The organism is Paracoccus sp. J55, assembly GCF_000513975.1.
GTDB lineage: Bacteria > Pseudomonadota > Alphaproteobacteria > Rhodobacterales > Rhodobacteraceae > Paracoccus.
This window is the reverse complement of the sequence record NZ_AZVA01000014.1, coordinates 54,026-96,763: the sequence shown is the minus strand read 5'-3', so window position 1 is coordinate 96,763 and position 42,738 is coordinate 54,026. Positions and strand designations below refer to the sequence as shown.

The window sequence follows — 42,738 nt, the reverse complement described above, 5'->3', positions numbered from 1 at the left end:
ATGGCAAAGGCAAAGTTTGAACGGACGAAACCGCACGTCAACATCGGGACGATCGGTCACGTTGACCACGGCAAGACGACGCTGACGGCTGCGATCACCAAGTATTTTGGTGAATTCAAGGCCTATGACCAGATCGACGGCGCCCCCGAGGAGCGTGCGCGTGGCATCACGATCTCGACCGCGCATGTGGAATACGAATCGGAGAACCGGCACTATGCCCACGTGGACTGCCCCGGCCACGCGGACTACGTGAAGAACATGATCACGGGCGCTGCGCAGATGGACGGCGCGATCCTGGTGGTGAACGCGGCCGACGGCCCGATGCCGCAGACGCGCGAGCACATCCTGCTGGGCCGCCAGGTCGGCATCCCCTACATGGTCGTCTACCTGAACAAGGTCGACCAGGTGGACGATCCGGAGCTGCTGGAACTGGTCGAGATGGAAGTGCGCGAGCTGCTGTCGTCCTACGACTATCCCGGCGACGACATCCCGATCATCAAGGGCTCGGCGCTGGCGGCGCTGGAAGGCCGCGACAAGGAGATCGGCGAGGATTCGATCCGGGCGCTGATCGCCGCCGTGGACGAATACATCCCGACGCCCGAGCGCGCGGTTGACCAGCCGTTCCTGATGCCGATCGAGGACGTGTTCTCGATCTCGGGCCGGGGCACGGTGGTGACCGGCCGCGTCGAGCGTGGCGCGGTGAACGTGGGCGACGAGCTTGAGATCGTCGGCATCCGCCCGACGAAGAAGACCACCTGCACCGGGGTGGAGATGTTCCGCAAGCTCCTGGACCGCGGCGAGGCCGGCGACAACATCGGCGCGCTGCTGCGCGGCGTGGAGCGCGACGGGGTGGAGCGCGGCCAGGTGCTGGCGAAGCCCGGCTCGGTGACGCCGCATACCGAGTTCGAGGCCGAGGCCTATATCCTGACCAAGGAAGAGGGCGGCCGGCACACGCCGTTCTTCGCGAACTATCGTCCGCAGTTCTATTTCCGGACCACGGACGTGACCGGGACGGTTCGTCTGCCCGAGGGCACCGAGATGGTGATGCCGGGCGACAACCTGAAGTTCACGGTGGAGCTGATCGCGCCGATCGCGATGGAAGAGAAGCTGCGCTTCGCGATCCGCGAGGGCGGCCGCACGGTCGGCGCCGGCGTGGTGTCGAAGATCCTGAAGTGACGGGCTGGTCCGCGGCGGCCGGGTGGCGGGGCGCAGGCCCGCGCTGCCTTGCGCCGCGGGCTTTGCGCTCCGGGACCGTCATCGGGTGATCCCTGCCGGGATATCGCGATGAGGAAGGCCGCTCCGCGAGGGGCGGCCTTTGCCGTTTGGGGCGGCGCGGGCTTTCCGGGGCTCTGCCCCGGACCCCGGGATATTTGCACAAGAAAGAAGCGCGCGGGCGCGGGGCGGCCCAGGGCGAGGGCGCGCGGGCGGGTGCCGGGGCGTGGTTTTCAGATCAGTTCGGCAAGGCCCGCGCGACGGAATTCCTTGCGTATGCTGCCGATCGTTTTGTCCCGGTCGATATCGGACCGGGCCAGGGTCCGCAGCCCGCAACGCGCATCCGCGATCAAGCAGGCGCGGTATTCCACCGGGGCGCTCATGTAGCGCCAGATCGATTCCGTGCCGCAGCAGGACCGCCTGCAATTTTTCCGTGTCATGGAAGGCGATGCCATGCGGCGGCATTGGCGTCCCGTCCCGTCCGACCGGCCGGGCGAAGGCGGCAATGACCGGTGCGCAGTCGAGTGGGCGGCAGCGGGGCGCCAGCTTTTCGCGCGCCATGACGCTGTGCGGGCGGCGGCGCGGGATCAGGATTTTCTGGTCCACCCGGCCCAGCAGCTGGCGGTCGTGCATCGCCGATCTCCCTGGCGGGGCGGTGCGGGGTGACGAGCGTCTGGCCCGCGCCGGCTCTCCTATCCCGGGATTGCGGTGGCGCAAGCGCCGGGTCGGCCCCGGCCAGGCTTGACCGCGCCGGCCGAAGCGGCTAAAGGGGCGCCATCGCCGCCGCTCCTCGTCCTTTTTCACGGAGAATCGGTTGCATTGTGCCGGGCCGCCATGTAATGGGGCGGCCTGCTCTTATTTGATACGGTTCGATGCTGGCAGCGCGTGGTGCGCGGTCAGCCTCTCAACTGGAACTCCCCGCAAGAGGGATGATAATGCAAAGCCAGAATATCCGCATCCGGCTGAAGGCGTTCGATTACCGCGTCCTGGATGCCAGCACGCAGGAAATCGTCAACACCGCCAAGCGCACCGGCGCCCAGGTCCGTGGTCCGATTCCGCTGCCCAACAAGATCGAGAAATTCACCGTTCTGCGCGGTCCGCATATCGACAAGAAATCCCGCGACCAGTGGGAAATCCGCACGCACAAGCGCCTGCTGGACATCGTCGACCCGACCCCCCAGACCGTGGACGCCCTGATGAAGCTCGACCTCGCCGCCGGCGTGGATGTCGAGATCAAGGTGTAAGGAGGCTGACATGCTGCGGACTGGTGTTATCGCCAAGAAGCTGGGCATGACCCGGCTGTTCCTGGAAGACGGGCGTCAGGTGCCCGTCACCGTTCTGCACGTGGACAACGTGCAGGTCATCGCTCAGCGCACCGCCGAGAAAGACGGCTACGTGGCGCTGCAGCTCGGCGCGGGCGAGGCCAAGGCCAAGCGCACGACCGCCGCGCTGCGCGGCCATTTCGCCAAGGCGAATGTCGCGCCCAAGCGCAAGATCGCGGAATTCCGCGTCGCGCCGGAAAACCTGGTGGAAGTGGGCGAGGAGATCATCGCCGACCACTATTTCGAGGGCCAGTATGTCGACATCGCCGGCACCTCGATCGGCAAGGGCTTTGCCGGTGCGATGAAGCGGCACAATTTCGGCGGTCTGCGCGCCTCGCATGGCGTGTCGATCAGCCACCGCTCGCATGGTTCGACCGGCCAGTGCCAGGACCCGGGCAAGGTGTTCAAGGGCAAGAAGATGGCGGGTCACCTCGGGGCCGTCCGCGTCACCACCCAGAACCTGCAGGTCGTCAAGACCGATGCCGAGCGTGGCCTGATCATGGTCAAGGGCTCGGTCCCGGGTTCGAAGGGCGGCTGGGTCACGATCAAGGACGCCGTGAAGAAGCCGCTGGCCGAAAACACCGTTTTCCCGGCCGCGACCCGTTCGAAAGCTGCCCAGGCCGAGGCTGCCGCCCCCGCCGAGGCCGCCGCGCCCGAAGGAGACAACTGATGAAACTCGACGTTATCACGCTCGATGCCGGCAAGGCCGGGGACATCGACCTGAGCGATGACATCTTCGGGCTCGAGCCGCGTGCGGACCTGCTGCATCGCGTCGTGCGCTGGCAGCGTGCGAAAGCGCAGGCGGGCACCCATTCGGTGCTGGGCAAGTCGGATGTCAGCTACTCGACCAAGAAGATCTACCGCCAGAAGGGCACCGGCGGCGCCCGCCACGGTTCGCGCAAGGCGCCGATCTTCCGTCACGGCGGCGTCTACAAGGGCCCGACCCCGCGCTCGCACGCCTTCGACCTGCCCAAGAAGGTCCGCGCGCTCGGCCTGAAGCACGCGCTGTCGGCCAAGGCCGCCGCGGGTGAGCTGGTCGTCGTGGACAGCCTGAACATCGCGGAAGCCAAGACCGCGGCCGTCGCCAAGGCGGTCAAGGAAAACGGCTGGAAGCGGGTTCTGGTGATCGACGGCGCCGAAGTGAACGAGAACTTCGCCCGCGCCGCCCGCAACCTGGAAGGCGTCGATGTGCTGCCCTCGATCGGTGCCAATGTCTATGACATCCTGCGCCGGGATACGCTCGTGCTGACCCGCGCCGGTGTCGAAGCCCTGGAGGCTCGCCTGAAATGAGCGTGAAACCCGAACATTACGACGTGATCGTCAAGCCGATCATCACCGAGAAGGCGACGCTGGTCTCCGAGGCCAACGCCTATGTCTTCGAGGTGGCCAAGGATTCGAGCAAGCCGGCGATCAAGCAGGCCGTCGAGGCCCTGTTCAACGTCAAGGTGAAGGCGGTCAACACCACCATCACCAAGGGCAAGACCAAGCGTTTCCGCGGCCGCCCCGGCGTCCGCTCGGACGTGAAGAAGGCCTATGTGACGCTGGAAGCTGGCAACAGCATCGACGTCTCGACCGGCCTCTGATAGAAGCCGACGAATCGACGGCCCCGGCAGCGGGGCCGTCGCCTTTTGACTGAAACGGACCAATCACGGTCCAAAGCAACGGAAGACAGAGAGCATGGCACTCAAGTCGTATAAGCCGACGACGCCTGGCCAGCGTGGGCTGGTTCTGATCGACCGTTCGGAGCTTTGGAAAGGGCGCCCGGTCAAATCCCTCACCGAGGGGCTGACCAAGAACGGCGGCCGGAACAACACCGGACGGATCACGATGCGCCGCAAGGGCGGCGGGGCGAAGCGTCTCTACCGCATCGTCGATTTCAAACGCACCAAGTTCGATGTTTCGGCCACGGTCGAGCGGATCGAATACGATCCCAACCGCACCGCCTTCATCGCGCTGATCAAATATGAAGACGGCGAGCAGGCCTATATCCTGGCGCCGCAGCGCCTGGCCGTGGGCGACAAGGTGATCGCCGGCGCCAAGGTCGACGTGAAGCCCGGCAACGCCATGCCCTTCAGCGGCATGCCGATCGGCACCATCGTCCACAACGTCGAGCTGAAGCCCGGCAAGGGCGGCCAGATCGCCCGCTCGGCCGGCACCTATGCCCAGTTCGTCGGCCGCGACGGCGGCTATGCCCAGATCCGCCTCAGCTCGGGCGAGCTGCGCCTGGTCCGTCAGGAATGCATGGCCACCATCGGCGCCGTGTCGAATGCCGACCATTCGAACCAGAACCTCGGCAAGGCCGGCCGCAACCGCCACAAGGGCATCCGCCCGAGCGTGCGCGGCGTCGCGATGAACCCGATCGACCACCCGCATGGCGGTGGCGAGGGCCGGACCTCGGGTGGCCGCCACCCGGTCACCCCCTGGGGCAAGGGCACCAAGGGCAACCGCACCCGCACGAACAAATCGACCGACAAGTACATCCTGCGGTCGCGTCACGCGAAGAAGGGACGCTAATCCATGGCACGTTCAGTTTGGAAGGGCCCCTTTGTCGACGCATATGTGCTTCGCAAGGCGGAAAAGGCCCGCGAATCCGGCAAGTCGGATGTCATCAAGATCTGGTCGCGCCGTTCGACCATCCTGCCGCAATTCGTCGGCCTGACCTTCGGCGTCTACAATGGTCACAAGCACATCCCGGTCGCCGTGACCGAGGAGATGATCGGCCAGAAGTTCGGTGAATATTCGCCGACGCGGACCTATTACGGTCACGCCGCCGACAAGAAAGCGAAAAGGAAGTAATCGTCATGGGTAAGGAACAGAATCCGCGCCGCGTGGCGGAGAACGAGGCGTTCGCGAAGACCAAGATGCTGCGCACCTCGCCACAGAAGCTGAATCTGGTCGCGGCGCTGATCCGCGGCAAGAAGGTGGACAAGGCCCTGGCCGACCTGACCTTCTCGAAGCGCCGCATCGCCGGCGACGTGAAGAAATGCCTGCAATCGGCCATCGCCAATGCCGAGAACAACCATAACCTCGACGTGGACAATCTGATCGTCGCCGAGGCCTGGGTCGGCAAGAACCTGGTCATGAAGCGTGGCCGTCCGCGCGCCCGTGGTCGTTACGGCAAGATCATGAAGCCGTTTTCGGAAATCACCATCAAGGTGCGTCAGGTCGAGGAGCGCGCGTAATGGGTCAGAAGGTAAACCCCATCGGGATGCGTCTCCAGGTCAACCGCACCTGGGACAGCCGCTGGTATGCGGATGACAAGGACTACGGCAATCTGCTGCTGGAAGACCTGAAGATCCGCGACTTCATCCATCAGGAAGTGAAGCAGGCCGGCGTCAGCCGCGTCATCATCGAGCGCCCGCACAAGAAGTGCCGCGTCACGATCTATGCCGCGCGTCCGGGCGTGATCATTGGCAAGAAGGGCGCCGATATCGAGACCCTGCGCAAGAAGCTTGCGAACTTCACCGCCTCGGAACTGCACCTCAACATCGTCGAGGTCCGCAAGCCCGAGCTGGACGCCCAGCTGGTGGCCGAGTCGATCGCCCAGCAGCTGGAACGCCGGGTGTCGTTCCGCCGCGCCATGAAGCGCGCGGTGCAGAACGCCATGCGCATGGGCGCGCTGGGGATCCGGGTGAACGTCTCGGGCCGCCTGGGCGGCGCCGAGATCGCCCGCACCGAATGGTATCGCGAGGGCCGGGTGCCGCTGCACACGCTGCGCGCCGACATCGACTATGCGCTGTCGGAGGCCTCGACCCCCTACGGGATCATCGGCGTGAAGGTCTGGATCTTCAAGGGCGAGATCATGGAGCACGATCCGCAGGCCCGCGACCGCCGCGCCACCGAAGCGCAGGACGGCCCGTCGCCCCGCGGCCCGCGCCGTGATCGCGACCGCGACGCGCGCTAAGGAGAAGAAGCAATGCTGCAACCGAAACGGACCAAGTTCCGCAAACAGCACAAGGGCCGCATCCACGGCGAAGCCAAGGGCGGGTTCAACCTGAACTTCGGCTCCTACGCGCTGAAGGCCATCGAGCCCGAGCGCGTCACCGCGCGCCAGATCGAAGCGGCCCGCCGCGCGATCACCCGCCACATGAAGCGTCAGGGCCGGGTCTGGATCCGGATCTTCCCGGACGTGCCGGTTTCCTCGAAGCCGACCGAAGTGCGGATGGGTAAGGGCAAGGGTTCGGTGGACTACTGGGCCGCCCGCGTCCATCCCGGCCGGATCATGTTCGAGATCGACGGCGTGAACGACGCCATCGCCCGCGAAGCCCTGCGCCTGGGCGCGCAGAAGCTGCCGGTGCTGACCCGCATCGTCGCGCGCGAAGACTGGTAAGGCGGCGCGGGCGCGCCTCGGCGCCCCGCCCACCGAAGCGAGAGAGATGGGCCCCGCCGGAGAACGGCGGGGCGCTTCATTTGCAGCCCTTCCCGCAAAGAGGGTTGCCAAGAACCGGCGATGCCTGTATGGGCAAGCCTTCACATGAAACTCCACCGGAATCAGGGTGGCCCTGCATGGCAGGGGCTCTCCGGTGATGTTGAAAGGAAAAGGCGCATGAAAGCGCAGGAACTGAAAGACAAGACGCCTGACCAGCTGAAGGAACAGCTGCTCGCGCTGAAGAAGGAAGCGTTCAACCTGCGCTTCCAGCAGGCCACCGGCCAGCTCGAATCGACCGCCCGCATGCGCGCCGTCCGCCGCGACGTCGCCCGTGTGAAAACCATTCTGAACCAGAAAGCGGCGGAAGCCGCGGCGTCGAACTAAGGAGCCCGGTCCATGCCCAAACGCATCCTGCAAGGCAAGGTCGTCAGCGACAAGAACGAACAGACCGTCACCGTCCTGGTCGAGCGTCGCTTCAAGCATCCGCTGCTGCACAAGACCGTGCGGTCGTCCAAGAAATACCGCGCGCATGACGCGCAGAACCAGTTCAAGGTCGGTGACACCGTTCGCATCGTCGAATGCGCGCCGATCTCGAAGACCAAGCGCTGGACCGTGCTGACCGAAGCCACCGAGGCTTCGGCCTGAGGCCCAGTTTAATCGATACCCTGGGGCCGGCCCATGATCATGGTCGTGCCGGTCCCCAAAGGTCGGGAGTAACCAAATGATCCAGATGCAGACCAATCTGGATGTCGCTGACAACTCCGGCGCGCGCCGGGTGCAGTGCATCAAGGTCCTGGGTGGTTCGCACCGTCGCTATGCGTCGGTGGGCGACATCATCGTCGTCTCCGTCAAGGAGGCCATCCCGCGCGGCCGCGTGAAGAAAGGTGACGTCCGCAAGGCCGTCGTCGTGCGCACCGCCAAAGAAGTGAAGCGCGAGGACGGCACCTCGATCCGCTTCGACCGCAACGCCGCCGTCATCCTGAACAACCAGGGCGAACCGGTCGGCACCCGTATCTTCGGGCCGGTCGTGCGCGAGCTGCGCGCCAAGAACTTCATGAAGATCATCTCGCTCGCCCCGGAGGTGCTGTAATGGCTGCCAAGCTGAAAAAGGGCGACAAGGTCGTCGTGCTGACCGGCAAGGACAAGGGCAAGCAGGGCGAGATCGCCGCGGTGTTCCCGAAAGAGAACAAGGCGGTCGTTGACGGCGTCAACATCGCGATCCGTCACCAGCGCCAGACCCAGAACACCCAGGGCGGCCGCGTGGCGAAAGCCATGCCGATCGACCTGTCGAACCTGGCGCTGCTGGACAAGAACGGCAAAGCGACCCGCGTCGGCTTCCGCGTGGAAGACGGCAAGAAGGTCCGCTTCGCCAAGACCACGGGAGACGTGATCTGATGCTGGACCAAGCCAATTACACCCCGCGCCTCAAGTCGCTCTACAAGGACCAGATCCGCGCCACGCTCAAGGAAGAGTTCGGCTACAAGAACGACATGCAGATCCCGCGCCTGGACAAGATCGTCCTGAACATGGGCATCGGCGAGGCCGTCAAGGACACCAAGAAGGTCAAGCAGGGCGCCGAGGAGCTGTCGCTCATCGCGGGCCAGAAGGCCGTCATCACTAAGGCCAAGAAGTCGATCGCCGGCTTCCGCGTCCGTGAAGAGATGCCGCTGGGCTGCAAGGTGACGCTGCGCGGCGACCGGATGTATGAATTCCTGGACCGCCTGATCAACATCGCGCTGCCCCGCGTCCGCGACTTCCGCGGCGTCAAGGGCTCGGCTTTCGACGGCCGCGGCAACTATGCCATGGGCCTGAAGGAGCACATCGTTTTCCCGGAAATCAACTTCGACAAGGTCGACGAAGTTCTGGGGATGGACATCATCATCTGCACCACCGCGAAGACCGACGCGGAAGCGAAATCTCTGCTGAAGGCATTCAACATGCCTTTCAACAGCTGATCGCGGAGGGAAGAAGATATGGCTAAGAAATCCATGGTCGAGCGCGAGAAGAAGCGCGAGCGTCTGGTTCAGAAATACGCCGCCAAGCGCGCCGCGCTGAACGAGATCGTCCACGATCAGTCCCTGCCGATGGAAGAGCGCTTCAAGGCCAGCCTGAAACTGGCTGAACTGCCGCGCAACTCCTCGGCCACGCGTCTGCACAACCGGTGCCAGCTCACCGGCCGTCCGCATGCGTATTACCGTAAACTGAAACTGTCGCGGATCATGCTGCGCGAGCTCGGCTCGTTCGGCCAGATCCCCGGCATGGTCAAATCGAGCTGGTAAGGGGGCAATATGTCGATGAACGATCCTCTCGGCGATATGCTGACCCGCATCCGCAACGCGCAGATGCGCGGCAAATCGACCGTCCGCACGCCCGCCTCCAAGCTGCGCGCCTGGGTGCTCGACGTGCTCAAGGCCGAAGGCTACATCCGCGGCTACGAAAAGGTTGAAACCCCCTCGGGCCATACCGAGCTGGAAATCAGCCTGAAATACTACGAAGGCACCCCGGTGATCCGCGAGCTGGCTCGCGTGTCCAAGCCCGGGCGCCGGGTCTACGCTTCGGTCAAGGAGATCCCGCTGGTTCGCAACGGGCTGGGCGTCTCCATCGTCTCGACGCCGAAAGGCGTGATGTCGGATGCAGCGGCTCGCAACGCCAATGTCGGCGGCGAAGTCCTCTGCACCGTGTTCTAAGGAGGGCAGGATGTCTCGGATTGGTAAGAAGCCGGTCGAACTGCCCAAGGGCGTGACCGCCGAAGTGAAAGGCCAGACGATCGAGGTGAAGGGGCCGAAAGGCACCCGGTCCTTCACCGCGACGGATGACGTGACCCTGAAGGTCGAGGATGGCGGCGTCACCGTGACGCCGCGCGGGCTGTCCAAGCGCGCGCGCCAGCAATGGGGCATGTCGCGCTCGATGGTGGCGAACCTCGTGACCGGCGTCAGCGAAGGCTTCAAGAAAGAGCTGGAAATCCAGGGCGTCGGCTATCGCGCCCAGATGCAGGGCAAGACCCTGAAGCTGGCTCTGGGTTATTCGCATGACGTGAACTTTGAAACCCCGGAAGGCGTGACGATCACGGCCCCGAAGCAGACGGAAATCGTGGTCGAGGGCATCGATCAGCAGATCGTCGGCCAGGTCGCCGCGAACATCCGCGAGTGGCGCCGCCCCGAGCCCTACAAGGGCAAGGGCATCCGCTACAAGGGTGAGGTCGTCTTCCGCAAGGAAGGCAAGAAGAAGTAAGGGGCGCGAGAAATGGCACTGAACAAGAGAGAGCTGTTCCAGAAGCGCCGCCTGCGCGTGCGGAACAAACTGCGGGCCATCTCGGACGGTCGTCCGCGTCTGTCCGTCCACCGTTCTTCCAAGAACATCAGCGTCCAGGTGATCGACGATACGAAAGGGGTCACGCTGGCCTCGGCCTCGTCGCTCGAGAAGGACCTGGGCGTTGTCGGCAAGAACAACCTGGAAGCCGCGGCCAAGATCGGCGCTGCCATTGCGGAGCGCGCAAAGAAGGCCGGCGTCGAAGAGGTGATCTTCGACCGCGGCGGTTTCCTGTTCCACGGCAAGATCAAGGCTCTGGCCGACGCAGCCCGCGAAGGCGGTCTGAAGTTCTGATCTGATGCGGGCGGCGCTTTCCGATAGGGGCGCGCCGCCCCGATGATCCGGGGGCCGGTCGCCCGCGCGGCCGCCCACCAGGATTGGGTTCAACGGCGCGGATCGCGCGCCAGATTACAAGGAATGCCTGAATGGCAGAACGTGAACATCGTCGGGGTCGCCGCGAAGAGCGCGAGGAAACCCCGGAATTCGCCGACCGTCTGGTCGCGATCAACCGCGTGTCGAAAACCGTCAAGGGCGGCAAGCGCTTCGGCTTCGCGGCCCTGGTGGTTGTCGGCGACCAGCGCGGCCGCGTCGGCTTTGGCAAGGGCAAGGCGAAAGAAGTGCCCGAGGCGATCCGCAAGGCGACCGAGCAGGCCAAGCGCGGCCTGATCCGCGTGCCGCTGCGCGACGGCCGCACCCTGCATCATGACATCGAGGGCCGTCACGGCGCCGGCAAGGTCATCATGCGCACCGCCGTCCCGGGCACCGGCATCATCGCCGGCGGCCCGATGCGCGCCGTGTTCGAGATGCTGGGCGTCCAGGACGTCGTGGCCAAGTCGCAGGGCTCGCAGAACCCCTACAACATGATCCGCGCCACCATCGACGGCCTCAAGAAGGAAGCCTCGCCCCGCAACGTCGCCCAGCGTCGTGGCAAGAAGGTGGCCGAGATCCTGCCCTCGAACGACAAGCCGGCCGCCGAAGCCGCCGCCGAAGCGTAAGGAGAGGCAAGAATGGCTAAAACCATCGTCGTCAAGCAGATCGGCTCGCCGATCCGCCGCCCGGCCATCCAGCGCGAGACGCTGAAGGGCCTGGGCCTGAACAAGATGCACCGCACCCGCGAGCTGGAAGACACTCCGGCCGTGCGCGGCATGGTCGCCAAGATCCCGCATCTGGTCACCATCATCGAAGAGCGCGGCTGATCGTCCCGCCTCTGCCGGAAATCAAAACGCCCCGGAGCTGCTCCGGGGCGTTTTCGTTCATCCGTTAACCTTTCGCTAACCCGTTTCCCCTAGGCTCGGCCCATCTTCCAGCCGTTCGAGCCTGCCTTGCCCTGTCTGTTCCGCCCCCTGTTCCGCTGTGTTCTGCCGATCCTTCTGGCCTTGTCCGGCAGTGCGGTGGCCGGTCCCTGGCCGCGTGAGGAGAAGGGCGTCTTCCTGTCCTTCTCGGGCGAGCGCGACGTGCAGGGAAACGCCTATTCCAGCCTCTATGCCGAATATGGCCTGCGCCCGCGTGTGACGCTGGGGCTGGAACTCGGGCGGTCCAGCGGCGGGGAGACCAGCGCCATGTTCTGGCTGCAGCGCGCGCTCGACCGGGGCGAGGGGCCGAACCGCTTCTCGGCGGCGCTTGGCATGGGCGCGCTGGAGCGGCGCGGCGAATACCTGCCGCTGGCGCAGATCGCCGTGGGATGGGGGCGGGGCTTCGATTCGCTGCCGGTCCTGCGCCGCGTCCCGCGCGGCGGCTGGCTGTCGGTCGAGGCGCGCTACAAGATCGCCGGCGCGATGAAGGACGAGGCGGAGATCGCCGAACTCGCCGCCCGGGGTGCGGGGCTGCTAAGCTATCTCACCCCCGAATCCGAGGCCAAGGCCGAGCTTACCCTCGGCTGGCATGCCGGCGAGAGCCTGATGCTCATCGGCCAGGTCCGGGCCGAGGAGCGCGAGGACAGCGGCTTCGGCGCCAAGCTGGCCGTCACGGCGGTCCGCGACCTGATCGGGCCGGCAAGGCTGGAGCTGGGGATGATCGAGCCGCTTTCGGGGCTGGGCGAGCGCGCGGTGAAGCTTGGGCTGTGGGTGGCGTTCTGATCGCGCCGACCTTCAGGGCGTCGCGGGCGAACACCTTACGGCCGGGCGGGCCGCGGTCCGCCTCGTTCGCTCGGCAAAAGCGGGCGGCATCGGGGGATGCCGATCGGCCGGCGGATCGCGCGGCATGGGGCGCGGTCCGCGAGCGGGTCGGTGCGGCGTCCCGAGGCGAAGGATGTGCCCGGTCCTGGCGTGGGCCGGCCGCGACGCATTCTTGACGGGCCGCGCCCGGCGGGCCGGCTTTCCCGGGGTGGTCGTCTCGGGACCATGCCGGGGCCGGGCCAGCTTGACCGCGGCGGTGACAGCCGCTAGAAGCCGCCGGTGTCCCCGTGACACCGACTCAACAAGCAAGAAATGCCGTGTCCGCCCCCTTCGCTTCATGGGGCGCTTCCGGCCAAGGAGAAGCGATATGAAACTGCATGAACTCCGCGACAATCCCGGCGCGAACCGCAAGAAGAAGCGCGTCGCGCGCGGCCCCGGCTCGGGCAAGGGCAAGACCGCCGGCCGCGGCATCAAGGGCCAGACCTCGCGTTCGGGCGTGGCGCTGAACGGTTACGAAGGCGGCCAGATGCCGCTTTACCGCCGCCTGCCCAAGCGCGGCTTCAGCAAGCCGAATCGCCTGGAATTCGCGGTGGTGAACCTGGGCCAGCTGCAGGCCTTCGTCGACGCGGGCAAGCTGGACGCGAAAGCCGACGTGACCGAGGACGCGCTGGTCGCCGCCGGCGTCATCCGCCGCAAGCTGGACGGCGTGCGCGTGCTGGCCAAGGGCGAGCTCAAGGCCGCGCTGAACCTGACCGTCGCCGGTGCGTCGAAAGCCGCCGTCGAGGCCGTCGAGAAGGCGGGCGGCAAGCTCACCGTCACCCGCCCGGCGAAAGAAGCCGAGGCTGACGCTCCCGCGGCCGAATAAGCTGTTGAAGGGCGCGCCCGCGCCCCATAGATAGCTATCCAAGTTTTCCAGGCGCCGCGGGATCGGGAAACGATCCGGCGGCGCTGCCACGAAGGGGCACGAAGCATGGCGTCAGCCGCAGAACAGATGGCCGCGAACCTTTCCTGGGGCGCGCTCGGCAAGGCGACCGAGTTGCGCCAGAGGATCTGGTTCACCCTCGGACTTCTCATCATCTACCGCCTCGGCACCTATATCCCGGTGCCCGGCATCGACGGCGCCGCGCTGCGCAACTTCATGGACCAGGCGCAGGCCGGGCTGGGCGGCATCCTGTCCATGTTCACCGGCGGCGCGCTGGGGCGGATGGGCGTCTTCGCGCTTGGCATCATGCCCTATATCTCGGCCTCGATCATCGTGCAGCTTCTGGCCTCGATGGTCCCGGCGCTCGAGCAGCTCAAGAAAGAGGGCGAGCAGGGCCGCAAGAAGATCAACCAGTATACCCGCTACGGCACCGTGGCGCTGGCGCTGTTCCAGGCCTGGGGCCTTGCCGTCAGCCTGGAGCACGGCAACCTCGCGCATGAGCCGGGGATGTTCTTCCGGGCCTCGGTGGTCATCACCCTGGTCGGCGGCACCATGTTCCTGATGTGGCTGGGCGAGCAGATCACCGCCCGCGGCATCGGCAACGGCATCTCGCTGATCATCTTCGTCGGCATCGTGGCCGAGATCCCGGGGCACCTGGCGCAGTTCCTGGCGCAGGGCCGCTCGGGCGCCATCTCGACCCCGGTGATCCTGGGCGTGATCGTCATGGTCGCCGCGGTGATCGCCTTCGTGGTGTTCATGGAGCGCGCGCTGCGCAAGATCCACATCCAGTATCCGCGCCGTCAGGTCGGGATGAAGATCTATGACGGCCAGTCCAGCCATCTGCCGATCAAGGTGAACCCGGCCGGCGTGATCCCGGCGATCTTCGCCAGCTCGCTGCTGCTCTTGCCGGTGACGATCTCGACCTTCTCGGGCAACCAGACCGGCCCGGTCATGTCGACGATCCTGGCCTATTTCGGTCCCGGACAGCCGCTTTACCTGCTGTTCTTCGCGGCGATGATCATCTTCTTCACCTATTTCTACACGTTCAACGTCAGCTTCAAGACCGAGGACGTGGCCGAGAACCTGAAGAACCAGGGCGGCTTCATCCCCGGCATCCGCCCGGGCAAGCGGACCGAGGATTACCTGACCTATGTGGTGACCCGGATCCTGGTGATCGGCTCGGCCTATCTGGCCTTCGTCTGCCTCCTGCCCGAGATCATCCGCGACCAGCTGGCGATCCCCTTCTACTTCGGCGGCACCTCGGTGCTGATCGTGGTCAGTGTGGTGATGGACACGATCAACCAGGTGCAAAGCCACTTGCTCGCCCATCAATACGAAGGTTTGATCGAGAAATCGCAATTGCGCGGCAAGCGTGGCAAGACGGGGGCGGCCAAGCCCCGCAAGGCCCCCGCGCGCCGTTAAGGGGAAACCCACCATAAGGGGTAGGAGAGGGACGACATGGCGATCAACATCATTCTGCTGGGCCCGCCCGGCGCAGGCAAAGGCACGCAGGCCCGGCGGCTGATCGACGAGCGCGGCCTCGTCCAGCTCTCTACCGGCGACATGCTGCGCGAGGCGCGCAGCTCGGGCACCGAGATGGGCAAGCGTGTCGCCGAGGTCATGGACCGGGGCGAGCTGGTGACCGACGAGATCGTCATCGGGCTGATCCGCGAAAAGCTGGGGCAGGGCGGCAAGGGCTTCATCTTCGACGGCTTCCCGCGCACCCTGGCCCAGGCCGACGCGCTGCAGGCGCTGATGGCCGAGATGGACCAGCGCATCGATGCGGTGATCGAGATGCGGGTGGACGATGCGGCGCTGATCTCGCGCATCACCGGCCGCTTCACCTGCGGCAATTGCGGCGAGGTCTATCACGACGAGACCAAGCCGACGAAAGAGCCGGGCAAATGCGACGTCTGCGGCTCGACCGACCTGCGCCGCCGCGCCGACGACAACGAGGACAGCCTCAAGACCCGGCTGATGGAATATTACAAGAAGACCTCGCCGCTGATCGGCTATTACTATGTCAAGGGCAACCTGAACCCGGTGGACGGCCTGGCCGACATCGACGAGGTGGGGGCGCAGGTGGCCAAGGTGCTGGACCGGATTCCGTCCTAGGCTTGACCTTCCCTTGCGAATCCCTTAATTCGCAGCATCTCGCAAGAGAATCACCCGGGCGTCCCGGGTGCCGCTTCAAGGCCCGAAGGCATGGCTTTCGGGTCTTTGGTTGTGAAAAAAGGTTCCGGCGCTACGGAACCGCAACATGGAAAAGGAACCACGCGTGGCTCGTATTGCTGGCGTCAACATTCCGACGGGGAAACGCGTCCCCATCGCCCTGACCTATATCCACGGGATCGGCCCGAAATTCGCCGAACAGATCATCACGGCTGTCGGCATCGACCCGGCGCGCCGCGTGAACGATCTGTCGGATGCCGAGGTCCTGCAGATCCGCGAATATATCGACGCCAACCTCACCGTCGAAGGCGACCTGCGCCGTGAGACGCAGATGAACATCAAGCGCCTGATGGATCTGGGCTCGTATCGTGGCCTGCGCCACCGCCGCGGCCTGCCGGTCCGCGGTCAGCGCACCCATACCAACGCCCGCACCCGCAAGGGCCCGGCGAAACCGATCGCCGGCAAGAAGAAGTAAGAGGGGGCAGAGGCAATGGCACGCGATAAAACCCGTATCAAGCGCAAGGAACGCAAGAACATCGCCACCGGCGTGGCGCATGTTAACTCGTCCTTCAACAACACCAAGATCCTGATCTCGGACGTGCAGGGCAATGCGATCTCGTGGTCGTCGGCCGGCACCATGGGCTTCAAGGGCTCGCGCAAATCGACCCCCTATGCCGCGCAGATGGCCGCCGAAGACGCCGGCCGCAAGGCGCAGGAGCACGGCGTCCGCACCCTCGAGGTCGAGGTTCAGGGCCCCGGTTCGGGCCGCGAATCGGCGCTGCGCGCGCTGGCCGCCGTCGGCTTCAACATCACGGCCATCCGTGACGTGACCCCGATCGCGCATAACGGCTGCCGCCCGCCGAAACGCCGCCGGGTCTGATCGGCCAAGACTTTGACGCGTTCCGCGCCGTGTTTCGGCGCGGGCGCGCTTTTCGCATTTCACCTCGGGCGTTTCCGGCCACGGTCATGGGTCGGAAACTGGTATGGAGGCAAACGCATGATCCATAAGAATTGGGCTGAACTGATCAAGCCGACCCAGCTTGAAATCAAGCCGGGTGCCGATTCGTCCCGCGTGGCCACCGTCGTGGCGGAACCGCTCGAGCGCGGCTTCGGCCTGACGCTGGGCAACGCGTTGCGGCGGGTGCTGCTGTCCTCGCTGCAGGGCGCCGCCATCACCTCGGTTCAGATCGACAACGTGCTGCATGAATTCTCGTCCGTCCCCGGCGTGCGCGAGGACGTGACCGACATCGTCCTGAACCTCAAGGGCGTGACGCTGAAGATGGAAGTCGACGCGCCCAAGCGCCTGACGCTCTCGGCCAAGGGCCCGGGCGAGGTCAAGGCCGGCGACATCCAGGAAACTTCCGGCATCACCATCCTGAACCGCGACCACGTCATCTGCCATCTCGACGAGGGCGCCGAGCTGCACATGGAGCTGACCGTCGCCAACGGCAAGGGCTATGTCGCGGCCGACAAGAACCGCCCCGAGGACGCGCCCATCGGCCTGATCCCGATCGACGCCATCTTCTCGCCGGTCAAGCGCGTCAGCTACGAGGTCACCCCGACCCGCGAGGGGCAGGTTCTGGACTATGACAAGCTGACGATGAAGGTCGAAACCGACGGTTCGCTGACCCCGGAAGACGCCGTGGCCTATGCCGCGCGCATCATCCAGGACCAGCTTTCGGTTTTCGTGAACTTCGACGAGCCGGAAACCGCTACCCGCTCGGATGCCGAGGACGGGCTGGAATTCGACCCGCGCCTGCTGAAGAAGGTGGACGAGCTGGAGCTTTCGGTGCGTTCGGCCAACTGCCTCAAGAACGACAACATCGTCTATATCGGCGACCTGATCCAGAAGACCGAGGCCGAGATGCTGCGCACCCCGAACTTCGGCCGCAAGTCGCTGAACGAGATCAAGGAGGTGCTGTCCAGCATGGGCCTGCATCTCGGCATGGATGTCGTGGACTGGCCGCCGGAGAACATCGAGGATCTGGCCAAGCGTTTCGACGACCAGTTCTAAGGAATACCGGGGTGCCATGCCCGGCATGGCGCCCCGGAAGACCGGGCATTCCGCCCCAAGGAGAGCGGCCCGCAACGCATGGGCTGCCGGACAAAGCAAAAGACGTGAAGGAGAAACATCATGCGTCACGCCCGCGGCTATCGCCGTCTGAACCGCACCCACGAGCACCGCAAGGCGCTCTTCGCCAACATGGCCGGCTCGCTGATCGAGCATGAGCAGATCAAGACCACCCTGCCCAAGGCCAAGGAACTGCGTCCCATCGTCGAGAAGCTGATCACGCTGGCCAAGCGCGGCGATCTGCATGCCCGCCGTCAGGCGGCCGCCCAGCTCAAGCAGGACGATCACGTCGCCAAGCTCTTCGAGGTGCTGGGCCCGCGCTACAAGGACCGTCAGGGCGGCTATGTCCGTATCCTGAAAGCCGGCTTCCGCTATGGCGACATGGCCCCGATGGCAATCATCGAATTCGTCGAGCGCGACACCAGCGCCAAAGGTGCGGGCGACCGCGCCCGCCTGGAAGCCGAATCGGCTGCTGACGAATCGTAAGAAATTTAACTCTTTCTTAGGGTTAAGCGATCGTATAAGCCCGCAGCCACAGCAATGGCTGCGGGCTTTTTGCAACAGTCACGCGATTGTTGCCCGGCATGCGCAAAATGAACCGATCTGTTCATTTTCTCCAAATGGTTGCATGCGCCTTCGGAAAACATACGGGAATTGCAGGATCGCGGCGCGTCTTGCGCTCGGCGGGGAAAGGCGGCTATGCCCAAAGTGCCGCCGAGTTGACCCGACGGCAGTCCGAAAAACGTCGCTCGCAAGCACGGTATTGCTTGAATACACTGTGAACCGTGCCATTTTTCCTGGTAACTCGAAGAAAACGCAATCTGTCCAAAACGTCATGTCATCTCGCGCGGAAATCAATGCAGCACTCGCCAAGCTGAAAAAGCTCGCTCCGGCGGGCTATTTCATCGGGCTGCACATTCGTTTTGCTGCACCGCTGATGCAGTTCCAGACCTATAACAAGGAATGGGCTCAGCGCTATTCCGAACGGGCCTATGCCCTGCGCGACCCCACCATCGCCTGGGGCTTCTCGACGACCGGGGCCTGCCGATGGAGCGTGCTGCCCATCCCGGACCCGTTTTCGATTCTTCAGGACGCCGCGGATCATGGCCTGCGCTACGGGCTGGCGGTGGCGCACGGCCCGATCAAGTCGCGCACGATTTGCTGCTTTGCCCATGACAAACGGGAATTCACGGATGACGAGATCGAAGCGATCTCGACAATGGTACGACGGCTTCACGATATCACAGAGCCGCCGGAGAGCCTGACGAAGGCTCAGCAAGAGGCCCTTCGGTGTATCGCAGAGGGCGATCGTCATGCAGCGGCGGCTGCCAAGCTTGGTATTACGGAAAGCGCATTCAAGGCACGTCTCATCTCGGCACGCGAACGACTCATGGCGCGCACGACGGCCGAGGCGCTGCAACGGGCCAAGGACTACCGCTTGCTGTAATACGGTCCGTCCGCCGTTGCGGTTTACACCTGGGGGCCACCACCACAAAGAACCCCAGGAGAAGACCATGCAGACCACCACACTTTCCTTCGCCAACCTCCACAATCACGGCGAGCTCTTCGCGAATATCTTCCGCGCCCGCAAGCAGAGCTTCATCGTCCAGAAGCGCTGGAACCTGCCCCAGACGGACGACATGGAGTTCGACCAGTACGACACGCCCATGAGCCGCTGGGTGGCGATCCATGAAAACGGCCGGGTGCTGGCCGGCGTGCGCCTGACGCCCACCACGGCGCGCTGCGGCATGTATTCCTACATGATCCGCGATGCCCAGCTGGACCTGCTGGGCGGCTCGATCCCGCAGAACCTGCTGGACGAACCGGCGCCGGTCGAGGCCGGCACCTGGGAAGCCAGCCGGCTGTTCGTGGACCATACCATCCCGCAGCGCGAGCGGCGGCGCGTGCACCTGAACCTCGTGCACGAGATGACCAATTCGGCCCGTGAGCTTGGCGCCTCGCGCCTGGTCTGCCTGGTCGCCTCGACCTGGCCGCGCTGGCTGGTGCCCTGCGGTCTGGACGCGCAGGCCATGGGTCCGGTGGTCTGGATCGACGACGGCTATTTCCAGTGCGTCTCGATCAACCTGGCGGCCAAGATGCACTGATGCACGACGCCAGGAGGAGGGCCTTTCGCAGGTGATGCGGGCGGCGTAACATGTCGCCCGCATGGCAGACCTATTCGACACAGAGCCCCCCTTGGGCGAACCCGCGCGCAGCGCCGCCCGCCCCCTTGCCGACCGGATCCGTCCGGCGCGGCTGTCCGATGTCGTTGGCCAGGACAAGGTGCTTGGCCCCGACGGCCCGCTGGGCGCCATGCTCGGCGCCGGCAGCCTGTCCTCGCTGATCCTCTGGGGACCGCCAGGGGTCGGCAAGACCACCATCGCCCGGCTTCTGGCACAAGAGACGGACCTGGCCTTCGTGCAGATCTCGGCGATCTTTTCCGGAGTGCCGGAACTGCGCAAGGTGTTCGAGGCCGCCCGCCTGCGCCGGAGCCAGGGCCGCGGCACGCTGCTGTTCGTCGACGAGATCCATCGCTTCAACAAGGCGCAGCAGGACAGTTTCCTGCCGCATATGGAGGACGGCACCATCACCCTGGTCGGTGCCACCACCGAGAATCCCAGTTTCGAGCTGAACGCCGCCCTGCTGTCCCGCGCCCAGGTCATCGTGCTGGAGCGGCTGAGCCTTGCGGACCTGGAACGCCTCGCGCAGCGCGCCGAGCAGGAGCTGGGCCGCGCCCTGCCGCTGACCGGCGAGGCCCGCGACCGGCTGCTGGAAATGGCCGACGGCGACGGCCGCGCGGCGCTGAACCTGATCGAGCAGGTGATGGCCTGGAGGGCGACCGGCAAGCTCGACACCGACCAGATGGCGCAGCGGCTGATGCGGCGTGCGGCGAAATACGACAAGTCCGGCGACGAGCATTACAACCTGATCTCGGCCCTGCACAAATCGGTGCGCGGCAGCGACCCGGACGCGGCGCTTTACTGGCTGTCGCGGATGCTCGAGGGCGGCGAGGACCCGCGCTATCTTGCCCGGCGCCTGACCCGCATGGCGATCGAGGATATCGGCCTGGCCGATCCGGCGGCGCAGCGCCATTGCCTGGACGCCTGGGCGCTTTACGAACGCCTGGGCAGCCCCGAGGGCGAACTGGCGCTGGCGCAGGCGACGATCTATCTGGCGCTGGCGCCGAAATCGAACGCGGGCTATGCCGCCTACAAGGCGGCGCGCGACCTGGCGCGGCGCTCGGGCAGCCAGATGCCGCCCAAGCATATCCTGAACGCGCCGACCGGGCTGATGTCGGAACAGGGTTACGGCGCCGGCTATGCCTATGACCACGATGCCGAGGACGCCTTCTCGGGCCAGAACTATTTCCCCGACGGCATGAAGCGCCCCGTGTTCTACCTGCCCGTCGAGCGCGGATTCGAGCGCGATCTGAAAAAGCGCGTTGAATGGTTCGCCGGGCTGCGCCAGAAGCGGCGGGCAGAGGACAAAGCATGAAACATACCTTCCTTCAGGTCGCGCTGGGTGGGGCCTTGGGTTCCGCGGCGCGCTACGGGGTCAATATCTTGGCCGGCCGGCTGACCCCCGGCTTCCCGCTGGGCACGCTGAGCGTGAACATCGCCGGCTGCCTGGCGATGGGCCTGCTGGCGGCCTTGCTGGCGCATCGGGGCGGCCAGCATCTGGCGCCCTTCCTGCTGACCGGGATGCTGGGCGGCTTCACCACCTTTTCCGCCTTTGCGCTGGACACCATGACCCTGTGGGAGCGCGGCGCCGCCGTCACCGCGCTCGGCTATGTGCTGGGTTCGGTGCTGCTGTCGCTGGCGGCGGTGACCGCCGGGCTGGCCCTTGGCCGGGGGATCTTCGCATGAGCAGCGTGCAGACCATTCGCGTCGGCGCGGACGAGGGCGAGCAGCGCATCGACCGCTGGCTCAAGAAGCGGTTTCCGCAGCTGACCCAGGGCGCGGTCGAGAAATGGTGCCGGACCGGCCAGTTGCGCGTCGATGGCGGCCGGGTCAGGGCCAATACCCGCATCGAGGCCGGGCAGGAGGTGCGCGTGCCGCCTTTGCCCGAGGGCGCCGCCCCCGCGCCGGCGGCGAAGCCGCGCGTCAAGCTGTCGGATGCCGAGATGATCCAGTCCTGCGTGTTGTGGCGGGACGAGCACGTCATCGCACTGAACAAGCCGCCGGGCCTGCCCTCGCAGGGCGGCTCGGGGCAGGGCGACCGGCATGTGGACGGGCTGACCGAGGCGCTGATGTTCGGCTACAAGGACCGGCCGAAGCTGGTGCACCGGCTGGACAAGGACACGTCGGGGGTGCTGCTGCTGGCGCGCACCGACCGCATCGCCCGCGCGCTGTCCGAGGCGTTCCGGCACCGGCTGACCCGCAAGATCTACTGGGCCGCCGTGGCCGGCGTGCCGCATCTGCGCATGGGCTCGATCAAATACGGGCTGGTGAAGGCGCCGGGCCGCGGCCGGGGCGGCGAGGGCGAGAAGATGATCGCCGTGCATCCCTCGGATGTCGCGACGACCGAGGGCGCCAAGCGCGCCCATACCGATTACGCGGTGCTGGACGCGCTGGGCGGCCGGGTCGCCTGGGTGGCCATGGTGCCCGTCACCGGCCGCACCCACCAGCTGCGCGCCCATATGGCCGAGATCGGCCATCCCATCGTGGGAGACGGCAAATATGGCGGCTCGGGGCAGGAGAACCTGGGCGACGGCTGGGGCGCCCAGCTGGGCGGCGAGATCAGCCGCAAGCTGCACCTGCACGCCCGCATGATCCGCTTCGAGCATCCGATCACCAAGAAGCTGATCACCGTCACCGCGCCCTTGCCCGAGCATATGGCGCGCACCTGGAAGACTTTGGGCTGGGCCGAGCAGGACGTACCCGAAGACCCCTTTGCCGATCCCGCATAGGCCGCCATGAGACTGGTCATCTTCGACATCGACGGCACGCTGGTGGACAGCCAGCAGGAAATCACCCAGGCGATGAATCACGGCATGAGCGCCGCCGGCCTGCCCGAGATGGAGCCCGCGCGCATCCTGTCCATCGTCGGCCTGTCGCTGCCGGTCGCGGTCGAGCGGCTGCTGCCCGGCGCGGGCCCCGATCTGCACGAGCGCGTGGTGGCCGGCTATCGCGAATCCTTCATCGCCGCGCGCGCGGCCGGGGCGCTGCCGCCGCTTTATCCCGGCGCGCTGGACTGCCTTGATGCGCTGGCCTCGCTGGACCGTGTGGCGCTGGGCATCGCCACCGGCAAGCCGGCGCGGGGGCTGGCGGCGATTCTGGATGCGCATGGGCTGACCGCGCGCTTCGTCACCCGGCAATCGGCCGACGGCCATCCCTCGAAGCCGCATCCGGCGATGCTGGAAAGCGCGCTGTCGGAAACCGGCGTGGGCGCCGGGCGGGCGGTGATGGTCGGCGATTCCACCTTCGACATGGAAATGGCGCGGGCGGCCGGCATGGCCGGTTTCGGAGTCGGCTGGGGCTTCCGCCCGGCCGAGGCCCTGCAGGCGGCCGGGGCGCGGCTGGTGGCGCCGGATTATCCCGCGCTGACCCGGGCATTGCTGGAGTGGGCCGATGAGTGAATGGAAGGCGCGGCGCTTCTGGGCCTCGGTCGCGATCCACAAGGAAGAGGGCGCCTGGGCCGTGCTGCTGGACGAGCGCCCCCTGCGCACCCCGGGCAAGCAGCCGCTGCGCCTGCCGACCGAGGCGCTGGCGCTGGCCATCGCCGGGGAATGGCAGGCGGTGCACGAGGTGATCGACCCCAACCGCATGCCGCTGACCCGCGCCGCCAATTCGGCCATCGAGAAGGTCGTGCCGCAGTTCCACGAGGTTGCGGCGATGCTGGGCGATTACGGCGGCACCGACCTTCTGTCCTATCGCGCCGAGGCGCCCGAGGCGCTGGTGCGCGCCCAGGCCGCGGGCTGGGACCCGCTGATCGACTGGGCGGCGACCGAGCTCAGGGCGCCCCTGCGCATCACCCACGGCGTGATCCCGGTGCCGCAGGACCCGGCGGTGCTGCTGAAACTTCAGGCAGAAGTCGCGGCGCTGGACCCGTTCGGGCTGACGGCACTGCACGATCTCGTGACCCTGCCCGGCTCGCTGATCCTGGGGCTGGCGGTGATCCACGGCCGGATCGATGCCGAGACGGCCCATGCCCTGTCCCGGATCGACGAGGAATTTCAGGCACAACGCTGGGGCCGCGACACCGAGGCCGACGAGGCCGCCGCCGCCCGCCTGGCCGCCATGCGCGATTCTGAGCGGTTCTGGCGTCTCAGCCGCGGCTGAAACGGTTCGTTTGGGTTCTTTCTTGACGCATCGCCCTTCATCGGCACAATGCCGCTTATGGGGGCATAAACGCTCCTTGCTCAAACGGGCTCGCCAACGGGCCTCGCATCGGCTCATTCCTGGGCGAGACCGGGAACAACAGTGGGGAAATCAATGAAGAAATCAGTATTCTTCGGCTCGGTAACGGCGGTCGCCCTGGCGGCCTCGGGTGCTCTGGCCGCAGAAGGCGACACGCTGAGGGAGGTCAAGGCCCGCGACGTGCTGAACTGCGGCGTGAACACCGGCCTGATCGGCTTTGCCGCCCCGGACGCGAACGGCAACTGGTCCGGCTTCGACGTCGCCTTCTGCAAGGCCATGGCCGCCGCGGTGCTGGGCGACGCGACCAAGGTGAAATACGTGCCGACGACCGGGCAGACCCGCTTCACCGCGCTCTCCTCGGGCGAGGTGGACCTGCTGGCCCGCAACTCGACCTGGACCTTCCAGCGCGACACCGACCTCAAGCTCGACTTCATCGGCGTGAACTATTACGACGGCCAGGGCTTCATGGTCCGCAAGGACCTGGGCGTTTCCTCGGCCAAGGAGCTGAACGGCGCCACGATCTGCATCCAGACCGGCACCACGACCGAGCTGAACCTGGCCGACTATTTCAAGGCCAACAACATGGAATACCGGCCGGTCAACATCGACAGCAACGCCGAGGGCGAACAGCAATACATGGCCGGCGCCTGCGACGCCTATACCACCGACGCCTCGGGCCTGGCCGCGACCCGCGCCAGCTTCGCGGACCCGGAAAACCACATCATCCTGCCCGAGATCATCTCGAAGGAGCCGCTGGGCCCGGCGGTGCGCCACGGCGACAACAACTGGGGCGACATCGCGCGCTGGACGCTTTACGCGCTGATCGCGGCCGAGGAATACGGCGTCACCTCGGCCAATATCGACGAGCTGGCCAAATCCTCGCAGAATCCCGAGGTGCAGCGCCTGCTGGGCACCACCGACGAGCTGGGCAAGATGATCGGGCTGGACGCCGAATGGGCGAAGCGCGCCATCAAGGCCGGCGGAAACTATGGCGAGATCTTCGCCGCCACCATCGGCGAACAGACCCCCATCGGCCTGGCGCGCGGCCTGAACGCGCAATGGACCCAGGGCGGCCTGATGTATGCGATGCCGTTCCGGTAAGCGCATCCGACAAGGGCGGGCGGGGGCGCATCCCCCGCCCGCACATGACAAGCCGGCAAGCCAGAGGCCAAAGGCCCGAATTCAGCCGGATACAGGGGGTTAATACATGGTCACCTACACGGGGGCGGACACTCCGCCGTTCCGGTTGTCGATGCTGATCTATGATCGGCGCTATCGCTCGCTGACCCTGCAAGCCATCGTCTTCATCCTGGTGATGCTGGCGGCGAGCTGGCTGATCGACAACACGCTGCGCAACCTGTCCGCCATGGGCAAGACGCTCAGCTTCGATTTCCTTTTCCGCCGCGCGGGATATGACATTCCCCAGCAGCTGATCCCGTACAATTCCGACGATACCCATCTGCGCGCCACCGTGATCGGGCTGCTGAACACGCTGCTGGTCTCGATCCTGGGCTGCATCGCGGCGACGATCCTGGGCGTGATCGTGGGTGTGCTGCGCCTGTCCTCGAACTGGCTGATCGCGCGGCTGATGACGATCTATGTCGAGGTCTTCCGCAACATTCCCCTGCTTCTGTGGATCCTGGTCTGCCTTGCGATCTTTACCGAGGTCATGCCGCCGCCCAACGCCTATCGGGGCGAGAACCCGGCCGCGGACATGATCCTGTTCGACATGATCGCGCCGACCAACCGCTATACCGCCATCCCCTCGATCGGCATGACCAACCCGCCCGGCACCCTGTCGCTGGGGCGCGAGGGGATCAGCTGGGCCTTCATCGCCTTTGCCGTGGTCATCGCCGCCGCCTGGACCGGCTGGCGCGTGCTGCGGCGCTGGGCGCAGCGGGTGCAGGACCGGACCGGCAAGCGGCCGCGGACCTGGTGGATCAGCCTGGCGATGTTCGCCGTGCCGGTGCTGTTCCTGACCTGGTATTTCGGCCTGCACCTGATCCCGCCGGTGCTGCGCGGCTTCAACTTCGCCGACGGCATCAACCTCGACAACGCCTTCGTGGTGCTGTGGCTGGCGCTGACGCTCTATACCGGCGCCTTCATCGCCGAGATCGTGCGCGCCGGCATCCTGGCGGTCAGCCGCGGCCAGACCGAGGCGGCCTTTGCCCTGGGCCTGCGGCCGCGCCGCACCATGTCGCTGGTGGTTCTGCCGCAGGCGCTGCGGGTGATCGTGCCGCCGCTGATCTCGCAATACCTGAACCTGACCAAGAACAGCTCGCTGGCCATCGCCGTCGGCTACATGGACCTGCGCGGCACGCTGGGCGGCACCACGCTGAACCAGACCGGGCGCGAGATGGAATGCATGGTGCTGATGATGGGCATCTATCTGGCGCTCAGCCTGATCATCTCGGCCGGGATGAACATCTTCAACGCCCGCGTCAAGCTGAAGGAGCGGTGAGATGAGCGAGACGCATTCCGAAACCGTCGCCTATGTGCGCGAGACCATGCTGCCGCCCGAGCCGCCGCCGCTGGCCGAATCCGGCGCGATCAAATGGCTGCGCGAGAACCTGTTCTCGGGGCCGCTGAACATCGCGCTGACCTTTGTCGGGCTGGGCATCGTCTGGCTGGTGGTCGGCACCGTCGGCCCCTGGCTCTCGCATTCGGTCTGGAACGCCGGCAGCATGGCCGAATGCCGGCAGATCATCGCCGAGACCTGGGGGCAGGGCGCCTCGGGCGCCTGCTTCGCGCTGATCAAGCATCGCTGGAACCAGTTCCTGTTCGGCTTCTACCCGCAGGCGCTTTACTGGCGCCCGGTGCTGGCCTTCGGCCTGCTGTTCCTGGCGCTGGCGCCGGTGCTGTTTGCCGACAGCGCCCGGGCGCGGCGCGTGGTGCTGGGCCTGTCGGTGGTGCTGACCTTCGTCATCGCCGCGCTGCTGGGCGCCGGCACCGGGGCGCTGCTGGGAATGGCGGCGCTGATGCTGCTCTGGTCGGCGCTGATCGAGACCCGGCCGCAATGGTCGCTGCTGGCCAGCCTGGTCTATCCCTTCATCGCCGTCTGGCTGCTCTGGGGCGGATCGCTGTGGAGCGAGGCGATGGTGCTGGCCGGCTTCGGCATCGGCTTCGCGGTCTGGCGTCTGCTGGCCTCGCGTTTCGGCCTGCTGGCCTTTGCGCTGGGGGTGGTGGCGGCCGCGGCCTGGTGGCTGCTGCTGGCCGGGCCGCTGGCTTCGGCGCTGGCGGGGATGCTGCCGCTGCGGCTGCGCCCGGTCTCCTCGGACCAGTTCGGCGGCTTTGTGCTGTCGATCACCATCGGCGTCGCCGGCATCGCGCTGTCCCTGCCGCTGGGGGTGATCCTGGCCTTGGCGCGGCGCTCGGACCTGCCGGTGATCAAGATGCTGGCGGTGATGTTCATCGAGTTCATCCGCGGCGTGCCGCTGATCACGCTCTTGTTCGTGGCCTCGCTGCTTCTGAACTATTTCCTGCCGCCGGGCACGAATTTCGACATCATCCTGCGGGTCATCATCATGGTGACGCTGTTCGCCGCCGCCTATATGGCCGAGGTGATCCGCGGCGGGCTGGCCGCCCTGCCCAAGGGCCAATACGAGGCCGCCGACGCGCTGGGACTGGACTACTGGAAGGCGCAGCGGCTGATCATCCTGCCGCAGGCGCTGAAGATCTCGATCCCCGGCATCGTCTCGACCTTCATCGGCATGTTCAAGGACACGACGCTGGTCGTCTTCGTCGGGCTCTTCGACCCGCTGAAGGCCATGGCCGACACCATCCGCGCAAGCTTCGAATGGAAAGGCGCCTATTGGGAGCCCTACATCTTCGTCGGCGCGATCTTCTTCATCCTCTGCTTCGGCATGTCGCGCTATTCCATGTATCTGGAACGCCGGCTGAAGCGCGACCACCGCTGAGGAGACCTGCATGACCACCGGAACCGCACCCGCCCCCGCCCTGAGCGACGAGACCGCGATCGAGATCGTCAAGCTCAACAAATGGTATGGCACCTTCCACGTGCTGCGCGACATCGACCTGGTGGTCAGCCGGGGCGAGCGCATCGTCATCGCCGGGCCCTCGGGCTCGGGCAAGTCCACGCTGATCCGCTGCATCAACCGGCTGGAGGAGCACCAGTCCGGCAAGATCATCGTGGACGGGACCGAGCTGACCAACGACCTGAAGAACATCGACAAGGTGCGCTCCGAGGTCGGCATGGTGTTCCAGCATTTCAACCTGTTCCCGCATCTGACCATCCTCGAGAACTGCACGCTGGCGCCGATCTGGGTGCGCAAGATCCCCAAGCGCGAGGCCGAGGAGACGGCCATGCATTTCCTGACCAAGGTCAAGATCCCCGAGCAGGCCCATAAATATCCCGGCCAGCTGTCGGGCGGCCAGCAGCAGCGCGTCGCCATCGCCCGGGCGCTGTGCATGCGGCCGCGGATCATGCTGTTCGACGAGCCGACCTCGGCGCTGGATCCCGAGATGATCAAGGAGGTGCTGGACACCATGATCGAGCTGGCCGAGGACGGCATGACCATGCTGTGCGTCACCCATGAGATGGGCTTCGCCCAGGCGGTGGCGCATCGGGTGATCTTCATGGACCAGGGCCAGATCGTCGAGCAGAACACCCCGAAGGAGTTCTTCAACAACCCCCGCTCCGAACGCACCAAGCTGTTCCTGTCCCAGATCCTGGGGCACTGACCGGCGGCGGCGCCGCAGGGGGACTTCGCGTCCCCCGTCCGCCGCGGGCGCGGCGGACTCCCCCTGCGGGATATTTGCCCAAGAAAGAACCCGGGCGTGTTCCGGCGGTTGCCGGGCGGGGCGGGGCCGGTCTATCTTGCCGGCGACCGCTTTGGAGACTTCGTGATGAACCAGACCATTTTCCTGATGCTGGGCTTGCTGGGCCTTGTCGGTATCGGCTCGCTGGTATCCGGCAATGACGACGACCATCCGCCGGAAGGGCCCGCCGACGATCCCCGGCTGCATGGCGATGCGCTGATCGAGGGCGACGAGGAGGACAATGTCCTGACCGGCACCGACGGCGATGACGGCATCCTGGGCTATGACGGCGACGACCTGATCGATGGCGGTTCGGGCAACGACCTGATCGGCGCGGGCTATGGCGACGATACGGTCCTGGCGGGCAGCGGCGACGACGAGATCTATCTGGGCAGCGGGGACGACCTTTACGGCGCGCTGGACCTGGGCGCCGACGAGGGCAGCGATACCATCGACGGCGGGCTGGGCAATGACACGATCATCACCAATCTGGGCCATCACTCGATCACCGGCGGCGAGGGCGACGACCGGATCGAGGATCACGGCGGTTCGGTCTATATCGACGGCGAGGAGGGCGACGACCTGATCCTGTCGCCCGATGCCTCGGACCCCGAGCGGCCGGATACGCTGCTGGGCGGCGAGGGCAACGACACGATCCATGCCGGGGCGGGCGACATCGTCGATGGCGGCGACGGCGCGGATCTGATCATGCTGCGCAGCGATGCGGGCGGCGCGGCGGATATCGCCTATGGCGGTGCGGACAACATCACCATCACCCTGGCCGAGGATTATGCCGGCGACGAGGAATACGAGCTGGTGCAGGACGGCGACGATGTGCGCGTGGTGCTGAACGGCGAGGACATCGCCATCCTGCGCGACACGCTGGCCCGCGACGTGCGCGCGATCAGCCTGGTGCGCGAGACCGCCGCGACCTGATCCCCGGGGGAGGGAACGCGAAGGGGCGCGCGGGCTGTCCCGCGCGCCCCTTGGGTTTCCGCTGGTCGCGGCTCAGACCGCCGTCTTCAGCGATTCCTCCAGATAGAGTTCGCGCAGGCGGGTCGCCACCGGGCCGGGCGTGCCCTGGCCCAGCTTCACGCCGTCGATCTCGACCACCGGCAGCACGAAGGCCGAGGCCGAGGTGAAGAAGGCCTCGTCCGCGGCCTGCGCCTCTTCGATGGTGAAGGGGCGTTCCTCGATCTGCATCTGCGCCTCGGCGGCATAGCGCAGCAGCGAGGCGCGGGTGATGCCGTGCAGGATGTCGTTCGACAGCGGGCGGGTGACGATCTTGCCGTCCTTGACGATATAGGTGTTGTTCGAGGTGCCCTCGGTCACGAAGCCGTCCTCGACCAGCCAGGCGTCGTCGGCGCCCCTGGCCTTGGCCTCCATCTTGGCCATCGAGGGATAGAGCAGCTGCACCGTCTTGATGTCGCGCCGGTGCCAGCGCAGGTCGGGGATCGAGATCACCCGGAGGCCGGTTCTCGCCTGCGGATTGGCGGCGAGGCCGGGCTTGGACTGGGTGAACATCACAACGGTCTGCGGCGTGTCCTCGGGCGGATAGGCGAAGTCGCGGTCGCCGGGATTGCCGCGCGTCACCTGCAGATAGACCATGCCCTCGGTCACGTCGTTCAGCGTCACCAGCTGGCGATGCGCGTGAAGCCATTCCTCGTCCGTCAGCGGGTTGCCCATGCCCAGCTCGGCCAGCGAGCGGGTCAGGCGCTTCATGTGGCCGGCGAAATCCAGCAGCTTGCCGTCCAGCACGCTGGTCACCTCGTAGACGCCGTCGCCCATCACGAAGCCGCGGTCGAAGATCGATACCCTGGCCTCGGTTTCCGGCAGGTAGTCGCCATTCAGATAGACGGTGCGGGTCATGTCGTTTCTCCTGTCCCAGAGGCTTGCAACGCGGTCCTGCGCCGAAAGCGGCAGGGCGTCAAGATGCGGGCGTTTTCGCAGGCGCAAAATCAGCTTGATGCAGATGCAGCAACTATCTATCAGTTTTGCAGCAACGTTTGAAACATCCTTACCCGAAAGGCACGCCATGTCCTTCCGCACGCAACCCGCCCCGCCCGCCCGCCTGAACCGCTGCCAGCTTTTCGGACCCGGCTCGCGCGAGGCGCTGTTTGCCAAGATGGCCGGCTCGGCCGCCGATGTCATCAACCTGGATCTGGAGGATTCGGTGGCGCCGGACGACAAGGAGCAGGCGCGGCGCAACATCATCCAGGCCATCGGCGACATCGACTGGGGAACCAAGACGCTGTCGGTCCGCATCAACGGGCTGGACACGCCCTGGTGGTATCGCGACGTGGTGGACCTGCTGGAGCAGGCCGGCGAGCGGCTGGACCTGATCATGATCCCCAAGGTCGGCAATGCCGCCGACATCTATGCCGTGGACGCGCTGGTGACCGCCATCGAGGCCGCCAAGGGCCGGCAGAAGCGCATCGGGCTGGAGGTGATCATCGAATCCGCCGCCGGCATCGCCCATGTCGAGGAGATCGCCGCCGCGAGCCCGCGGCTGCAGGCGATGAGCCTGGGCGCGGCGGATTTCGCCGCCAGCATGGGCATGGCCACCACCGGCATCGGCGGCACCCAGGAAAACTACTACATGCTGCATGAGGGCGCGAAATACTGGTCGGACCCCTGGCATTGGGCGCAGACCGCCATCGTCGCCGCCTGCCGCACCCATGGCGTGCTGCCGGTCGACGGCCCCTTCGGCGATTTCAGCGACGACGAGGGTTTCCGGGCGCAGGCCCGCCGCTCGGCCACGCTGGGCATGGTGGGCAAATGGGCGATCCATCCCAAGCAGGTGGCGCTGGCGAACGAGGTGTTCTCGCCCAGCGAAAAGGCGGTGACCGAGGCGCGCGAGATCCTGGCGGCGATGGAAGAGGCCAAACGGACCGGCGCCGGCGCGACCGTATACAAAGGTAGACTGGTTGACATAGCGTCCATCCGTCAGGCACAAGTGATCGTGCGTCAGGCGGAATTGATCAACGCCTGATCAGAAGGATACCTGGGCGGCTACGCGGGGAGGCTGGCCGCCATGACAGGGGAGGAGCAACAGGCCCTGCGGCTGCGCGGGGCCTGTTGTCGTTACGGCCGGGCCTGCCGGACCGCTGCCATGAAGGTCATGGAAATTCAGCAAGTTGCAAGCCCTGCCGTCGGGCGTGGCTTTGGCTTTTCCCCGGATTGCGATTTTCGGCGCCGCAGGTGTCCGGGCGTGCGGGGCCTTCGGTCCGCGGATCGGGCGTGCGGTTGCGCGGCGCCCAGTCGGGAATCGGCGATTCGGGCATCGCTGGCAAGGGGCCGCCGCCCAGGCCGCCCCGGCCGGGTCTTGCCGCTGGCGGGCGGGATTTTCGGCCCATGGCCGGGCCCTGGCCGTGATCTGTGCGTGTCATCTTCGGGTCTGCGTTCAACAAGCCCGCAGCACCTATGGTTCGGGCGAAGAAAGTGCAACCCCGCTGACCTGTTCGTGAGCCTGCCATTCTGGCGGGATCCTCGGCGTCGCGGCCAGCAGGCTTTGGGTATAGGCGTGCTGCGGCGCCTGCATCACCGCGTGGGTCGGGCCGCTTTCGACGATGCGGCCTTTCTCCATGATCAGCACCCGGTCGGTGATCTGGCGCACCACCGCCAGGTCGTGGCTGATGAACAGGTAGGACAGGCCATGGCTGACCCGCAGCCGCGCCAGCAGGTCCAGCACCTGCGCCCGCACCCGCACGTCCAGGGCGCTGACCGCCTCGTCCAGCACGATCAGCCGCGGCTTGATGATCAGCGCCCGGGCGATGGCGATGCGCTGGCGCTGGCCGCCGCTGAATTCGTGGATGCGCCGGCGCATGGCCTCGGCGCCGGTGATTCCGACCTCGAACAGCGCCTCGGCCACCTGTTCGCGCCAGTCGCGGGGCAGGCCGGTCAGGTGGAAGGGTTCGGCCACCAGCCGCTCGACCCGCCAGCGCGGATCGAAGCTGCCGAACGGGTCCTGGAACACCACCTGCATCCTGGCGCGCAGATCGGCCGGCATGGCACGGCCGGCGCGGATTTCCTGCCCGTCCAGCAGGATGCGGCCGCCCTGCAGCGGATCGAGGCCCAGGATCGCCCGCGTCAGCGTCGATTTCCCGCAGCCGGATTCGCCGACCAGTCCGACCGATTCCCCGGCCTCGATGCGAAAGCTGACCCCGTCCACCGCCCGCAGGCTGCCGCGCGGCGCGGTCAGGCCGCGGCGGGGCAGGGGGTATTCGCGCACCGCCCCGTCCACCTGCAGCAGCGGCCGGGGTTTCGTGGCGGGCAGCACCAGCCGCGGCTGATGGGTCGAGGCGGCGAACAGCGCCCGGGTATAGGGGTGGCTTTGCTGGCGGAACACCGTCTCGGTCGGACCCTCCTCGACGATGCGGCCCTGCTGCATGACCGCCACGCGGTCGGCGATGCCCGAGACCACCGCAAGGTCGTGGGTGATGAGCAGCAGCGCCATCCCCTCGTCCCGCACCAGCCCGCGCAGCAGGTCGAGGATGCGGGCCTGCGTGGTCACGTCCAGCGCGGTCGTCGGCTCGTCGGCGATCAGCAGGTCGGGGCGCAGCGCGATGGCCAGCGCGATGGCGACGCGCTGGCGCTGGCCGCCCGAAAGCTGGTGCGGGTAAAGCGTCAGCGGAAAGCGCGGCGCGGTCAGGCCGACGCGGTCCAGCCGGTCGCGGGCACGTTCCAGCGCCGCCTTGCGGTCCAGGCGCTGATGGATACGCAGCACCTCGGCCACCTGGTCGCCGATGGTCATCAGCGGGTTCAACGCCGTCATCGGCTCCTGAAAGATCATGCCGATGCGTTTGCCGCGGATGCGGCACAGCTCCCGCTCGGGCAGTTCCAGCAGGTTCAGGCCGTCCAGGTTAACCCGGCCCTCGGCCCGCATGCCCTCGGGCAGAAGGCCCATGATCGCCAGCGCCGCCATGGACTTGCCCGAGCCGCTTTCGCCGACCAGCCCGGTGATCCGGCCGGGCGGCAATTGCAGGTCGAGGTCGCGCAGGATCTCATGCGCGCCGATCTCGACCGAGAGATTGGCGAGTTCGATCATGGCGACCTGCGCAATCTGAGGTCCAGCGCGTCGCGCAAGCCGTCGCCCAGCAGGTTGAGGCCCAGCACGGTGACGACGATGGCCAGGCCGGGGATAATGGCGACATGCGGGGCCAGCGCCACCATGGTCTGCGCCTCGGCCAGCATCCGGCCCCAGCTGGGCGTGGGCGGCTGCGCGCCAAGGCCGACATAGGAAAGGCCCGCCTCGGCCAGGATGCCGAGGCTGAACTGGATGGTGCCCTGCACGATCAGCAGGTTGGCGATGTTCGGCAGGATGTGCTGGACGCTGATGCGGGACGCGCCCTTGCCGGCGACCTGCGCGGCGCGGATATAGTCCAAGGTCCAGATCGGCAGCGCCGCGCCCCGGGTGACGCGGGCAAAGACCGGGATGTTGAAGATGCCGATGGCGATGATCGCGTTCAGCGCCGAAGGCCCCAGCGCCGCGGTGATGAGGATGGCGATGACCAGGCTGGGGAAGGCGAAGACCAGGTCGTTGCCGCGCATCACGATCTCGTCGATCCAGCCGCCGCGCGCCGCGGCGAGCAGGCCCAGCGGCACGCCGAAACCCATGCCGATGCCCACCGCGACCAGCGCCACCGCGATCGAGGTGCGCGCGCCGACCATGATCATCGACAGCATGTCGCGGCCGAAATGGTCGGTGCCCAGCCAATGCTGGCCCGAGGGCGGCAGCAGCTTCTGCGCGACGGCAAGCTGGGTGACGTCCGCCGGCGTCCACAGGAACGAAGCCAGCGCCGCGACCAGCGCCAGCCCGGAAAGCAGGGTGCCGAGGATCAGCGAGGCCCTCATCTGCGCAGCCTCGGGTCGACCAGCGCATAGGACAGGTCGACAAGGAAGGTGACCAGGATCACCGCCGCCACCAGCACCAGCACCGCGCTTTGCACCACGATCAGGTCGCGCTGGGTGATGGCCTGAAAGATCAGCCGGCCGAGGCCCGGCAGGTAGAAGACATTCTCGATGATGATCGCCCCGGCCAGCAGGAAGGAAAACTGCATCCCCAGGATGGTCAGCACCGGGATCAGCGCATTGCGCAGCGCATGGCGCGACAATGCCTGCCCGGCGCTCAGCCCCTTGGCGCGGGCGGTGCGGATGTAGTCCTGTCCCAGCGTCTCGACCAGGGCCGAGCGCAGCACGCGCGCCAGGATCGCCGCCTGCGGCAGGGCCAGCGCGAAAGCCGGCAGGATCAGGGATTTCAGCGCCGCGCCGGGATGGTCCCAGCCCGGAAAGCCGCCGGCCGGCAGCAGCCGCAGATTCACCGCGAAGACCAGCACCAGCAGCATGGCGAACCAGAAATTCGGCAGCGCGATGCCGATCTGCGTCGCCCCCATCACCACCGTGTCGCCCGCCCTGCCGCGGCGCGCGGCGGCGAACATGCCGATGGGCAGGGCGATCAGCGCCGCCAGCGCCAGCGCCATCAGCGCCAGCGGCAGCGAGACCTGCATGCGGTCGAGGATCATCCCGGCCACCGGCGTCTTGTAGGTGAAGCTGTGGCCCAGATCGCCGGTCAGCACGCCGCCCAGCCAGTGCAGGTAGCGCAGCGGCAAGGGCAGGTCCAGGCCCATCTGCTGGCGCAGCGCCGCCACCGTCTCGGGCTGGGCGCCGGTGCCCAGCATGAAGGCGGCCGGGTCGCCCGGCACCAGCTCGACCACCGAAAAGATCAGCGCCGAGGCCACGAGCAGGCTCAGGCCAAGCGAGATCAGGCGGCGGATCACATAGCGCAGCATGGGGAAACGCTAGTGCGGCTTTCCGTGCCGGTAAAGCCTTTGCGGTCAGGGCACCTCGAGCTTGCCGACCAGCGGCACGTCGTCGTCCAGGCTGACGGTGTGGCGTTCGATCATGCGGTGGACGACCGGCGGCTCCTTGCCGCGGTGCAGCTTGTTGATGTCCTGATAGGTCTCGAAATCGGCCTTGGTGCGGCGCAGGTTGTGGCGGACATATTCGTCCCAGGTGGCGATGTGATAGCTTTCGGTCCAGCGTTCGGGATGTTCCAGATCGCGCAGCAGCGCCCAGTTGCGCGCCCCGTCGCGGCGGCGGATGTTGCGGCGCAAGGCCATCAGCCGCAGGAATTCCGGCACGTCCAGCTGATCGATCTCGTAATCCACCATCACCATGATCGGGCCCGAGCGGCCGCGCAGGTCAAGCGCCAGCTCGGGCTCGCGGAAGCGGTTCACCGGGTCCAGGTCCAGCGTGCCGAATTCCGGGATGCGCAGCCAGTGCCCCAGCACCGCGCCCAGAAACAGCGGCACCGAGGCGGCGATCAGCGCCGTCTCCAGGTCGTAATTGTTGGCGACCGAGCCCCAGGCCCAGCTGCCCGCCGCCATGCCGCCGAAGACCGAGGTCTGGTAGAGCGCCAGCGCCCGCGCCACCACCCAGCGCGGCGTCGAAAGCTGCACCGTGACGTTGAACAGCGACAGTGCCAGCACCCAGCTTGCCCCCGCCGGCAGCATGGCCAGCGCGTGCAGCCAGGTGCTTTCGGTCAGCGCCAGCAGCAGGGCCGAGGCGCCGAAGGCGGCGAAGGCGACGCGGACCACGTTCTCGTTGTCCAGTCGCTCGCGCACATGCGGGTTGATCAGCGCGCCGCAGATCGCGCCCAGGCCGAAGCAGCCCAGGAGCAGGCCGAAGAGCAGCGAGCCGCCCGAGGGGTTCTGCTTGGCCACCAGCGGCAGCAGCGCCATGACGACGATGGCCGAAAAGCCGAACAGCGCCCCGCGCGTCAGCACCCGCATCAGGTTCGGCGACAGCGCCACATAGCGCAGCCCGGCGCCCACGGCGGCGACGAAGGGCTCGGGCGTGGTGACGCGCGGCGGCGTCACCGGATGCCAGCGCATCAGCGCGCCGAGCAGCGGGATGTAGCTGACCGCATTGACCGCGAAGGCCGCCGCCGCACCGAAGGCGGCGGTGATGATGCCGCCCACCGCCGGGCCGACCGAGCGCATCAGGTTGAAGCCGACCGAGTTCAGCGACACCGCCGCCGGCAGGTCGTCGCGCGGCACCAGGTCCTGCATGCTGGCTTGCCAGGGCGGGTTGTAGATCGCCTGCCCGACCCCGATCAGGAAGGTCAGCGACAAGAGCAGCAGGGGCGTCATCCAGCCCTGCCAGGTCAGCACCGCCAGCAGGACCGAGACCAGCGCCATGAACATCTGCGCCCCCAGCAGCAGGGTGCGGCGGTCGAGGATGTCGGCCAGCGCCCCGGACAGCAGCGCGAAAAGCATGATCGGCAAGGTGTTCGAGGCCTGCACCAGCGCGATCAGCGTCGCCGAATCGGTCAGCTGCGTCATCATCCAGGCCGCGCCGACCGCCTGCACCAGCCCGCCGAAATTCGAGATCAGCGTCGCCGACCAGAGCAGGCGGAAATCGCGATGGCGGAACGGGGCGAAGGGGCTCTTGCGGGCAGGGGCTGGCATGATCCGGGAAACCTGGGACATTGCGCCAAGCTTAGGCACAGCCCCGCCGGGCTGCAATCGGGCAGGCCGATTCTTGCCGCGCCTGCCTGATCTTTCGCGAATGGCAGGGATGATCGAAGAAAATTCGACATATTGTCGATATCTTCGGATAAATTTGACGAGGAACCGCAATCCAGCGGCGGAATCGGGAATTCATTTCCGCACGGGCTGCTATTCTTGCCCTCAACTTGGATTTGGGGGGTGCGCGACGATGAAGGTCATTATTCTTGGAGCGGGCGTGCTGGGTGTCACCTCGGCCTGGTATCTGGCCAAGGCCGGGCATGAGGTCACGGTGATCGACCGGCAGGACGGCCCGGCGCTGGAAACCAGCTTCGCCAATGCCGGCGAGATCTCGCCCGGCTATTCCTCGCCCTGGGCAGCGCCGGGCGTGCCGCTGAAGGCGCTGAAATGGATGTTCCAGCGCCATGCGCCGCTGGTGGTCCAGCCCCGGCTGGACTGGCAGCGCGTCTCCTGGATGGCGCGGATGCTGGCGAACTGCACCTCCTCGGCCTATGCCGTCAACAAGAGCCGCATGGTCCGTCTGGCCGAATACAGCCGCGACTGCCTGGGCGAGCTGCGCGCCGAAACCGGCATCCGCTATGACGAGCGCACGCAGGGCACCTTGCAGGTGTTCCGCAAGCAGCAGCAGCTGGACGCCGCCGGCAAGGACATCGAGGTGCTCAGGGCCGATGGCGTGCCCTTCGAGGTTCTGGACCGCGACGGCTGCGTCGCCGCCGAGCCGGGGCTGGCCGGTTCGGCTGAGCGGATCGTCGGCGGGCTGCGCCTGCCGGGCGACGAGACCGGCGATTGTTTCCTCTTTACCAACCGTCTGGCCGAGATGGCGGCGGCGGCCGGCGTGACCTTCCGCTGGGGCGTCAGCATCGAGGCGCTGGAGGCCGAGGGCGGCCGCATCAGCGCGGTGCGCACCGACAAGGGCCGGCTGACCGCCGACCGCTATGTGCTGGCCATGGGTTCCTATTCGCCGCGCATAGTGCGGCATCTGGGGCTGAAGCTGCCGGTCTATCCGCTCAAGGGCTATTCGCTGACCATCGACATCCAGGACGAAAGCCGCGCGCCGGTTTCGACGGTGATGGACGAGACCTACAAGGTCGCGATCACCCGCCTGGGCGACCGCATCCGCGTCGGCGGGCTGGCCGAGATCGCCGGCTACGACCTGAGCCTGAACCCGCGGCGCAAGGAAACGCTGGCGAAATCGGTGGGCGAGCTGTTCGGCGGGGCGGGCGATGCGGACAAGGCGCTGTTCTGGACCGGGCTGCGCCCGATGACCCCGGACGGCACGCCCATCGTCGGCGCGACGCCGATCCCGAACCTTTACCTGAACACCGGGCACGGCACGCTGGGCTGGACCATGTCGGCGGGCTCGGGGCGGCTGATCGCCGACCTGATCTCGGGCCGCAGGCCGGATATCGCCGCCGAGGACCTGGGCTATGGCCGTTACCTGCGCGGCGCGAAGACGGCCGGGCGCCCGGCGCTGCAGCCCGCCCGCGCCTGACCCGGCGGCCGGGCCATGCAAAAGGGGGCCGCTTGCGGCCCCCTTTTCGTTTCCGATCAGGCCTGCTTGATCAGGCGCAGCACCACCAGCAGGATCACCGCGCCGATGGTGGCGAAGATGATCGTGCCGAGGATCGGGGCCGATGCGCCCATGCCGAGCCCGAGCATGGGGAACAGCCAGCCGGCGATGACGGCGCCCAGGATGCCGACGACGATATTCATCAGCAGTCCCTGGCCGTGGCCTTTGACGATCAGCCCGGCCAGCCAGCCGGCGATCGCGCCGATGATAAGGGTGATAAGCAGGGCAGTCAGGGTCATGAAACGCTTCCTTTTCAAGCTTCCGGCCCGAATACCGGTCTGGCGGGGTAACGATTTCCGGCGCGGCCGGGTTCCCCGGCGTGGCCCCTGACGGGGCGTCCGGATCCGGTTGCGGCCGGGCGGGCACGGAAAACCGCGCGATTCGGCAACAGTTTGGTAACGATTGCGCCGGTCTGCGGGGCGCGGCCTTGACGGCGGAGGCCCGGGAAGGCTGATAAAAGGGCAGAAACCGTGCCCGTCCTCTGCTCGGACGGTGCCTGTGATCTGACGCAATGTCACCGCTGCCACGGCCGCGTCTCCCTGGGCGCGGCACGTTACGAAGGGAAACACCGATGCGCCTTGCACCGCTCATGCTGGCGATGGGCCTTGGCCTTGCCGCCTGCGCGCCCACGCCCCAGACCCCGGCCCAGCCGCCCGCCGCCGATCAGGGCGTCTACGGCGCCCGGACCGATTCCGGTCCGAATGGCGAGCCGATCGAGATCCACGCCGTCCGCCCCGCCTATCTGACCGAGCGCAACCGCCGCCAGCGCGTCGCCTATAACGGTCCCGAGGCGCCGGGCACCATCGTGGTCGACCCCTATGCCCGCTTCCTCTACCATGTGCTGGGCAACGGCGAGGCGATGCGCTTCGGCGTGGCGGTCGGCCAGGCCGGCAAGAACTTCCAGGGCACCGCCACCATCGGCCGCAAGCATGCCTGGCCCAGCTGGACGCCGACGGCGAACATGGTCCGCACCCAGCCCGAGCTTTACGGCCCGCTGAAGGGCGGCCTGCGCGGCGGGGTGGACAACCCGCTGGGCTCGCGCGCGCTCTATCTCTACAAGGGCGGGCGCGACACCATGTATCGCATCCACGGCACCATGGATCCGTCCTCGATCGGCAAGGCGACCTCGGCCGGCTGCATCCGCCTGTTCAACCAGGACATCATGGACCTGTTCGACGAGATCCCCAGCGGCACCGCGGTCAAGGTCCGCACCCGCGCCGAAAGCCTGGCGCTGGAGGGGCCGCTGGTCGAGCTGCCGAACGGCTATCTTGCCCCGGCGCATGAGATGCAGACCGCCGAGGCCGGCCCGGCGCAGTAATTCGCGCCCGGATTTCCGCCGTCTTGCGCCCCGGTCCCGCAGGCCGGGGCGTTCTTTCTCTGGCCAGCGCCGCCGCGGCATGGCAGATTCCGCGCGCAATGCGCCCGAAAGGAGAAGCCTCCATGGCCAAGTCCGCCGATCAGACCCCCACCCCCTCGCGCGATCTGGACGCGCTTGCCGAGCAGACCCAGACCGCGGCGCTTCGCCTGCTGGATCTGGCGGCGCTGACGGCGCTGCAGCGCGACCTGCGCGCGATGAAGGAAAGCGAGCAGGACGAGGCGGTGCGCAAGACCCTGGCCCAGGCCATGCGCCGGGCTGCCGCCGAAAAGCGCCGCCGCAAGGAACAGGGCGAATCGCCGGAGCCGGCCGCTGCCGCACCCGCCGCGCCGCCGCCCGCACCGGCCCCCGCCGAGGCGGCGAAGCCCGCCCGTCCCGTCCTGCCCAAGCCCGACAAGGCCGAGAGGAAGCGTATCAAGGAGGCCGAGAAGGCCGAGAAGAAGCGCGTGAAGGAAGCCGAGAAGGCCGAGCGCAAGGCCGCGAAACAGGCGGCGAAGGCGGCCGAGAAAGAGGCCGCCAAGGCCGAGCGCCGGGCGGCCAGGGCGGCTGGCGGCCCCGCCGCCGGGACGGAAAAGCCGGCCGGCAAGGCCAAGCCCGGCAAGGGCAGGAAAGCCGATTGAACGCGGGCGCGGTTCCCAAGCCGCGCCCGGCCTGCTATCTGAAGCCTGCCCGATCCATCCGAGTCTTGCATGCGCCGTCTGGTCCTGGCCCTTGTCGCTGTTCTGGCTGCAACCGCCGCGTCCGCCTATGAGGCGGTGGACGCGCTGCTGGGCCTGCGCGCGCCGCGCCCCTCCGAGAAGCTGCGCTGCACCGAGGACGGGCTCCAGTGCATCTCGCTGGCGAGCTATGTGCCGGATGTCTGCACCGCCATCGAGCGGGCGGCGGGCAGGAACGGGCTCGACCCGCATTTCTTCGCCCGGCTCTTGTGGAAGGAAAGCCTGTTCGAGCCGGGCGCGATCAGCCCGGTCGGCGCCATGGGCATCGCGCAATTCATGCCCGGCACGGCCGAGATGGTCGGGCTGGACGATCCCTTCAATCCCGCCAAGGCCATTGAGGCCTCGGCGCGCTATCTGGCCACGCTGACCGCGAGCTTCGGCAATGTCGGCCTTGCCGCCGTCGCCTATAACGGCGGCGAGAACCGGGCCGCGCGCTTCGTCGCGCAGGGCGGCAGCCTGCCCTGGGAGACGCAGGATTATGTGCAGGCGATCACCGGCCAGACGGCCTGGATCTGGCGCGACACGCCTCCGGCGCGGCTGGACGTGCGGCTGGACAAGGAGCGGCCCTTCCGCGAGGCCTGCATCGAGCTGGCCGGCAAGCGCAAGCTGCGCGAGTTCCAGACCCCCGAACATCCCTGGCCCTGGGGCGTGATCGTCGCCACCCATCCCAGCCAGTCCGGGGTCAGCCAGCAGGTCTCGCGGCTGAACCGGCAATTGCGGCCGATCCTGGGCGGCAAGCGGGTCAGCTATGTGCACCGCAAGATCTCGGGCGGGCCGCGCAAGCTTTATACCGCGCAGATCGGCTATTCCTCGAAGACCGAGGCCCATGCCTTCTGCAACCGGCTGCGCAGCCTGGGCGGGCGCTGCCTGGTGCTGAGGAACTGAAGCGCCGCACGGGCGGCGGCGTTTCCTGAGTATTTGGGAAACGGTGAAAGGCGGCGCCCCCTATTCCTTCCAATGCACCTGGGTCAGGTCGTTAGCCGGCATGGGGGTGTTTTCCCAGAGCCCCTCGATCTCCGCCTTGGCGACGCCGGTCTTCGCCATCTGGAACAGGAAGGCGTTGGCGTGGTCGTCGGCCAGGATCTCCTGCGCCCGTTTCAGCAGCGCCGAGCGTTCGGCCGGGTCGGTGGTGGCGTCGAGCTTCGCCATGACCTCGTCGAAGGCGGGGTTCCGGTAGTTGAAATAGTAATCCTCGCGGCCGTAGATATCGATGTCCATCGGCTCGACATGGCTGATGATGGTCAGGTCGTAATCGGCGTTCTTGAACACCTGCTCCAGCCACTGCGCCCATTCCATGTTGGTGATCTGCGTCTGGATACCCACGGCGCGCAGCTTGGCGGCGACGATCTCGCCGCCGCGGCGGGCATAGGGCGTCGGCGGCAGGGCGAGGCGCAGGGTCAGGTTCTCGGCCCCCGCCTCGGCCAGCAGCTTTTTCGACAGGTCCGGATCGTATTGCGATTTCGCGGTCAGATCGACGTAATCGGGATGATGCGGCGCGAAATGCGTGCCGATGGGCGTGCCATAGCCGAACATCGCGCCGTCGATGATTTCCTGGCGGTCGATGGCATGGGCGATGGCCGCGCGCACCTTCACCCCGGCCAGCGCCTGGTGCTTGTGGTTCATGGCCAGGATCGTCTCGCCCTCGGTGGTGCCGACCAGCACCTTGAAGCGCGGATCGGCCTGCAGCTGGGCCAGCGTCTCCGGGGCGGGATAGATCGGGAAGGCGTCGATGTCGCCCGCCATCATCGCCGCGAAGGCGGCGCTGGGATCGCCGATGAAGCGGAAGGTGGCGGTTTTCAGCGCCGGCCTCTCGCCCCAGTAGCCGTCGAAGGCGTCGAGCCGGATATGGTCGCCCTGTCGCCATGCGCCGAACCTGAAGGGGCCGGTGCCGACGGGCCTGGTGGCGATGTCCTTGATGCT

General features: G+C 66.8%; 54 protein-coding genes (1 of these 54 running past the window's edge). 46 read left to right on the top strand and 8 right to left on the bottom strand.

Annotated elements, in window-relative coordinates:
* A partial coding sequence (gene tuf / locus PARJ55_RS0113795) for an elongation factor Tu (protein WP_028713575.1) occupies positions 1-1,176 on the top strand: 1,176 nt, incomplete at its 5' end.
* A gap of 269 nt (positions 1,177-1,445) precedes the next feature.
* Here tuf and PARJ55_RS24015 read toward each other — a convergent pair.
* Positions 1,446-1,583, bottom strand: coding sequence for a hypothetical protein (locus PARJ55_RS24015; protein WP_198019362.1), 138 nt, complete (start codon positions 1,581-1,583; stop codon positions 1,446-1,448).
* Between the two features lie 564 nt (positions 1,584-2,147).
* Here PARJ55_RS24015 and rpsJ point away from each other — a divergent pair.
* From rpsJ to PARJ55_RS0113590, 40 genes are all read left to right on the top strand, one after another.
* Positions 2,148-2,456 (top strand): 30S ribosomal protein S10, encoded by a 309-nt coding sequence (rpsJ, locus tag PARJ55_RS0113785; protein ID WP_010400227.1) that lies wholly within the window; start codon positions 2,148-2,150, stop codon positions 2,454-2,456.
* 10 nt (positions 2,457-2,466) lie between these two features.
* Positions 2,467-3,204, top strand: coding sequence for a 50S ribosomal protein L3 (rplC, locus tag PARJ55_RS0113780; RefSeq protein ID WP_036698479.1), 738 nt, complete (start codon positions 2,467-2,469; stop codon positions 3,202-3,204).
* A complete protein-coding gene (rplD, locus tag PARJ55_RS0113775; RefSeq protein WP_028713573.1) occupies positions 3,204-3,824 on the top strand; it encodes a 50S ribosomal protein L4 in 621 nt (206 codons plus the stop codon). Before rplC ends, rplD begins: the two co-directional genes overlap by 1 nt.
* Positions 3,821-4,117 carry a 50S ribosomal protein L23 gene (locus PARJ55_RS0113770; RefSeq protein WP_028713572.1) on the top strand — a complete coding sequence of 99 codons (297 nt, stop codon included), beginning with the start codon at positions 3,821-3,823 and terminating at the stop codon, positions 4,115-4,117. Before rplD ends, PARJ55_RS0113770 begins: the two co-directional genes overlap by 4 nt.
* 94 nt (positions 4,118-4,211) lie before the next feature.
* On the top strand, positions 4,212-5,048 hold the full coding sequence (gene rplB, locus PARJ55_RS0113765) for a 50S ribosomal protein L2 (protein WP_028713571.1): 837 nt from the start codon (positions 4,212-4,214) through the stop codon (positions 5,046-5,048).
* A gap of 3 nt (positions 5,049-5,051) precedes the next feature.
* Positions 5,052-5,330, top strand: a complete 279-nt coding sequence (gene rpsS, locus PARJ55_RS0113760; RefSeq protein WP_028713570.1) for a 30S ribosomal protein S19 — start codon at positions 5,052-5,054, stop codon at positions 5,328-5,330.
* Between the two features lie 5 nt (positions 5,331-5,335).
* Positions 5,336-5,716 carry a 50S ribosomal protein L22 gene (rplV, locus tag PARJ55_RS0113755; RefSeq protein ID WP_036698477.1) on the top strand — a complete coding sequence of 127 codons (381 nt, stop codon included), beginning with the start codon at positions 5,336-5,338 and terminating at the stop codon, positions 5,714-5,716.
* Entirely contained in the window at positions 5,716-6,438 is a 723-nt protein-coding gene (gene rpsC, locus PARJ55_RS0113750) for a 30S ribosomal protein S3 (protein WP_028713568.1), read from the top strand. Before rplV ends, rpsC begins: the two co-directional genes overlap by 1 nt.
* A gap of 12 nt (positions 6,439-6,450) precedes the next feature.
* Positions 6,451-6,864: a 50S ribosomal protein L16 gene (rplP, locus tag PARJ55_RS0113745; RefSeq protein ID WP_024844057.1), complete on the top strand. Its 414-nt coding sequence runs from the start codon at positions 6,451-6,453 to the stop codon at positions 6,862-6,864.
* Positions 6,865-7,080: 216 nt separating this feature from the next.
* Positions 7,081-7,287: a 50S ribosomal protein L29 gene (gene rpmC / locus PARJ55_RS0113740; RefSeq protein WP_028713567.1), complete on the top strand. Its 207-nt coding sequence runs from the start codon at positions 7,081-7,083 to the stop codon at positions 7,285-7,287.
* Positions 7,288-7,299: 12 nt separating this feature from the next.
* The gene (gene rpsQ, locus PARJ55_RS0113735; RefSeq protein WP_028713566.1) at positions 7,300-7,548 is read left to right on the top strand and encodes a 30S ribosomal protein S17; all 249 of its coding nucleotides are present in this window, start codon (positions 7,300-7,302) and stop codon (positions 7,546-7,548) included.
* A 76-nt stretch (positions 7,549-7,624) separates the two neighbouring features.
* Positions 7,625-7,993 (top strand): 50S ribosomal protein L14, encoded by a 369-nt coding sequence (rplN, locus tag PARJ55_RS0113730; RefSeq protein WP_010400243.1) that lies wholly within the window; start codon positions 7,625-7,627, stop codon positions 7,991-7,993.
* A complete protein-coding gene (gene rplX, locus PARJ55_RS0113725; RefSeq protein WP_028713565.1) occupies positions 7,993-8,298 on the top strand; it encodes a 50S ribosomal protein L24 in 306 nt (101 codons plus the stop codon). Before rplN ends, rplX begins: the two co-directional genes overlap by 1 nt.
* Entirely contained in the window at positions 8,298-8,858 is a 561-nt protein-coding gene (gene rplE / locus PARJ55_RS0113720) for a 50S ribosomal protein L5 (RefSeq protein ID WP_036698471.1), read from the top strand. The genes rplX and rplE overlap by 1 nt, the downstream gene beginning before the upstream one ends.
* 18 nt (positions 8,859-8,876) lie before the next feature.
* Positions 8,877-9,182 (top strand): 30S ribosomal protein S14, encoded by a 306-nt coding sequence (gene rpsN, locus PARJ55_RS0113715; protein ID WP_019351974.1) that lies wholly within the window; start codon positions 8,877-8,879, stop codon positions 9,180-9,182.
* Positions 9,183-9,191: 9 nt separating this feature from the next.
* Positions 9,192-9,590 carry a 30S ribosomal protein S8 gene (rpsH, locus tag PARJ55_RS0113710; RefSeq protein WP_028713563.1) on the top strand — a complete coding sequence of 133 codons (399 nt, stop codon included), beginning with the start codon at positions 9,192-9,194 and terminating at the stop codon, positions 9,588-9,590.
* A gap of 10 nt (positions 9,591-9,600) precedes the next feature.
* Complete coding sequence (rplF, locus tag PARJ55_RS0113705; RefSeq protein WP_028713562.1) at positions 9,601-10,134, top strand: 50S ribosomal protein L6; 534 nt, start codon at positions 9,601-9,603, stop codon at positions 10,132-10,134.
* 12 nt (positions 10,135-10,146) lie between these two features.
* Positions 10,147-10,506 (top strand): 50S ribosomal protein L18, encoded by a 360-nt coding sequence (gene rplR, locus PARJ55_RS0113700; protein WP_036698468.1) that lies wholly within the window; start codon positions 10,147-10,149, stop codon positions 10,504-10,506.
* 131 nt (positions 10,507-10,637) lie between these two features.
* Entirely contained in the window at positions 10,638-11,207 is a 570-nt protein-coding gene (gene rpsE, locus PARJ55_RS0113695; RefSeq protein WP_028713560.1) for a 30S ribosomal protein S5, read from the top strand.
* Between the two features lie 12 nt (positions 11,208-11,219).
* Positions 11,220-11,408: a 50S ribosomal protein L30 gene (gene rpmD, locus PARJ55_RS0113690; protein WP_028713559.1), complete on the top strand. Its 189-nt coding sequence runs from the start codon at positions 11,220-11,222 to the stop codon at positions 11,406-11,408.
* A gap of 195 nt (positions 11,409-11,603) precedes the next feature.
* A complete protein-coding gene (locus PARJ55_RS0113685; RefSeq protein ID WP_232215711.1) occupies positions 11,604-12,287 on the top strand; it encodes a hypothetical protein in 684 nt (227 codons plus the stop codon).
* 406 nt (positions 12,288-12,693) lie between these two features.
* The gene (rplO, locus tag PARJ55_RS0113680) at positions 12,694-13,191 is read left to right on the top strand and encodes a 50S ribosomal protein L15 (protein WP_028713557.1); all 498 of its coding nucleotides are present in this window, start codon (positions 12,694-12,696) and stop codon (positions 13,189-13,191) included.
* Between the two features lie 105 nt (positions 13,192-13,296).
* Positions 13,297-14,670, top strand: coding sequence for a preprotein translocase subunit SecY (gene secY, locus PARJ55_RS0113675; protein ID WP_028713556.1), 1,374 nt, complete (start codon positions 13,297-13,299; stop codon positions 14,668-14,670).
* 36 nt (positions 14,671-14,706) lie between these two features.
* Complete coding sequence (locus PARJ55_RS0113670; protein ID WP_028713555.1) at positions 14,707-15,363, top strand: adenylate kinase; 657 nt, start codon at positions 14,707-14,709, stop codon at positions 15,361-15,363.
* 163 nt (positions 15,364-15,526) lie between these two features.
* Positions 15,527-15,895: a 30S ribosomal protein S13 gene (gene rpsM / locus PARJ55_RS0113665; RefSeq protein ID WP_028713554.1), complete on the top strand. Its 369-nt coding sequence runs from the start codon at positions 15,527-15,529 to the stop codon at positions 15,893-15,895.
* A 15-nt stretch (positions 15,896-15,910) separates the two neighbouring features.
* On the top strand, positions 15,911-16,300 hold the full coding sequence (gene rpsK, locus PARJ55_RS0113660; RefSeq protein ID WP_028713553.1) for a 30S ribosomal protein S11: 390 nt from the start codon (positions 15,911-15,913) through the stop codon (positions 16,298-16,300).
* A 117-nt stretch (positions 16,301-16,417) separates the two neighbouring features.
* A complete protein-coding gene (locus PARJ55_RS0113655) occupies positions 16,418-17,434 on the top strand; it encodes a DNA-directed RNA polymerase subunit alpha (RefSeq protein WP_028713552.1) in 1,017 nt (338 codons plus the stop codon).
* A gap of 120 nt (positions 17,435-17,554) precedes the next feature.
* Entirely contained in the window at positions 17,555-17,977 is a 423-nt protein-coding gene (gene rplQ, locus PARJ55_RS0113650; protein ID WP_028713551.1) for a 50S ribosomal protein L17, read from the top strand.
* Positions 17,978-18,326: 349 nt separating this feature from the next.
* Positions 18,327-18,938, top strand: coding sequence for an autoinducer binding domain-containing protein (locus PARJ55_RS0113645; protein WP_028713550.1), 612 nt, complete (start codon positions 18,327-18,329; stop codon positions 18,936-18,938).
* 67 nt (positions 18,939-19,005) lie between these two features.
* The gene (locus tag PARJ55_RS0113640; protein ID WP_028713549.1) at positions 19,006-19,596 is read left to right on the top strand and encodes an acyl-homoserine-lactone synthase; all 591 of its coding nucleotides are present in this window, start codon (positions 19,006-19,008) and stop codon (positions 19,594-19,596) included.
* Positions 19,597-19,657: 61 nt separating this feature from the next.
* Positions 19,658-20,986 (top strand): replication-associated recombination protein A, encoded by a 1,329-nt coding sequence (locus PARJ55_RS0113635; protein ID WP_028713548.1) that lies wholly within the window; start codon positions 19,658-19,660, stop codon positions 20,984-20,986.
* Positions 20,983-21,357: a fluoride efflux transporter CrcB gene (gene crcB, locus PARJ55_RS0113630; RefSeq protein WP_028713547.1), complete on the top strand. Its 375-nt coding sequence runs from the start codon at positions 20,983-20,985 to the stop codon at positions 21,355-21,357. Before PARJ55_RS0113635 ends, crcB begins: the two co-directional genes overlap by 4 nt.
* Entirely contained in the window at positions 21,354-22,400 is a 1,047-nt protein-coding gene (locus tag PARJ55_RS0113625) for an RluA family pseudouridine synthase (protein ID WP_028713546.1), read from the top strand. Before crcB ends, PARJ55_RS0113625 begins: the two co-directional genes overlap by 4 nt.
* 6 nt (positions 22,401-22,406) lie before the next feature.
* Positions 22,407-23,069: an HAD family hydrolase gene (locus tag PARJ55_RS0113620; RefSeq protein WP_028713545.1), complete on the top strand. Its 663-nt coding sequence runs from the start codon at positions 22,407-22,409 to the stop codon at positions 23,067-23,069.
* The gene (locus PARJ55_RS0113615) at positions 23,062-23,772 is read left to right on the top strand and encodes an ATP12 family chaperone protein (protein ID WP_028713544.1); all 711 of its coding nucleotides are present in this window, start codon (positions 23,062-23,064) and stop codon (positions 23,770-23,772) included. Before PARJ55_RS0113620 ends, PARJ55_RS0113615 begins: the two co-directional genes overlap by 8 nt.
* Before the next feature lie 153 nt (positions 23,773-23,925).
* Positions 23,926-24,951 (top strand): amino acid ABC transporter substrate-binding protein, encoded by a 1,026-nt coding sequence (locus PARJ55_RS0113610; protein ID WP_028713543.1) that lies wholly within the window; start codon positions 23,926-23,928, stop codon positions 24,949-24,951.
* Between the two features lie 106 nt (positions 24,952-25,057).
* The gene (locus tag PARJ55_RS0113605) at positions 25,058-26,311 is read left to right on the top strand and encodes an amino acid ABC transporter permease (RefSeq protein ID WP_028713542.1); all 1,254 of its coding nucleotides are present in this window, start codon (positions 25,058-25,060) and stop codon (positions 26,309-26,311) included.
* A gap of 1 nt (position 26,312) precedes the next feature.
* Positions 26,313-27,767 carry an amino acid ABC transporter permease gene (locus tag PARJ55_RS0113600; RefSeq protein WP_028713541.1) on the top strand — a complete coding sequence of 485 codons (1,455 nt, stop codon included), beginning with the start codon at positions 26,313-26,315 and terminating at the stop codon, positions 27,765-27,767.
* A 10-nt stretch (positions 27,768-27,777) separates the two neighbouring features.
* Entirely contained in the window at positions 27,778-28,551 is a 774-nt protein-coding gene (locus tag PARJ55_RS0113595; RefSeq protein ID WP_028713540.1) for an amino acid ABC transporter ATP-binding protein, read from the top strand.
* Between the two features lie 165 nt (positions 28,552-28,716).
* Positions 28,717-29,565, top strand: a complete 849-nt coding sequence (locus PARJ55_RS0113590) for a calcium-binding protein (protein WP_232215710.1) — start codon at positions 28,717-28,719, stop codon at positions 29,563-29,565.
* A 72-nt stretch (positions 29,566-29,637) separates the two neighbouring features.
* Here the strand turns inward: PARJ55_RS0113590 and PARJ55_RS0113585 are convergent, their stop codons facing one another.
* Entirely contained in the window at positions 29,638-30,498 is an 861-nt protein-coding gene (locus PARJ55_RS0113585) for a D-amino-acid transaminase (protein WP_028713538.1), read from the bottom strand.
* Positions 30,499-30,664: 166 nt separating this feature from the next.
* On the opposite strand from PARJ55_RS0113585, the gene PARJ55_RS0113580 reads away from it, so the two are divergent.
* A complete protein-coding gene (locus PARJ55_RS0113580) occupies positions 30,665-31,621 on the top strand; it encodes an L-malyl-CoA/beta-methylmalyl-CoA lyase (protein ID WP_028713537.1) in 957 nt (318 codons plus the stop codon).
* Between the two features lie 429 nt (positions 31,622-32,050).
* Here the strand turns inward: PARJ55_RS0113580 and PARJ55_RS0113575 are convergent, their stop codons facing one another.
* Genes PARJ55_RS0113575 through PARJ55_RS0113560 form a run of 4 tightly spaced genes read right to left on the bottom strand, consistent with a single transcriptional unit; the run spans position 32,051 to position 37,097 of the window.
* Positions 32,051-33,676 carry an ABC transporter ATP-binding protein gene (locus PARJ55_RS0113575; protein WP_028713536.1) on the bottom strand — a complete coding sequence of 542 codons (1,626 nt, stop codon included), beginning with the start codon at positions 33,674-33,676 and terminating at the stop codon, positions 32,051-32,053.
* Positions 33,673-34,482, bottom strand: a complete 810-nt coding sequence (locus PARJ55_RS0113570) for an ABC transporter permease (RefSeq protein ID WP_028713535.1) — start codon at positions 34,480-34,482, stop codon at positions 33,673-33,675. The genes PARJ55_RS0113575 and PARJ55_RS0113570 overlap by 4 nt, the downstream gene beginning before the upstream one ends.
* Positions 34,479-35,417, bottom strand: coding sequence for an ABC transporter permease (locus tag PARJ55_RS0113565; protein ID WP_028713534.1), 939 nt, complete (start codon positions 35,415-35,417; stop codon positions 34,479-34,481). The genes PARJ55_RS0113570 and PARJ55_RS0113565 overlap by 4 nt, the downstream gene beginning before the upstream one ends.
* Positions 35,418-35,462: 45 nt before the next feature.
* On the bottom strand, positions 35,463-37,097 hold the full coding sequence (locus PARJ55_RS0113560; protein ID WP_028713533.1) for an MFS transporter: 1,635 nt from the start codon (positions 37,095-37,097) through the stop codon (positions 35,463-35,465).
* A gap of 250 nt (positions 37,098-37,347) precedes the next feature.
* Here PARJ55_RS0113560 and PARJ55_RS0113555 point away from each other — a divergent pair, with 250 nt between their 5' ends.
* Positions 37,348-38,649: a D-amino acid dehydrogenase gene (locus PARJ55_RS0113555; RefSeq protein ID WP_028713532.1), complete on the top strand. Its 1,302-nt coding sequence runs from the start codon at positions 37,348-37,350 to the stop codon at positions 38,647-38,649.
* Between the two features lie 56 nt (positions 38,650-38,705).
* On the opposite strand, the gene PARJ55_RS0113550 is transcribed toward PARJ55_RS0113555, so the two are convergent.
* Positions 38,706-38,966, bottom strand: a complete 261-nt coding sequence (locus tag PARJ55_RS0113550) for a GlsB/YeaQ/YmgE family stress response membrane protein (protein ID WP_028713531.1) — start codon at positions 38,964-38,966, stop codon at positions 38,706-38,708.
* A 332-nt stretch (positions 38,967-39,298) separates the two neighbouring features.
* Between PARJ55_RS0113550 and PARJ55_RS0113545 the strand changes: the two genes are divergently transcribed.
* The 3 genes from PARJ55_RS0113545 to PARJ55_RS0113535 all read left to right on the top strand — a co-directional run bounded on the left by PARJ55_RS0113545 (position 39,299) and on the right by PARJ55_RS0113535 (position 41,703).
* On the top strand, positions 39,299-40,045 hold the full coding sequence (locus PARJ55_RS0113545; RefSeq protein WP_028713530.1) for a L,D-transpeptidase: 747 nt from the start codon (positions 39,299-39,301) through the stop codon (positions 40,043-40,045).
* A gap of 122 nt (positions 40,046-40,167) precedes the next feature.
* Positions 40,168-40,722, top strand: coding sequence for a hypothetical protein (locus PARJ55_RS0113540; protein WP_028713529.1), 555 nt, complete (start codon positions 40,168-40,170; stop codon positions 40,720-40,722).
* Between the two features lie 69 nt (positions 40,723-40,791).
* The gene (locus PARJ55_RS0113535; protein ID WP_028713528.1) at positions 40,792-41,703 is read left to right on the top strand and encodes a lytic transglycosylase domain-containing protein; all 912 of its coding nucleotides are present in this window, start codon (positions 40,792-40,794) and stop codon (positions 41,701-41,703) included.
* A gap of 60 nt (positions 41,704-41,763) precedes the next feature.
* On the opposite strand, the gene PARJ55_RS0113530 is transcribed toward PARJ55_RS0113535, so the two are convergent.
* On the bottom strand, positions 41,764-42,738 hold the 3' portion of the coding sequence (locus tag PARJ55_RS0113530) for an ABC transporter substrate-binding protein (protein ID WP_028713527.1). It continues 495 nt past the right edge of the window; 975 of the gene's 1,470 nt are visible here — the last part of the coding sequence; its start codon lies off the right edge, out of view; it ends in the stop codon at positions 41,764-41,766.

Bases quoted from the DNA above. Each gene is read 5' to 3' on its own strand.
- PARJ55_RS0113565 (WP_028713534.1), bottom strand. From the start codon at position 35,417: ATGCTGCGCTATGTGATCCGCCGCCTGATCTCGCTTGGCCTGAGCCTG.
- rpsJ (WP_010400227.1), top strand. From the start codon at position 2,148: ATGCAAAGCCAGAATATCCGCATCCGGCTGAAGGCGTTCGATTACCGC.
- PARJ55_RS0113645 (WP_028713550.1), top strand. From the start codon at position 18,327: ATGTCATCTCGCGCGGAAATCAATGCAGCACTCGCCAAGCTGAAAAAG.
- rplV (WP_036698477.1), top strand. From the start codon at position 5,336: ATGGGTAAGGAACAGAATCCGCGCCGCGTGGCGGAGAACGAGGCGTTC.
- rplD (WP_028713573.1), top strand. From the start codon at position 3,204: ATGAAACTCGACGTTATCACGCTCGATGCCGGCAAGGCCGGGGACATC.
- PARJ55_RS0113670 (WP_028713555.1), top strand. From the start codon at position 14,707: ATGGCGATCAACATCATTCTGCTGGGCCCGCCCGGCGCAGGCAAAGGC.
- rplQ (WP_028713551.1), top strand. From the start codon at position 17,555: ATGCGTCACGCCCGCGGCTATCGCCGTCTGAACCGCACCCACGAGCAC.
- secY (WP_028713556.1), top strand. From the start codon at position 13,297: ATGGCGTCAGCCGCAGAACAGATGGCCGCGAACCTTTCCTGGGGCGCG.
- rpsE (WP_028713560.1), top strand. From the start codon at position 10,638: ATGGCAGAACGTGAACATCGTCGGGGTCGCCGCGAAGAGCGCGAGGAA.
- PARJ55_RS0113615 (WP_028713544.1), top strand. From the start codon at position 23,062: ATGAGTGAATGGAAGGCGCGGCGCTTCTGGGCCTCGGTCGCGATCCAC.
- PARJ55_RS0113535 (WP_028713528.1), top strand. From the start codon at position 40,792: ATGCGCCGTCTGGTCCTGGCCCTTGTCGCTGTTCTGGCTGCAACCGCC.
- PARJ55_RS0113635 (WP_028713548.1), top strand. From the start codon at position 19,658: ATGGCAGACCTATTCGACACAGAGCCCCCCTTGGGCGAACCCGCGCGC.
- rplE (WP_036698471.1), top strand. From the start codon at position 8,298: ATGCTGGACCAAGCCAATTACACCCCGCGCCTCAAGTCGCTCTACAAG.
- rplX (WP_028713565.1), top strand. From the start codon at position 7,993: ATGGCTGCCAAGCTGAAAAAGGGCGACAAGGTCGTCGTGCTGACCGGC.
- PARJ55_RS0113570 (WP_028713535.1), bottom strand. From the start codon at position 34,482: ATGAGGGCCTCGCTGATCCTCGGCACCCTGCTTTCCGGGCTGGCGCTG.
- PARJ55_RS0113545 (WP_028713530.1), top strand. From the start codon at position 39,299: ATGCGCCTTGCACCGCTCATGCTGGCGATGGGCCTTGGCCTTGCCGCC.
- PARJ55_RS0113550 (WP_028713531.1), bottom strand. From the start codon at position 38,966: ATGACCCTGACTGCCCTGCTTATCACCCTTATCATCGGCGCGATCGCC.
- PARJ55_RS0113640 (WP_028713549.1), top strand. From the start codon at position 19,006: ATGCAGACCACCACACTTTCCTTCGCCAACCTCCACAATCACGGCGAG.
- rplN (WP_010400243.1), top strand. From the start codon at position 7,625: ATGATCCAGATGCAGACCAATCTGGATGTCGCTGACAACTCCGGCGCG.
- rpsQ (WP_028713566.1), top strand. From the start codon at position 7,300: ATGCCCAAACGCATCCTGCAAGGCAAGGTCGTCAGCGACAAGAACGAA.
- PARJ55_RS0113620 (WP_028713545.1), top strand. From the start codon at position 22,407: ATGAGACTGGTCATCTTCGACATCGACGGCACGCTGGTGGACAGCCAG.
- PARJ55_RS0113555 (WP_028713532.1), top strand. From the start codon at position 37,348: ATGAAGGTCATTATTCTTGGAGCGGGCGTGCTGGGTGTCACCTCGGCC.
- PARJ55_RS0113625 (WP_028713546.1), top strand. From the start codon at position 21,354: ATGAGCAGCGTGCAGACCATTCGCGTCGGCGCGGACGAGGGCGAGCAG.
- PARJ55_RS0113610 (WP_028713543.1), top strand. From the start codon at position 23,926: ATGAAGAAATCAGTATTCTTCGGCTCGGTAACGGCGGTCGCCCTGGCG.
- PARJ55_RS0113575 (WP_028713536.1), bottom strand. From the start codon at position 33,676: ATGATCGAACTCGCCAATCTCTCGGTCGAGATCGGCGCGCATGAGATC.
- rplR (WP_036698468.1), top strand. From the start codon at position 10,147: ATGGCACTGAACAAGAGAGAGCTGTTCCAGAAGCGCCGCCTGCGCGTG.
- rpsH (WP_028713563.1), top strand. From the start codon at position 9,192: ATGTCGATGAACGATCCTCTCGGCGATATGCTGACCCGCATCCGCAAC.
- crcB (WP_028713547.1), top strand. From the start codon at position 20,983: ATGAAACATACCTTCCTTCAGGTCGCGCTGGGTGGGGCCTTGGGTTCC.
- PARJ55_RS0113655 (WP_028713552.1), top strand. From the start codon at position 16,418: ATGATCCATAAGAATTGGGCTGAACTGATCAAGCCGACCCAGCTTGAA.
- rplF (WP_028713562.1), top strand. From the start codon at position 9,601: ATGTCTCGGATTGGTAAGAAGCCGGTCGAACTGCCCAAGGGCGTGACC.
- rplP (WP_024844057.1), top strand. From the start codon at position 6,451: ATGCTGCAACCGAAACGGACCAAGTTCCGCAAACAGCACAAGGGCCGC.
- rpsK (WP_028713553.1), top strand. From the start codon at position 15,911: ATGGCACGCGATAAAACCCGTATCAAGCGCAAGGAACGCAAGAACATC.
- rpsC (WP_028713568.1), top strand. From the start codon at position 5,716: ATGGGTCAGAAGGTAAACCCCATCGGGATGCGTCTCCAGGTCAACCGC.
- rpsS (WP_028713570.1), top strand. From the start codon at position 5,052: ATGGCACGTTCAGTTTGGAAGGGCCCCTTTGTCGACGCATATGTGCTT.
- rplO (WP_028713557.1), top strand. From the start codon at position 12,694: ATGAAACTGCATGAACTCCGCGACAATCCCGGCGCGAACCGCAAGAAG.
- PARJ55_RS0113540 (WP_028713529.1), top strand. From the start codon at position 40,168: ATGGCCAAGTCCGCCGATCAGACCCCCACCCCCTCGCGCGATCTGGAC.
- rpsN (WP_019351974.1), top strand. From the start codon at position 8,877: ATGGCTAAGAAATCCATGGTCGAGCGCGAGAAGAAGCGCGAGCGTCTG.
- rpmC (WP_028713567.1), top strand. From the start codon at position 7,081: ATGAAAGCGCAGGAACTGAAAGACAAGACGCCTGACCAGCTGAAGGAA.
- PARJ55_RS0113605 (WP_028713542.1), top strand. From the start codon at position 25,058: ATGGTCACCTACACGGGGGCGGACACTCCGCCGTTCCGGTTGTCGATG.
- PARJ55_RS0113560 (WP_028713533.1), bottom strand. From the start codon at position 37,097: ATGCCAGCCCCTGCCCGCAAGAGCCCCTTCGCCCCGTTCCGCCATCGC.
- PARJ55_RS0113595 (WP_028713540.1), top strand. From the start codon at position 27,778: ATGACCACCGGAACCGCACCCGCCCCCGCCCTGAGCGACGAGACCGCG.
- PARJ55_RS0113590 (WP_232215710.1), top strand. From the start codon at position 28,717: ATGAACCAGACCATTTTCCTGATGCTGGGCTTGCTGGGCCTTGTCGGT.
- PARJ55_RS0113600 (WP_028713541.1), top strand. From the start codon at position 26,313: ATGAGCGAGACGCATTCCGAAACCGTCGCCTATGTGCGCGAGACCATG.
- rpmD (WP_028713559.1), top strand. From the start codon at position 11,220: ATGGCTAAAACCATCGTCGTCAAGCAGATCGGCTCGCCGATCCGCCGC.
- rplC (WP_036698479.1), top strand. From the start codon at position 2,467: ATGCTGCGGACTGGTGTTATCGCCAAGAAGCTGGGCATGACCCGGCTG.
- rplB (WP_028713571.1), top strand. From the start codon at position 4,212: ATGGCACTCAAGTCGTATAAGCCGACGACGCCTGGCCAGCGTGGGCTG.
- PARJ55_RS0113770 (WP_028713572.1), top strand. From the start codon at position 3,821: ATGAGCGTGAAACCCGAACATTACGACGTGATCGTCAAGCCGATCATC.
- PARJ55_RS0113585 (WP_028713538.1), bottom strand. From the start codon at position 30,498: ATGACCCGCACCGTCTATCTGAATGGCGACTACCTGCCGGAAACCGAG.
- PARJ55_RS0113580 (WP_028713537.1), top strand. From the start codon at position 30,665: ATGTCCTTCCGCACGCAACCCGCCCCGCCCGCCCGCCTGAACCGCTGC.